Raw genomic sequence first — 57671 nt, 5'->3', positions numbered from 1 at the left:
GTTGTTCCCCTACCCTTGACCACGGATGTACTGGCACTGGTGTGATGAACGATGTTGAGAAGGTCGGTGCGATTTCGCCCCGGCCTTTTTTATTGCGCTGTGTCGGATGAACCCGGCAGGTAAAGCTTTGAACCGCGTTCGTCGCCTTCGGAACGAAGGCCATTCCTCGTTGTTGACCAAGAGCGGCGTCAAACCCATCTAGGCCATATGCCAAAACAGAAAATCATCGTCGCCCCCGCACTGGTCGAGACGTGGGCGCTATGGCCTGCGGCTACGTTCGGATCCAACGTCCGTGCCAAAGGCATTCTATTGGAAGTCAGAGCTGGTCTGCCTTTAGACGTACGGAAATCGCTCGATGTGAACGGCATGGCGCTAACCCTGGGAATGGCAGAAGACTGCGAGGACAAGTTCGCCTTGACGACCGCCACTGTCACCAAGGCCCTGGAAGGTATCGAGAGCCTGCCGGTCATTCCGCGAGAAATTCAGGACATCCTTGGCATTTCTGCAAGCGAACGGCATCGCTGGCTGAAGGACGGCCGTCTTCCGAGCGCGGGAACACGCACGGTGAGGCTGAGCGGTCGTGCGAGACGGATCACCTTCCATGTCTTCGATCCCCGTATCGTGGAAGACCTGCTCGACCGAGCCGTAGTCGAGGAATGGCGCGAAGAGGACATTGCCGCAAGGGCGCAGAACAGGCGGCAGGCTGCATACAGAGCCAAGCTGACCCGTTCGCTGAAGAAGGCGGCCGCGGCGCCGACCAAGTCCAAAGGGCAGTCTGATGTTGCAGCCGCAGAGCTGCGGGGCTGGGAAGAGTTCGATATCGACGGCCTGCTGCGGTAAGGCTGTTGCCGTCCCTCCCCGTGCCGGATCTGCCCGAAATTCAAGTCATCCGTTGGGGAGGCCGTGGGCGCTGCCGACGACTTGTCGATGGCCAGCCGCACATAACAGATGGCCCCCAGACGGGAGATCAAGAATTCGCTGTGGCGATAGCCTCGACTTCGACGAGGAGGTCCGGATGCACCAGCCCCGACACGATCACCAATGTGGACGCAGGCTTGGCGGACCCGAGATGAGCTTGGCGAACGGCGGCGAATGTTCGGAAATAGTCGCGATCGGTCAAGAACACCGTTGTTTTGACCAAGTGCTCAAAGGTCATGCCAGCCTCGTGTAGAACCGCTTTCAGATTGTCGAAGACCGCGTTCGATTGGGCTTCGATATCTTTTGGAATGTTGCCGTCGGCGTCGATCCCTATCTGCCCGCTGATGTAGAGAGTTCGACCCTCTCCGCCAACCTCGATGCCATGCGTGTATGTGGCGGGCTCGCGGCCGGCCGGGTTGTGTCGTATCTGCATGATGCGTCCTCAATTTAAATAACTTGAACCGTTCCGATCGACGTCGCCGATCGGAACGGGTTCAAGGTGGTCTTGCGACGGCCTCTCCATTGCATGATGCCGAAAAGTGTGAGCGTTTTCTTATGACATCATGCTCTAACTCTTTAATGTAGAACAGGATCGAACCGGTCAGCGGCTCTGGGTCGCTGCCGCAGCCTTCCGGATCACGTCGATGACCACGTCGGGCTGGGAAAGCATCGGCACGTGGCTACTCTCCACTTCGATCACCGTTGCGTTCATACGCTTGGACACCCAGCGCTGAAGATCAGGATGAACCGTGTGGTCCTGCGTTGCGAGCACGTACCAGCTCGGCTTGGACTTCCACGCAATCTCGCTGGGCCCGAGCTTCTGCTGGTGGAAAAGATCGGCGACAGGGGCGTAGTGGGTGGCCCAGACAAGCTTCCGCTCCGCCTCCGGCAAATCTCCAGCGAAGAATTCTACTCCGCTCGGCAGCATCCAGGCGCGGTTGTCTGCTGCCTCGACATGGTTGAAGATGTCCGACGGAAACTTGTCGAGCTGATCCTGGACCGTTTCCCCGGTGTCTGGAGCGACAGCGGCGACGAAGACCAGACCGACGACCCGATCGTCGTTGCCGGCGGCCGTGATCGTCGCACCGCCATAGGAATGTCCGACGAGGATCACCGGGCTTCCGACACGATTGAGCGTCCGTTTGACCGTGGCGATGTCTTCCTCGTAGGAGTCCAGACCGTACTGGACGGCGATGACCTCGTGCCCGTCCGCCTGCAGCGCGGGAATGACCTTGCTGAAGCATGAGCCGTCGGCCCAGATTCCATGACAGAACACGATAGTAGGTTTCGTGGAGGTAGTCATTGTGATGTCCCTTTCTGGTTGGGTTAATGTTTCCGTTGGGGGCAAGCGAGCCAACGGCTTCTCTCGAAGCTTCTGTGACCGAGCCTGACGCGCTGGGTCAAACTGCATGTAAGCGCACGCAGCCCATCGTATCGCCGCCAGGGCGAAGCAAGGACGGGATGACGATTTATGCCTCTGCCTTCAGCCTTTGGCCGAATTTTCAGCCGAAGGACGCAGCCGCATTGTCGATGAACGTCGCAACCGCGTCGGGCTGCGAAAGCATTGGCAGGTGGCTGGCCTGTATCACCATAATCTCGGCGCCCATCAACTGGCGCTTAGCTGCTCCGGATCGATTCCATTCCGAAGGATTGCCGGGATCGCGCCACCAAACCTAGAGGGACTTCCAGAAGGCACGACGATAAGGTCCCCTGCCCGGCACGAGACCTCGCGTGACGCCACGTTCGTGTGAAAACGGAACTGCCTTGAGTATCCGAGCGCGACGAGGACGGCGTGGTGATCACAGGCTGGCCCTATCATTTCGACGCCGTGCGTCACGTCCCTGACGTCGAAATGCAGTCCGCGACAGGTGCTCAACATTCCAGCCGTCGATATCGACCAGCCCCCGACATGGGAACGAACCGTACCGATGTCAGCTAGTTCAGCTTGACGTTGTTTCCTCATGTCGCGCTCACCACCGCTCCCGACGCGGAGCGATAGTGAGGGTTTGCGCGAGTTTGTTCAAGCTACATCGATCGCTCACGCCCCTCAGCGCTCCGGATCGGGCGCGCTGATTTTCTGCCTACGCCTGAGCAGGCGTAAGAAGTGAGTTCGTGTGATCGTCCGGTGAGACTGCGATAAGAAGTAGGCGCCACGGTTTGCCGACTATCGGCTGGCGGAGACTTACCGCGAATGATCGGAAACTTCGCGTTGATGCCGTGCTTCGCGGATTGTTACGCGGATGATCATCCCGATCGTCGAGCCCCCTGCCTTTCGATAGAAGTTGTGGTACTTATTAATGGATGTCGTTGTTCTCGGGAGGGGTAGCAATTCATGGTCGTGCACAGGGATATGACTAGCGACGAATGGAAGTGGCTTGTGCGCCTTTGCCAACACGAAGCGGACAGCCTTCCTAAGGAAATCGAAGCGCGGTTTACCGAACTTGGTCTGTTCGGGCCGAACGGTCTTTCGGACAATGCCAGGAATTTGGTTCAAAACGAACTGCTGGCGGAGCGGCGGAACAGACTGCAAGGGCTTCACTGAGTGATAATTTTGGACGCCAAGCAGGCGTCCAAAGCGGTGATGTCCATTGCGGCACGGCCCAAGCCGGAAAACCGACTATCGTCGGCGGCGGGAGTTTCTCAGAGTGGCTATTTGGAGAGCTAACGGCTCCCCTTTCACCGATCAGGCTCCGTGATTCATTGTGCAAGTGTCAACTCCCCAACAGGCTTTCCGGGTTAGGAAGAGCCCTCGGGTGAAGCTGACGACGGTTTGACAAATAACGAAATCTTGATCGACAACGACAGTTATCGGGACGCCTCATCCGCCCTACTTGCCAGCCTTACACCGACACGCTTTGGGCAGTGAGGGGGTTCGATGCTACAGACTCGCAAACTATCGGCAGCCATGACAGCCGTCTTCATCATCTCCATGTCGGCATCGTCCTGCACCACGAGCACAAATGACTCGGTGCAGACGGGCTCGGTCGGGTACACTTCTTCGAGCGCTGATTTTGCCCTCCGGCCCGCCTGCCGTGATGGATTCGGCAATGATCGTCCGTGCAGCTATTAGCAGCGTGCTTAGGACTCTTTTCTAATAACTACAAGAACGCCCGTCGCTAGGCCTGAACCCACCCCCGCAGGCCGGGTTGAGCGGCAGTTCCTCGCGGTAATAGCCGCCGATCGACGAAGTCTGGTCAAGGCTTCCGGATGAAGTGCAGGCCGAAGTGATCGTGGCGAGGCCAATCAGGGTTCCGGCCGCGATTAATGCGAAAAATCGGTACATCTGAGCTTCTCCTTCGGAGGGGCCAGGCTTTAAGCCCAAGGGCGCAATCTACCACGACACGGCGAGAACCGGCGAGAATTTGTGAGATCGACTGCCCCAGGCCGCCTCTTCTAACGCCAATGTGATCACCTTTCGCCCCTAGCCATGCACTGTCGCATAACTGTCATGTAAAATTGCCCATTGCGGTGGCAGCTTGGGCAAAATATATGCTGCCGACTAACAAAAAAAAGAATGAGTGAACTGCCATGAGTGCCCTGCATAAACTTTTCAACCGCAATCTCCTGACCCGTTTCGTCAACGGTCTCGGTGCGGTTCCCCAGCGTTTTCGCGACGCGCGCGAAGAGCGCAAGCCTGCGATCCATCCGTCGTTTATGGATGATTTCGGCGCGTAAAGCGCGTCGCGAAGCCGTCAACGGCTTCTGATCAAGAAGTAGGCAATTCCTTCCGGAACTAGGACCAATCGACAGGCCGGCCTTCGGCGCCTGCGAACCCGTAGGAATCCAGACCAAGCCGGTGAAAACTGTGCCCAGGATGGAGAGGGTGTGCCGTGGCCGCCCCCCTCTGCCCTGCCGGGCATCTCCCCCACAGGTGGGGAGATAGGCAAGTGGCTAGGCCTTCCTACCTCTCTTCCGTTTCGTCGGTCTGCGACGCCAATTGTTTGGGGAAACCCGTGCGTCTAGCTGATCTCCCCACCTGTGGGGGAGATGCCGGGCAGGGCAGAGGGGGGCGACCACGGCACACCCTCTCCGTTACTCGCCACAGCACGCCCTCTCTTTCACTCCCTGTTGAGCCGAAGTTGCAGCCGACCGCTGAACGGATTCGAGTTCCACGCCCGCATCCCCCACATTTTTCTCCCGATGCGCCTCCGTCGTTCCCTTCCGCCGCAATAGCTTCACAATCAACCGACAGAAAGTGGCTCCGGGAAACGACAACTAGGGAATGAAACATGGCGCCGATTCTTTCCAAGACACTTCTGATGACTGCTCTTCTGGCTCTGCCGCTTGGCAGCGCAGCGCCTGTATTGGCGCAGGAGGCAAAGCCGCGCGAGGCGGTGATTTCGGTGACGGGCGATGGCGAATCGGCCGTGGCTCCCGATATGGCGGTCGTCAATCTCGCGGTCGTCAAGCAGGCGAAAACCGCCCGCGAAGCGCTCGACGAGAACAACAGGGCGATGAACGAGGTGCTTAAGGCGCTGAAGGACGGCGGCATCGCCGAGCGCGATCTGCAGACCTCCGGCTTTTCCATCCAGCCGCAATACAACTATCCGCAGCCGGTCGATGGCCAGCAACAGCAGCCGCAGCTGATCGGCTACCAGACCATCAATTCGGTCACCGTCCGACTGCGCGATCTCGCCAAGCTCGGCCAGGTGATCGACCAGTCAGTCACCCTCGGCATCAACCAGGGCGGCGACATCCAGTTCACCAACGACAAGCCGGAAGCAGCCCTCGAACAAGCGCGCAAGAATGCCGTCACTGAAGCCGTCAAGAAGGCGAAGACGCTCAGCGAAGCGGCCGGCGTCAAGCTCGGCCGCATCATCGAGATCAACGAAAACGTGCCCCGCTCAATGCCGCAGCCAGTCTATCGTGCCACGATGATGAAGGAAGCTTCCGACGCTGCCGTTCCCGTTCAGGGCGGCGAGAACAATTATAATGTCAGCGTCACCGTGACTTTTGCCATCGAGCAGTAAACATAACAGCGCCGCGCATCTTTTTGACGCGCGGCGCTGGAAATCATTTTCAGAAAAAGCAGGCAGCCATTGCCGATCCAAGCAGGGGCGGCAAGATCCAAAGATCAGCGACGCAGAGCGGGGCAGCCGCGGACGTTGGCGAAGCTCATCTCGTCGGGGCCGCGACGCGTCCAGCCCTGTACGATCACGCGGCGCGGCGTTACGTCGACGACGCGGGCGCGGCGGAAGCCGAAATCGCGAGCCATATTTTCAGCGAGACGCGGATCGCACCCGCGCGGCCGGCGGTCGTAGCCCGCAGGCGGCCGATCGTAGCCGGGCGGCGGACGGCGGTAATCCCGCGGCTGATCACGATCCTGATCGCCGATAATGATATTCAACTGGGCGGCGGCAGGCGCCACCGTGCCGGCAAGAGTGCCGGCTGTCAGCATGGCGGCAAGACCCGCCTTTGCCAAAAACTGCATCATCGAAAAAACCTTTCGTTTCAAAGTCGGTGCGGCCGAGCCGCCCGCCCTATTACACCGCATGCCGCCGAAGCGTCATTGGGGAATCACCCATACGGGTTAGAGAAGAAACGGCTGAAAGTGTCGCCGTCAAGGCAAAACGGCCGGAAGCGCCGCTTCGGCGCCTCCGGCCGCTGTCCTCAGCGCCGGATCAGCGGGCAACCGCGGACATTCGCGAAGGTGATCCTGTCCCAGCCGCGACGCTCACGCCCGGCAACGACGACGACGCGCTTCGACATGCGGGTGATGCGGGCATCGCGCAGGCCGAACTCGCGCGCCTTGCGCACCGCGTGCATCGGCGAGCAACCGCGGATCGGACGATGGTATTGCGCTTCGACGACGAGGCTCGTCTGCGGCCCTGCGGCTGCCGCGGTGGAAGCGGTGACCGGAATGGCGCTGAGGGCGAGCAATGCGGCAAGCGAGGCTTTGGCGAGGAAATGCGTCATGGGCTGTCTCCGTCAAGTTGTTCTTCGTCTTTGCGCATGTCGCTATCGCGCGACATGCTTGAACTCTCCCTTCAGGGATTGTCTCGACAGTAGACGCTGCAAACTGAACGGCGTTCGAACCAGGCATTCACTTCTCATTCAGAAGGATTAATCCTTCAACTGCTCAAATGCAGGACGATTTCTCGCCGGTGCGGCCGGTCTCGATGTTCGAACAGATAAAGCCCCTGCCAGGTGCCGAGCATCAGCGTCGCCCTCGCGACAGGAATGCCGATCGAAACCTGCGTCAGCGCCGCCTTGATATGCGCCGGCATGTCGTCCGGCCCCTCGGCCCGGTGCACGACCCAGCCCATCGCGGCATCGGAGGCCGGCGGCACCAGGCGGCGGAAGAAGGCGAGAAGATCGGTTTGTACGTCGGGATCGGCATTTTCCTGAATCAGCAGCGAACAGGAGGTGTGCCGCACGAAGACTGTGAGAAGCCCCTCCGCCTGCCCGGACGCGTGGACGAAGGCCTCCGCCTGGTCGGTGAATTCGTAAAGGCCCTGGCCACGTGTGGCTAATGTGAGGATCTTCTGGGGCAAGGCGCTCTCCCGGCTCGGATGACATCCCCGCGAGTTGGCGCGCCGTTGCAGCCAAGTCAATGCATGCCTCGAAACCGGGAGTACCGGTCAGAGCTTGAGCAGCGTCTCGAAGCCGCCATAGATCATCCGCTTGCCGTCGAACGGCATCTGCCATTGGTCGTCCTTGAGCCGGGGATCGGCCATCACCTTGGCATTGATATCGTCGCGCTCCTGCCGCGAGTGATAGACGATCCAGGAAAACACCACCACCTCGTCGTCCTTGGCCTGCACGGCGCGGGGAAAGGAGGTCAGCGTGCCATAGGGCACGTCGTCGCCGATGCATTCGACATATTCGAGCGCGCCATATTCCTTCCAGATCGAGCCGGCGAAGGCCGAGAATTTCTTATAGGCGTCGATATTCTCCTTCGGCACCGCCACGATGAAACCATCGACATAGGACATTGCGCGCCTCCTCGATCTATCTCACGCTGACGGGAGAAATAGGAGACCGGCCGGGCAGATCCAGGGAGGAAGTGTCGGGCGGCCTCTTTCAGGCCATCACGGCCCATTGACCAGCTTGAGGATGAGCTGCTGGATATTTCCGCCGTCGCCGAGTTCGATCTTGTCGAAATCGCGGCCGCTCTGGCGCTGTCTTTGGGAGATCTCGCCGAGCCGGCGCGTCAGCTCGATCCGGATCTTCTTGCAGGCGGGGTCGTCGGCAACCGTCAGGCCGATGCTCATCGCCTCGATTTCCTTGACCATTGCCTTGATGGTGTCGCCATGCACCCGCTCATGGGCGTGCACACCCGCAATGAAGGCATTCCAGCTGCCTTCGACCGCAGGCGGCAGCGCAGCCGATGGCTTCGGCAGTGTATAGGTGATGATGAGCTTCGGCCGGTTGGTGGTGATGACACAGGCATTGCCCTGCGGTTCGTATTTCCGGGTCCAGGTCAGCTTGAACGTCGTATGCGCGATCGCCCGGCTCGTGCCGGCTTCAGGCCCCCGCGCCCCGATCGATTCGTAGAGCTCCGCGCCTGTTTTGCCCGATATCGAATAGGGCCGCACCTCTTCGAGCGCCTGCCATTCGGCCCGTGCCGCGGCCGGTGCAAAGGCGAAAACCGCCGCCATTGCATAGGTTAGAAAGCTTATCGTCACGCGCGGCCCCCCGCCGAATAATGATTTGCGCGGACCCTAACGGGAGCCGCCGCTGCTTTCAACGCACCATGCATGCATTACCCCTGCAGCGTCTTGACCCTGGTGAGATCGGGGAAGAGGCGCATCCACAGAAGCACGACGAGAACAGTGCCGAGCCCGCCGACGATGCCGGTGGCGACCGGTCCGAGGGCTGCCGCCATCATGCCGGATTCGAATTCGCCGAGCTGGTTGGAGGTGCCGATGAACAGCGAGTTGACGGCGCTGACGCGGCCACGCATCTCGTCCGGCGTCAGAAGCTGCACCAGCGAACTGCGCACGACGACGCTCACCGTATCGGAGGCCCCGATGACCAGCAGCGCCAGCACGGAAAGCGCGATATTGGTGGAGAGCGAAAAGACGATGGTGGCGACGCCGAATACCGCAACGGCGGCCAGCATCTTGCGGCCGACATTGCTTTCGAGCGGCCGGCGGGCAAGCACGATCGACATGGCGAGCGCGCCGACCGCCGGTGCGGCGCGCAGGAAGCCCAGTCCCCATGGGCCGGCATGCAGGATATCGCTGGCAAACATCGGCAGCAGCGCGGTCGCACCGCCGAGCAGCACCGCGAAAAGATCGAGCGAGATCGTGCCGAGCATTACCGGCCGGCTACGGATGAAGGAGACGCCGGCAAAGACCGAGGCAAGCGTCACCGGCTCGCGCTTGGCAGGCGCCCATTGCATGCGGATCGAGATGACGTTGAAGCTTGCGACCGCAAAAAGCAGCGCGGCAGAAGCAAAGGGCGCCACCGGGTTCAGCCCGTAAAGCAGGCCGCCGAGCGACGGGCCGATGATCAGCGCCGTCTGCATTAGCGAAGTGGAGGTTGCGACCGCCTTCTGCACCATCGAGGCCGGCACGATGTTCGGTAGCAGGGCCGCCATGGTCGGCCGCTCGAAGGCGACGACGGCGCCGAGCACGGTAACGGCGGCAAGGATGCCGGCCGGCGTCAGCCATTGCTGCCAGGTGGCCACCGCCAGCACCAGCGCCGTCACCGCCTCGATCAACTGGCAAATGAGGCCGATGCGCCGCCGGTCGAACCGGTCGGCGACATGGCCGACGACGAAGGTCAGCAGCGCCATCGGCAGGAACTGGCAGAGACCGACAAGGCCGAGCGCAAAAGCGCTGTGCGTCTGGTCATAGATCATCCAGCCCATGGCAATGCCGATCGACTGGAAGGCAAGCGAGGAAAAGACGCGGGAGGCAGCGAAATTCAGATAGCCTGGGTGGCGAAGAACGCTCCGCGGGCCTTGGGATATGTCCATTGCAATGTCACCGGCCGGCCGCGGCTGCGCCAGCCTTCATTCGAGTTCTGGGAGGGGCGGAACGGTGTTCTGCTCCAATGAGCGGTTTGTCAATTGCAACGCGCTGATATGATGTCGTGTCGGCTGGCATTGCGTGTCTGGAATCAGCGCGGCTCCTTGAAGATATTCAGATAGGCGGGGTCGAATTCGGCGATTTCCTGCAGGCGCTCCCAATCGACGATGGTGATCGTCCGGTTCTCCCAGGTGAAAACGCCCTCGCGCCTCAGCGCCTGCAGCGTCTTGTTCAGATGGACAACGGAAACGCCGAGCACGTCGGCCATCTCGATCTGCGTCAACGGAAACTGGAAGCTATCGCCCCGCGTCCGTTTGACGACCTGCAGCCGCACGAAAAGCTCGCAGACGAGGTGGGCGATATGGGCGCGTTTGGAGCGCCGGCCCATGGCGACGATCCACTCCCGGTGAATGGCACCATCGACCAGCGTATCGAGCCAGAGAAGCCGGGTGAGATGCGGCATACGCTCGGTGATTGCCCTGAGATCGGCATGATCGGCGAAGACGACATGACAGGCCGACAGCGCAACGATACCGTGATCCATCTTCTTGACCGGAAAGGCATGCAGGTCGACGAAATCACCGGCGACATGCAGCGCAGTGATCTGGCGGCTGCCATCGGCCATCACCTTGTAACGCGCCGCAAAACCATCGAGCAGCAGCGTGCTGTAGGGCGGGCGGCTGCCTTCGAGGACGATATCCTCTCCGGCAGCGAAGGACCGGTCCTTGACCAGGATCGACCGGAGAAGGTTTTCTTCCTCCGCCGATAGCACATCCCGGCTTCCAAGGTTGAGCAGCAGGGCTTCAATCACGGGCTTGTCCGCCGATTTCGCAAGAGGGGATCACGAGGGTGCGAGCTGTATTTTCTATAGGAATCAATGCCTGGCCTCGGGAACAATTGTCTTCATCTGTAATTTCCCCCCCTGTGACGCACAGGAAAGAACATGGCTCGCTACTTTTTCGATCTGCATAATGGCGAAGGTCCCACACGCGATGAGCACGGCACCGAACTCCGATCGCGTGAGGACATTCCGAAAGAGGTGACCCGCATCCTGCTGGATGTCGCCCGTGACGAACTGCCTGCGGGCGACCGCGCCATCATCGCCGTCACCGTTCGCAACGAAAGCGGCGACCCGGTTACGGTTGCCAGCCTCGTCTTCAACAATGAATGGCTCGACGTGCTGCGATAGTGGCGGCCGTTCAAGGCTTGCCGCCGATCCTCCGCATCAATCCGACTCGGCCGCCGCGACGCGCTTCAACTCTTTTGTTTTATGCATGTCGCGACATGCATTAGGACCCGCCTTCATAGCCGGCAATTAAATTTGACATAGTCGCGTCATTGCTCTGGCTAAGATTGGAGGCGGCATGCCGGCCACGGCTATTTTGCGATTTCCTCGAGAATAAGCCGGATCTCCGCAAGCGGCCGCCGGCTTTCGTCGAAGAGTTCTACCGACAGCATATTCAAAGGTGCAGCCGGCAGGCCTTCGGCCGCCATCTCCGCAAGCACGCGGCGCGCCTCTGCCTTGGCAGCCTCGATGGTTTCGAATTCATATCCCGTCTCGGTCGCCCCGACACCGTCACGATCAAGGAGCTGAAAGTAGAATTTCGGCACGATACATCCCCCCGCTAGATCAACCTAACGGCCTGCTCGCACAGATGTTCCACCGAAGGAACTGCCACCGTCAGAAGGTGCCGGCCTCCGGAGAGGCCATTTCCTCGATGCCGTCGACCCGGTCGGGATAGAAGGCGAGATGGTCCTTGATGCTGCTGACCGCCGCATTCGGCGCCTCGTAGGTCCAAACGGCATTCTTCGAGCGCTCGCCGCCGGCAATGATGCTGAAATAGGAAGCATCGCCCTTATAGGGGCAATGGCTGGCATGGTCGGTGCGCTGAAGCTGCGCCATGTCGACATCCCGACGCGGAATATACTGCACCGGCGGATAGGAGGCCTCGTGCAGCGTCAGCGCATCGCGGCTATCGGCAATCACCTTGCCGCCGAGTGTGACGACGACGCGGCAGGGATTGTGCTCGATGGTGATCGGATGGTCAGGCCCCGGGATCTTGATCGATGTATCTGGCATGCGGTTCGCCTCCGGCAAAGATCGATGCCGTGGAGATAGGGTGGGAATGCCGCCCGTCCAAGGCCTGAAACGCCAAGATCTAGAATTCAAACCGCGGCGACGCTGGGGTCAGCAGCGCCGTTTCCGGCGCCGCTGGCCAGTGAGCTGCAAGCATATCCGCGACTGTTGCGATCAACCTGCCGATATCCTCGCCGGCGCCGGCATGCAGGGCCTCGGCAACGATCAGTACCGAGCGCGTCGTCGGCCGCACCGCCGAAAGCCCGCTCTGCCGGTTCGTCCACCGCCGTGCATGCGCCCGCTCCTCGCGGTCTGCGAAGATCACCTCGTTCGGTTCCGGATGCTCGATTTCGCCGCCGAAGGTCAGATAGGTCTCATGGCCCCCGGCCCGCCGGACCTCGAGATCGCCAGCAATCTTGTCGCTGTCGAAGACGGCAATCGGAATGGCGAAGGAAAGCGAGATCGCATTGCAGAGATCGATCAGCGGATGCAGGCGTGGCAGCGCGTGCTCCTGACGGAAGCGGCGCAGCAACGCTTCGGGCGCTGAGCGATATTGCGTCGGCTTCAGCCCCATGCGGGAAAAGCCGCGCCGCCACGCCTGGATCTCAGGAAATTCGCCCTCCTGCATCTCGGCCAGCCGCGCCTCGGCAATGGCGCTGAAGCGGACGATCGCGGCCTCGACATCGGCATCCGCATGGATGCCTTCTACATGAAGCGCGCCGGCGCGAAGCTCCGGAAACGCTTGCCATATCGCATCGGAATGACTGAACTGCATGGCCTATCTCCCTGAAACCAACTTCACACCGATTCGGCTGCCGGCAACGGCAAGCCCGAGCACGGCCGCCAACACGCAGCCAATGCCAACAATCTGGTTGAGCCAGACCGGCTCGCCAAGGACAAGGAAAGCCAGCATGACCGCGGAAACCGGAGCCAGCGCCGTGAAGAGCGCAGCTTCCGTGCCACTCACCCTTTCGGCACCCGCATACCACAGCAGGAAGCCGCCGACGGTCGGCACCAGTGCATAATAGACAACGGCAACGGCAGCGCTTGCCGAAATGCCCTGTGCGAGAGGCGCCTCGAAAGCCGCCGGGATGACGGCGACGATGAAACCGATGCCGGCCATCAGCGTCGACTGCGCAAGCGGCGGGATCTCCGTCTTCAGCCTTTTGTTCAGCAGAATGAACAGACCCTCGCAGATCACGGCGCAGAAGATCAGCGCATTGCCGGAGAATGATCCGCCTGAAGCATCCGGGCTGAAGGCGATCGAAAACACCCCCGCCGTCGCCAGCGCCACGGCAACAAGCAGAGCAGGCTTCGGCCGTTCGCCAAGCAGGATGATGGAGATCGCCGCCGACACCACCGGCAGGGTGCCGATGATCACGCCGGCATCGGCAGCCGAAGTCAGGCTGAGGCCTGAGATCAGCAGCGTCGTATAACCGACGCTGCCGGCCCCGGCCTGAACGATGAGGATGAGGCAATCTTCCCGGGAGAGCTTCGGCAGCCGCACGCCGATCACCCGCATTGCCACCAGCAAGACGGGAAAAGCCAGCGCGAAACGCAACGCCGTGGCGGCAAACGGCGGCAGGCCGGACGCAATCAGCTTGCTGGCGATCACCGTACTTCCCACCGTCAGCATGGCCAGCGACAGATAGAAATACCCTTGAACCTGTCTCGACATTCAACGCCTCCGGTTGGAAGCGCCGAGAAAACAGCAGGGGCATGTTTGGGTCTTGAACGAAATTGCAGGCGCCGGATCTTTAGAGAAAGCCGCCGGCATAGAGGCTGGGCGACAGACCATATTTGCGCACGAAGACACGCGTCATGTGGCTCTGATCGGCAAAGCCGCTGGCGAGGGCGGCTTCCGCAAGCGGCATGCCCTGAGCGATCAGCCGCCGGGCTATATGAATGCGGGCTTGGACGAGATAGGCATGCGGCGTCAATCCCGTCGCCTTGGCAAAACCGCGCAGCACCTGGAAGCGGCTGAGCCCGCTTTCCCGCGAAAGGTCGGTTAGCGAGACGGCGACAAGCGGATCGTCATCGATCAGCTCCTGCGCCGCGCGGATCGAGGCCGGCACCGTCGGCCGCTCGTCGCTGCCGCGCTCGCGCATGACATCGGCGACGAGCTGCAGAAGCAGCTGCTCTCTAAGCAGCCCGTCGGCAGCCTCGCCCCCAGTCACCGCACCAAACAAAGCTTCGAAGCGGGCGGCGATCGCCGCATTGCGGATAACGGGATAGGGGATTTCCGATCGCCCTGCCCCGCCGTCGCTGATCTCTCGCGACAGTCCGGCGACGATCTCGGGATCGAAATAGAGGATGCGCCAGGACCGCCGCTGACCGATCGGCGCGCCGTCATGCACCTCGTTCGGATTGACCGTGATGATGTCGCCAGCCTCTGCCTCCACCACGCCGCGGCCGCTCAGCGATTTCTGTGCCCCTGATGAAACGAGGCCGATGCCGAACTGCTCATGCGTGTGCCTGGAAAAACTGTGATGCGTTTCCGCTTCCACCGCTTCGACGCCGGTCAGCGCCGAGCGCAACATCCTGAACTGGTTTTTCGCCATCGTCTGTCCGCAGGTCCGATCGCCGGGCACTCTGCCAGCCGGATGGAGATGGGGCAATGGCTAGAAGAACTCGTCGAGCAGCTGATAATAATCGAGCCTGGCCGGATCCGGCGCCGCCATGCCGTAACGATCGAGGAAACGCTGCACCAGCGCCTCGCCGAAATTATAGCCGATGCTGCGGCAGGCGAGCGCAATATCCTGATAGCGGTCGGCGACGCCGAGGCGGCTGCAATCGATATAGCCAGAGAATCCTTCTGCCGAGGCGATGAAATTCGGCAGACAGGCGTCGCCATGAGTGACGACAAGATCCTCGCGGCCCAGCCTTCTGCTTTCAAGCTCGGCAAACAGCGCCTCGGCACTTTTCCCAAGCCGCGTCTCACCGAAATCGGTCTCGTCGACGATGCCGGCCTGCATCCGTGCCTTGGCCGCCGCAATACGGCTCTCCAGCCGGTGATCGAAGGGGCAGGAGGAAATCGGCAGGCGATGGAGACGGGAAAGTGCTGCCGCCAACAGTTCGACCCGCGCCAGCGGCGTCAGCGCCGATGCGCTGGCGAGATCGGTACCGGGCAGCGCGTTGATCAGCAGCCGGTTGCGACCGCCGTCGCTTTCCCGGGCGATCACATCGGGACACGGCAGGCCGGAGGCTTTCAGCCAACTGAGCCGCGCCGCTTCATCGGCAAGCTCGCCGAATGGCCCCGCCTCCTCGACCTTCAGGTAAAGAACCGGCAGCCCCTCGCCTTCGAGCCGGAAGACGCTCGCGGTGGAACGGCCGAGCGTATCGCGTTCGAACCGGTAGCCGGACAGCCGTGCCTCAAGAGATCCAGCCGGCAATCCTCCAGAAAATGTCAATGAATGGTGCCGGCAGGCGCGGCTTCGAGGAGGATTTCGAACGCCTCTTCCAGAGCCGCCACCAGAATATCGGTCAGCTCGTCGCCCTTGTTTTCCAGAAAAAGCGCGCTCACGGCTTCGTCCTGACGCTCAAGAAAACGCTCGATCTCGTTCGACATATCATTGTCCTTCCTCACCGTACCATCACGGCCATGAGAAAAGGCTAGGTGCGGTTCCTTGCGCGTGGCTGGCTACACAGCAGCACGCATTTCATGTCGACTACTCACGTATCTTGTACTTCGCGTATTGGCTGCGAGGAATCAATCCGCCGAATTTAAAGGCAAACGACAGAATCTTTGTGGCGTCGGTATCAACCGCACATTCATACTGTATGCTGTACCAATTGCCGTTCGTCCTGAACCGTCCCGTCTCCATCACTTGAATGATCGTTTCGTTGGTAAAAGGTCGATAGCTAGGAATTTCAGGATCTCGATATTTCGGCGATATGTGTTCGATTTGCTGCTTCAGCTCGGTCCTACATAAATCGTTCATGCGTTGGCCGCGCGGCGTATTCCCCAATGCCGTTTGGGCAACGGAATCATCGCTGACAGTCTGTGAAAACAGCGTCTTTACTTGGGGCAGTTGATCCTTTGGCGCCTCGTCTTTCTGCTGCGTCGGCTTTTTTGTCTCCGAGGGATTCTCTGGTTCGAAGCTCGTCCGCGCCGTAGTCGCGGCAGCAGGCGCATTTCGCTCCGGATGACTATCCACTGCAGCGAGCTCAGGTAAATTCACGTCCTTCGGAACCGGATTGCCGGGAAGCTGCTCGCTCGGCTGAGGCTTCTGTGCGGCACTCTCGGCAGGCTCAGGCTGCATCTGGGTCTCCGTCGACGGCGGAGGGACAGGTGTCGGGCTTGCCTCACCCTGCGAGGAGTTTCCTATGTCTGACTTCGTCCGTCCGGTATTCTTGTCTCCAAATTCAAAGACCGGACGAGTAGCGGACAACTGTCTCGGGGATTCGGGCTGAGGCTTTGTGGCTTCCGGCGGAGGCGGTGGAGGCGGCGGCGGAGGAGGAGGAGGAGGTGGTGGTGGCTGCTTCTTGGCCTCCTCCGGCAGCTTCAGCTTCGGCTCCGGTGGTTTTTCCTCGGGTTTGGGCTCCGGCTTCTTCTCCTCCGGCGGCGGAACAAGTTCCACCTTCACGCTCTCGTCTTCGGCAGGCTTCGGCTTGATCTTCGGCAGCCCGAAAATCAGAAGAGCAACGACGGGAATGTGCGCAACAACGGACGCGACGACACCCCAGCGAATTTCAGGCCGCTGTTTTCTCGTTTCGTGCTGCGTTTCCGCCGGTACAACGTCTTCTTCTGTCACAGCAGCGATGTGGCCTTTAAAGCGGGCAGCATCAAGCCACAAAAGAAAAAAACCGCGTGATCGCAGCAGCGACTGAAGTCATTGGTCGGCGGCCCCATCGTCCGGCACCAGATTATGCGCCTGCCATTCGGCTTGCGGAATGGCATCTCCGACGAGAAAGGCGAAGGACGTGACCTTGCCGGAGCCGGCATCGAGCCCGCATTTGAATTGGACATTGTACCACTTGCCTTTGCTGCGGAAGGCGCCGCCCCTCACCTCGACGCTGTCGCCGCTGACCTTCTCCGGCGTCATCGCATAGGGCGCAAGCGTATCGGGCCGCATATCCGGCCGTACGCGGCGCACCTGCTCCAGGGCCTCGAGGTCGCAAAGCTGCAGATTGCGCTCGCTGCCGGCTAGGCCCCGCAGCGCCTCGCGGGCGCGCCGGCTGCGGGGATCGGCAAGAACCTTGTCGGAAAACAGCCGGCTTGCCGCGACGAATTCAGCCGGCTTTGGCGCCGGCGGAGCGATTGGTGCCACAGACGGCATAGCTGCAACAGACGGATTATTCGCATCCGGAGCAGCCCGCTCGGTTTCGGGCGCTGCGGCTTCTGGCTTTGCTTGCTCCGGCGAAGGCGCCAGCCCGTGCAATTTGACGAGCTCGGGCGTTTTCAACGAATCCACGGGTTGCGGCACGATCTCCACCGAGAGACCGTCATCGGGCAATGGCGGCGGCTCGGGCTTCGGCAACAACAGCAGGAGTAGCAGCAGCGCTGCGGCATGCAGTGCAAACGACGCAGCGGCGCCACGCCGGATCCCGTCATCCCATCTGTCCGCCGCCAGTTCCATCGGTCAGCAAGCGGCTGTCGGACGGTCGGCGGAAATCATCAAACTGAGGAGCGCTTTCATCATGAAGCTTGCCGAAAAATCGGGCCGGGAGCCCTACCGCGGAAATTGAAGCACGCCACGACACTGCCAGCACAGCCGAAGCTCGGCAATACACAAAATAAACAATCTATAATTGTATTCAGCCGAGGGAGCCGATGAGATCCCGATAAGCCGCTTCCGGAAATGCCTTCAACGTCTCGGTGCGGACGTTGCCGCCCATGGCCAGCGACAGGGTAAAATGCGCCATCACCGCGTCATCGGGCGCTTCGCAGACGGCAACCATGTCATGCCCGCCCATCGTCAGGAAGAACTGGTTGAAGGAGCCGCCGACGCCAGCGAGCAACTTCTTCGCCGCATCGAGCCGCTTTGCCGAGTCGCGAACATTGCGGACGCCCTGATCCGTCCAATCGATCAAAAGAATGTAAGTGGTCATGTCGCACCTCCCCGAGCATGACACCGAAAAGTGCGAGCGGTTTTCGGACGGCTTCATGCTCTATTCTTTGATGGAGACCCAGATTCAGATTGAGGCCGGTCGGGCCTGAAATCATCCGGATCTTGGGGAGGGCCGCAGATATGCGTCGGCCTCGCTCGCGTGGCGGTCGATCCCTTCCCGTGGCCGGATTATAGGCCTGTCACCAAGGAGCGACAAGAAAGCCGCTGCGATCATTGGTACTAATCACAAAATCAAAAGCCGGGCATGAGGCCCGGCTTTCGCAATCGTAGAGATCTTGTCGCCCCTCAGCTGTCCAGGAAAGAGCGCAGCTTTCTCGAGCGGCTCGGGTGCTTCAGCTTGCGCAGCGCCTTCGCTTCGATCTGGCGGATACGTTCGCGGGTGACCGAGAACTGCTGGCCGACTTCTTCAAGCGTGTGGTCGGTATTCATGCCGATGCCGAAGCGCATGCGCAGGACACGTTCTTCGCGCGGCGTCAGCGAGGCGAGAACGCGGGTCGTCGTCTCGCGCAGATTCGCCTGGATGGCGGCGTCGATCGGCAGCAGCGCATTCTTGTCCTCGATGAAATCGCCGAGATGCGAATCCTCTTCGTCGCCCACCGGGGTTTCGAGCGAGATCGGCTCCTTGGCGATCTTCAGGACCTTGCGGACCTTTTCGAGCGGCATGGCGAGCTTTTCGGCCAGTTCTTCCGGCGTCGGCTCGCGACCGATCTCGTGCAGCATCTGGCGCGATGTGCGGACGATCTTGTTGATCGTCTCGATCATGTGCACCGGAATGCGGATCGTGCGAGCCTGGTCGGCGATCGAACGGGTGATCGCCTGGCGGATCCACCATGTCGCATAGGTCGAGAACTTGTAGCCGCGGCGGTATTCGAACTTATCGACCGCCTTCATCAGGCCGATATTGCCTTCCTGAATAAGGTCGAGGAACTGCAGGCCGCGGTTCGTATATTTCTTGGCGATGGAGATGACGAGGCGAAGGTTTGCTTCGACCATTTCCTTCTTGGCGATGCGCGCTTCGCGCTCGCCCTTCTGCACCATATGCACGATGCGACGGAATTCCGAGATCGAGATACCGGTTTCGGTCGCCAGATTCTGGATCTCCTGGCGGATGTCGCGGATCGTCGTGTTTTCGCCCCTGGCGAATTCCTTCCAGCCGCGCGCCGCCAGATTGCCGATCGACTTCATCCAGTTCGGATCAAGCTCGGCGCCCTGATACTGTTCCAGGAAACTATCGCGCTTGACGCCGTAGGATTCGGCCAGACGCAGCAGGCGGCCTTCGTTGGAAACGAGGCGCTTGTTGATGTCGTAAAGCTGCTCGACCAGGGCGTCGATGCGGTTCTGGTTCAACGACAGCGACTTGACGGCCTTAATCAGCTCGTCCTTCAGTTCCTTGTAGCGGCGCTCCTGGGCGGTGGACAGCGTGCCGGATGCCGACAGGCGCTGTTCGACCTGCTGGTCCTGCAGCTTGCGCAGCTTCTTGTAGGTCTCGGCGATCGTATCCAGCGTCTCCATCACCTGCGGGCGAAGCTCGGCTTCCATCGCCGCCAGCGAAAGGTTGGATTCGTCCTCGTCCTCTTCCTCCTCCTCGGGAGGTAGGCCTTCGCCGCCGACATCGGTGATGTCGTCGTCACCGGAGCGGGCGCGGCGGGTCTTTTCCTTTTCCTCGGCAGCCTTGCGGTCGGCCTCGATCTTCTCGGGGCTCTGGAACTGCGGCGCAGCCTTGGCTTCAGGACCGGAATAGGTCGTTTCGAGATCGATGATCTCGCGCAGCAGCGTGGTGCCTTCGTTGAGTTCGTCGCGCCAGATGATCAGCGCCTGGAAGGTCAGCGGGCTTTCGCAGAGGCCCGCGATCATCGTCTCGCGGCCGGCCTCGATGCGCTTGGCGATGGCGATTTCGCCTTCGCGGGACAAAAGCTCCACCGAGCCCATCTCGCGCAGGTACATGCGCACCGGATCATCGGTACGGTCGGTCGGTTCTTTCTTCTTGGCGGCTGCGAGCGCCGTGCCGCTCGAAGGCGCGAGTTCGCCGCCCTCGCTCTCCTCGTCGGAACTGGCGTCGTCTTCATCGCCGCCGCCGGAAGCACCGGCTTCCTCGGCCTCTTCGTCCTCGATGACGTTGATGCCCATGTCCGAAAGCATCGACATCGTGTCTTCGATCTGCTCGGACGTCACTTCCTCGGACGGCAGGACAGCATTGAGCTCGTCCATCGTCACATAGCCGCGCTTCTTGGCGGCCTTGATCATCTTCTTGACCGCGTCGTCGGAAAGATCGAGAAGAGGGCCGTCGGTTGCGCCGTCGCGTTCGACTTCCGCGTCTTCGTTCTCTTTGACCTTGGTTGCCATTTATATCGTCGCCTTCCTGACGCTATCCAATCTCGCTGCGGTAATGGGCCGTCTCAGGGCCGGACGCGTCGCTCGCGCCGCCCTCGAATCACCATTGCCCACCTAACGGGATGACATTTAAAGCCTGATTAACCACGATCGCCGGCACCGGACAGCAAAGCTTTTCTGCTTCTGGATTTCCGGCCATGGTTGCGCGATCCGCCTTGACCCAGTTCACCGTTTCAACAAGTCGAACGGTGATTCCCACATTTTTTGCTCTCGTCAAGCTTTTCCACAAAAAAAGCTCACGAAATATCGGAAAAAGCCTTATCCACAGGCTTTGAACCGCGGCAGCGATTGCGAAGCCTTATTTAAGATGCGGCGAACAAAAGACAAGGGCAGCAAATATTTTGCTCACCGCACCCATCGTTTCTGCCGTTTTTCAGTTGCATCGACGGAATACGCACGTTTTACCCAAGGATATTGGCTAACGTGACGCGCCGTCATAGGCCGTCACCTTCAGAGCGCCGAGATCGACCGCGGGAATGCAGCGCAGATTGATCGAAGCCATGGCCGAGCCATCCGGGGCTACGCCTTCGCCAAACGGTGCGATGCCGCACTTCGCGCAGAAATGATGCCGGATGACATGCCCGTTGAAAGTATAGGTCGAAAGGTTGGCTTCGGGCGTCTTCAGCACCAGCTTCTCACGCGGCACGAAAGCAAGAAGCCCGCCCCGTCTGCGGCAAAGCGAACAATTGCAGTCGAGAGCCTCGGTGAATTCACCTTCGACCTCGAAAGCGACCTTGCCGCAATGGCAGCTTCCTTCATAGAGCATGTCGTTCTCCTTACATCCAGTCCATGACAACTTTGCCGGAGTTACCTGATCGCATCGCCTCGAAGCCGTCGCGAAACTCGTCGATCTTGATGCGGTGGGTGATGATCGGCGCAAGGTCGAGACCACCCTGGACGAAGGCGATCATCTTGTACCAGGTCTCGAACATTTCGCGGCCATAGATGCCCTTGAGATTGAGCATCTTGAAGATCACCTTGTTCCAGTCGATCTCGAAACCGGCCGGCGCAATGCCGAGAATGGCGATCTTGCCGCCATTGTTCATCTTGTCGATCATGTCACGAAAGGCGGGTGCGGCGCCCGACATTTCGAGCCCGACATCGAAACCCTCGGTCATGCCGATCGCCTTCATCACGTCGGCCAGATTCTCGCTCGATGCGTTGACAACGTGGTCGATGCCGAGTTTGTGCGCCAGCGCCAGCCGCTGCGGATTGATATCGGTGATCACCACCTTGCGGGCACCGGACCGTTTCGCGACGAGCGCACCCATGATGCCGATCGGCCCGGCGCCGGTAACCAGCACATCCTCGCCGACGAGGTCGAAGGAAAGCGCGGTGTGCACCGCATTGCCGAACGGATCGAAGATCGCGGCGATTTCGTCGGAAATATCCTCCGGGATCGCCACGACATTGCTTTCGGGAATGCAGACGAACTCGCCGAACGAACCCGGCCGGTTGACGCCGACGCCGAGCGTGTTGCGGCAGAGGTGCCCCCTACCCGCCCGGCAGTTGCGGCATTTGCCGCATACGATGTGGCCCTCGCCGGAAACGCGCTCGCCGACATGATAGCGGGTGACCGCCGAACCGATCTCGGCGATCTCGCCGGAAAATTCATGGCCGACGACCATCGGCACCGGAATGGTTTTCTGCGCCCACTGGTCCCAGTTCCAGATATGGACGTCCGTGCCGCAGATCGCCGATTTCTTCACCCGGATCAGCACATCGTTCGGCCCGACCTCCGGCACCGGCACGTTCTCCATCCAGAGACCGACTTCCGGCTTCGACTTGACCAGCGCCTTCATCATATTCGACATATCTGTATCCCTTGGTCAGTGCCTGTTTCCGCCCCTCATCGCCTGCCGGCCCCTTCTCCCCGCAGGCGGGGCGAAGGGGGCAAGCAGAGACCTCTCCGTCCCCACCTACCTCTCGCAGGGCACGTCCCCTCGCCCCGTTTACGGGGGTCCGAGGAACGGGTCGAGAGCTGTGGCTCGACCCCGGTCGAGTTAGGGTGAGGGCAGCCCCATTCTCAAATCACGCCTAGCTCCCGCCCAGCCTCGGCAAAGGCCGCAATCGCCCGCTCCACATCTTCACGCGAATGCGCAGCCGACATCTGCGTGCGGATGCGGGCCTGGCCCTTCGGCACGACAGGGAAAGAGAAACCGATCACATAGATACCCTTCTTCAGCATCAAAGCCGCCATGTCCTGTGCGAGCTTGGCGTCACCAAGCATGACCGGGATGATCGGATGGCCTTCGCCGGCGAGCGTGAAGCCGAGCTTGGTCATTTCAGTGCGGAAGAGATCGGCATTGTCGGACAGGCGCTTGCGCAAGGCATCACCGTTTTCGATCAGATCGAACACCTTGAGCGAGGCGGCCGCAATCACCGGCGCCAGCGTATTCGAGAACAGATAGGGCCGCGAGCGCTGCCGCAGCCATTCCACAACTTCAGCCTTCGCCGAGGTATAACCGCCCGAAGCGCCGCCGAGCGCCTTGCCGAGCGTTCCGGTGATGATGTCGATCCGGCCCTCGACGCCGCAATATTCGGGGGAGCCGCGACCGTTCTTGCCGACGAAACCGACCGCATGGCTGTCGTCGACCATGACCATCGCACCGTATTTCTCGGCGAGATCGCAGACGCCGCTGAGATTGGCGATGATGCCGTCCATCGAGAAAACGCCGTCGGTGGCGATCAGCTTGAAGCGGCAGTCTTCGGCCTTTTTCAATTCCTCTTCAAGTGCTGCCATATCGTTGTTGGCGTAACGAAAGCGCTTGGCCTTCGACAGCCTGACGCCATCGATGATCGAGGCGTGGTTCAGCGCATCCGAAATGATCGCGTCTTCGTCGGAGAGCAGCGTTTCGAACAGGCCACCATTGGCGTCGAAGCAGGAGGAGTAAAGGATCGTGTCTTCCATGCCGAGAAAGGAAGAGATGCGCGCCTCGAGCTGCTTGTGCTCCTCCTGCGTGCCGCAGATGAAGCGCACCGAAGCCATGCCGTAGCCGTAGCGGTCGAGCGCCTGTTTGCCGGCCTCGGCCAATTCCTCATTGTCGGCAAGGCCGAGATAGTTGTTGGCGCAAAAATTCAGCACCCGTTCGCCGGTCGAAATCGCGATCTCGCCCGCCTGCTTGGAGCTGATGATGCGCTCAGACTTATAGAGGCCGCCATCCTTCAGCGCCGAAATCTCGGATTGGAGATGGGAGAGGAATTGCGAGGTCATGGGCGGCCCTTCCTGACGATTTCCGTATCCGCCGGGTTAGCATATCGCCGCCGGCTTGTCTTCTTCAGCGCTGAACCGCGATCAGCAGAAACATCGGCCGGTCCAGTTCCTCCGCCCAATCGGGATTGTCACGCAATTCCCGATCGTTAGGGCTCCATTCCTCGACATGACGGATGGCAAAGCCCGCCGCAATCAAGGTATTGAGCGTCGTGCCGAGCTTGCGGTGCTGCTTGACGACACCTTTGGCGAGCCAGTCGGTCGTGCGGGCACCCTCGACGGAATAGCGGTCGAGTGGCCAGATGCGCCGCCCCTCGGCGTCGGTGGACCAGGCGGGATGGGTCGGCGCCATGAAGATCGGATGCTCGATGGTGAAGACGAAATGCGATCCCGGCAAAAGCGCGCGATGCATACTCGCGACGAGGCCGGCGAAGTCCTCGATATAATGCAGCGCCAGCGAACTATGAGCGAAATCGTATGATGCCTCGGCAAGCTTGAGATGCTCGAGATCGGCGATCTCGTAGGTAACCGCGGCATCGTCCGTATCAGCCCTCGCTCTGGCGATCATCTTTTCCGAGATATCGAGCCCGAACACACTGGCAGCACCTTGAGCCATGGCGAAACGCGAAAACCAGCCGAAGCCGCAGCCGAGATCGACGACGCGTTTGCCGGTTAGATCAGGCAGAAGCGCGCGCACCGCCGGCCATTCGGCCGCCCCGTCAAGCCCGTGGACGGATCGCCTCATGCCGCTGTATCCGGCGAAGAATTCCGGTCGGTCGTAGATATTCTGGGCCATCGGCGCTCCTCCCCGCTGTATAATTCCTTAAACCGGATTCGGTTTAAGGAATTATACAGCAATTCAAAGAGTTACAGCGTCCTTTGCGCGTCGGAAAAGACGCGCGGCGCTGTAGAGGCAGCATGTACCATGCCCCCTCGGCTGATCTCAACTATCAGCAGGGTCCGTTCAGCCGCGGTCCTGAGCCAGAATGATCTCCAGGAAGGCATCGCCGTAGCGTTCGAGCTTTGCCTGCCCGACGCCCGATATGGCGAGCAGCTCCTTGCGGCTCCGAGGCTTGTCAGTGGCAAACGCGATCAGCGTCGTATCGGGAAAGACGACATAGGGCGGTACGCCGAGCGATTTGGCGATCGCCATGCGCTCGGCCCGCAACGCCTCGAAGAGCGTGCCGTCGGCGCCTGACAGCCCCGATTTGCGCTCGGTGCGCTCCGCCTTCTTCGTGCGCCGTTCGGAGGCCGGACGGTCCTTGCGGAAGAACACCGGCCGCTCGTGCTTGAAGACGGCGCGCGCCTCCGGCTCCAGCTTCAGCGCCCCGTAAGCCTCGTGATCGACGCGGACCAGCCCCATGGCGAGCATCTGGCGGAAGACCGATTGCCAGACGCGCGCCGGAATATCCTTGCCGGCGCCGAAGACCGGCATCTGGGAGTGGCCGAAACGCTCGGTCTTCTCGTTGACATTGCCGACCAGCACCTCGACGACATGGCCGGCGCCGAACCGCTCGCCGGTGCGGTAGATCGCAGCCAGCGCCTTGATCGCTGCTTCCGTGCCCTCCCAGGTTTCGACCGGCTTCAGGCAAGTGTCGCAATTGCCGCATTGTCCGGCATGCGCCTCGCCGAAATGCGCAAGGATTGCCTGGCGGCGGCAGGACGCGGTCTCGCAGATCGCCAGCAATGCATTGAGCTTGGCGCGCTCGACCCGCTTGATCTCCGCGGCGGCACTGCCCTCGTCGATCATCCGGCCGCGCTGGATGACGTCGGCCATGCCATAAGCCATCCAGACCTCGGACGGCAGACCGTCACGGCCCGCGCGCCCGGTCTCCTGGTAGTAGGCTTCCACCGAGCCCGGCAGGTCGAGATGGGCGACATAACGCACATTCGGCTTGTCGATGCCCATGCCGAAGGCGACGGTGGCGACCAGGCAGAGGTTTTCTTCCTTCAGGAACGCATCCTGATTGGCGTCGCGAACCGCCCTGTCCATGCCGGCATGGTAGGCAAGCGCGCGCACACCCTGCCCGTTCAGCCACTCGGCCGTATCCTCGACCTTGGCGCGCGACAGGCAATAGACGATGCCGCTGTTTCCCTTGTGGCCGGACAGAAACCGCAAGAGCTGTTGCCGCGGCTGGTCACGCTCGACGATCTCATAGGCGATGTTCGGCCGGTCGAAACTGGTGGTGAAGATCTCGGCAGCGTCGAGCCCCAGCCGCTCGATGATGTCGTCGCGCGTATGCGGATCGGCCGTGGCCGTCAGCGCCACCCTGGGCACGCCGGGATATTGCTCGCCGAGCCGGCCGAGCGCGCGATACTCCGGCCGGAAATCATGGCCCCATTGCGAGACGCTGTGGTTTTGGCGGAACGGTCTCTAATATCCTCGGGATACTCCATTTATATCAGAGACTTATCCAAGAATCAATATCTCCGATTTTTATTCTCTCAAGGACCGTCGCCGCTGGTGACCAATCGGAGATGAGACGATCGGTCAGGTTGTGGCCTCTCCTTCAGATCGACGTATTTGTCGATCGCCGCATCGATGACCGTGAAGAACCTGGGATCATCGCAGTCGTCAAACGCGTATATGACCCGCTGGAGACGCCGACACGTGTCGGCGTCCAAATCCCAACTCACGCCAATGAGCGCGTTCATCATGTCTTTGCGGGCGTCGAGTGTTGGCTTATTTTTCTTCAGTTTTTGCCGCAGCTTCGCCCTGTCGAGGTAGTAGCGTTCCATCGTTCCCGGACTTTTGTGCCCGGCGAGATCCGCCAAACGATTCAATACCGTGTTATTGACCGCGACATCGCTTCGGTAGCCGGCCGTTGCAAGCTCCTGCGTCCACAGAAGCCAAGCCATTTCAGTGAAATAATACGCACGGAGCCTGTGGCCGCTACCGGCGATGATGAGGTCATTGAAAGCCTTTTTGACGATGTCAGCGACGCTTTTTGTGGCGAGCCGAGCGCCATCTCTCGTGGAGGAGAGGAAGACCGCATCGTAGTCCAGATCGATCTTGCCGTCTGCCGTCCAGCGCTCGAACAGTGCCTTCCGGACCTTCCATACCGCAATTTCGAGAAGATCTATGACGAGGTCGATCGGAAACTCGACGGACCTTTCAGGACTTCCTTTCGTCTGGACGACCACGTTGATCGTCATGTAGCCGCGCGCCGCGTGCCTCTCGATTCCTGCGCGAATCTCTGCTTGAAGCTTCCGGTCGTCGACCGCATCATTCAGAGGATTTGGTTGCAGGCTTGACCGCCACCTACCGGTTGGAATGTTGACTATTTTCAACTTTGCGAGTGCATCTGCGATATTTTGCAGTGAAAGACTCGCCGTCTCTTTCGCACGAAGTCCGGCGCGGGCCTCGCAGCACGCCACGAGCCAGTTTCTCTCCGCCGCATAGACTTGCAGGGCCTGCTTCCATCTTCCGGCCAGGGGTTCCATTGCAGCCGCCCTGAGGTGTTCAAGGATCCGTTCAACCTGGTCGTCGTCCGGCGTCGGGCGGTTCGGGACTTTCCGATCGATCTTGTTCCAACCGCTCCAGCGGGCCTTTCCGCCAACCCGACGGGTCGTAATCGGAGCAAGGCTCTCGGGATGCCCAACGAAATGAAGCATTGGCTCCTCCCCGTTGAAGGGCATCGCTTTCCTGATCCTCTGGTAGAAGCTGAAAATATGATCGAGCTTCAGTTCAACCTGAGCCGCTGCCAGTTCGCCTTCCTTTACCCTCTCAGCGAAGGTGCTGCGAAATGACCTCATTACGTCGTCGGTACCGGCCGCCATCCAGTCGAGGCCGAGATTCGACGTATGGCAAAGCCATTCACGCAGAGAGTACGCATCCGGTTCCATCGAAGACTTCGCCTTGAAGAGCTTGTTCAGCCACCCGTAAGCGAAGTACCGGAGGAAGGGCTCGAAGATCGATCCGTCTGAGAATCGTATCCGAGGGATTCCCGACATATCATCGTCCCGCCACTTGAAGCCCTCCGGTGTTCGATCCATGATGAAATCGCTCGGGATGTAGATCAGTCGCTTGCCCTCTTTTTCTTGCTGACCTGAATCCTGGCTTCAGCGCGGCGAAGCCTGTCTTCCAGAGAAGCCTGTACCGCGATGAGATTGGAGTTCTGAAGTTCGAGCGCCAGCGCCCTTTGCTTCCAATTGTCTTTCTCATCCGTGGGTTTGGCGGTTCTGCCAGCCGCCAGCAGGTTGCGGGCCTTGATCCACTTCGCCATCACCGTCTTGTTGCGGCTCCGGGGATGATCGGGGTTGTCGTCACTCCAGCTCCACAGCTTCTTCTTCGGGTCATGCCATCGACGAAGCTTGGTGCGGTCTCCTCCATTCTTGCGCCAATCGATCCCCGTTGGAACCCCACTGCGGGACCACCGATGCATCTCGGTCACTTTCCGACGGAGCGACGTGTCGATCCGCTTTTTCTGCAAAGCCGGGTCGAGTCTCTTGAACTCGTCCATCGTCATTTCGCGATCCCAGATTTCGTCGTCGCTCACAGCGTGCCTCCCCGTTGTGCCGGACCTGCGGCAGCAATTTCAGCCTCGAGCTGGGCAAGCAGATCGAATCCGTCGTTCTGGAGAGCTGGGGTTGCGGCATGAGCTGCAGCGTGACGGCGCTGCTCTACTTCGCTATGAAGTGCAAGTTGGCCGTCCTGGAAGGCAGCACCGAAGCGGCAACCGACACAGATGCGATTGCAGGCGAAGTCGTAGTCGGGCATGAGGGCTTCAGGTATACCGTCCTTCTTCCAAGGCGCCTTGCCTTTTGCCTTCAGCTTCAGGCATTCCGCATTGGCTCGATGTTCTTCCTTGTGCGGGTCGGCAGCGCACCACATATTCGTGCCGATCACCGGCTCCAAAAAGTGACTCTTGGCGTACGTGATGAGCCGCTCGAGCAAAGGGGTTTCGAGCGCACTCGGGTCGTTGGCTCTCGAACCGATCCGGACCCTTCCCATCGCGCGTTCGGCTATCGCCTGTACGTCGTTGAACAGAGCTTTGCCGCCTGCTCCGATCACGCTCTCCGTTCCTCGCCACAGCCCCAACATTTTCTCGACGAAAATCTCGCAGCGGGGCTCGTCGAATGCCTTGTGATGAGCCTTCATGTACGACAACTGATCGTAAGCACTATCGATCCACGATTGATCCTCTTCGGTCCGGTTCGCGACGGAACTGCGCAAGCGAACCTCGAGTTCCGTCTTCAACCGATTGATTTCTCCCGGCAAAATCATCGTAAAATAGATTCGGGTCATGTTTGGATCATTATGCCGATACATGAGCGAAAGCGCGTCGGGACTGCCGCCTGTCAGCCCATAATAGTACCAAATTCCGAATCCACGCCGAAGCATGTGGATGCTGAGATTCCATCGATCCCGCCCCTCTGGCGGCACTACGCCCATGAACTCCAGAAACAGATCGATGATCTGATGGAAACGTGACGACACCAGCCGCTCAGGCTTCTTCGGGTCGAACGCGACCTCGAATAGCCATTCTTTGCCGGTCGCCTGGCGAGTGTCGGCCGAAAGCTCTTCGAGTGTCTTGACGACGGTCTTGAGGATCGATGGTACCGGGATGTCGACGCGATCTTTGTCCGTCTTGCCGATATAGATTTTTATCGTCATGAGGCCGTGTTCGTCCTCGGTGAGGCAGCCGAAATGAGCGCTTCGAACGCCGATGTCCCGGCGCGCCGCAAAGCCGGCGATGAGAATGGCGCAAGCTGCGAACAGATGCCGAATGGCTTCGTCCAGTAGGATCGTTTTTGTGGGCAGCAGTTCTCGTCTGCCGGCACCCAGGTTCCAGGTCGGCCAAATGCAGAACCCGCCCTCTGGCATGAGCTTCCTGGTGCTTGCCGTCTCGATAGCTCGGGTTCCGATCGAGACCCGATGACGAGCGTCATGAAACGTAGCCAGAATGTACTTGGAATAATTTGCCACGAACTTGGCTGCCGCGGTCATTGCCCTCATCATGTCCTCGGGAAGGAGTGTGTCAGTTCTCCCACCCTTTTTCCGATCACGATCCGAGATGGCGTCCATGGACATTGACTCAAACGGATCTTGTTCCATCCGGTCATGGTCGAGGTCACGCTCCGAGAGCCGGTAAAGGTACTCGAGGATCTCGAGGTAATTGGGCAGATTACGCCTCCCCTTCGTATCCGACGATATGCCCGGCACAGCGTCGTCAGTCTCCAAAGCCGAGCTCTCACTGGTTGCGTCTTCGTTCTCGTCCTCTTCGAGAATGCTGGCATCCAGCCTGGCCGAAGGGTCGGCATCGAGGAGTACTAGCTGGAACGAAGGTGAGCGTGCGAGCGCCGCGATGGTGACGCCGAGCTGAGACGCGAACCTGCGGTTGATGGCCAACGGTTCCGAGCTTGTCCGTGCCTCCAGCGCGAGGTCGAGCCTTTCCTCTATAGGAACGAGCGCCAAGGTTCCTCCCTTTGTGAGACGCTTGGAAAAGTCCGATGCGAAGTCCTCGGGAATCTCTGCAAAGGACCCATAGCCTTCCGCGATCCGATACCGCAGCACCCAGTCGAACCTTCGGGACATCTGCGCGACGTAGGTCGCGTCTAGCCCTCCGTTTCCTCGTACGCCGATCGACAACGACGTCAGTACCAAGATCTTTTTGGTCAAGCGGTCGGCATTGAGCGACCTGTGCGAAAGAAAGATGCCCGGAAAATCAACGGCCGCGTCGAACGAAACGAGATGCTCGACGTCTTTCCGCTTCTTGGAAGGATCGGCGGTGGCGATAAGCCAGCAGTTGTGTGTCAGGTCACGGTTCTTCCCGCGCGACCATCCTGTCTTCGGACGCTTCCCAATGGGGGTGGAGGGCCGAGTAGCCACGACGGCTGCCGGGATGGATCTGGCGCTCAGACGCGCCTTGTATGTCGAAAGCTTGATCATTTAAACGCTCCTGAGAGATTGAGTGGCGGGAGATCGACAAAACCGCGACGCAAATCGTCGTTGAACTCGTCGCTGATGCGTTTGAGGAGACGGCTCATTCCCGCTGATTTGAGCTTCGCGAAGATAGCCTTGGTGAACCCCCTCAGAGGCACGCCTACGAGCGACCAGCGGCGCGGGTCGGCAGTCTTCTCTTCGATGTCCAGGGACTTGCTGATTGCAAAAAGTGACCGGAGTTGTTCGTCCGATGGCGTGAAGCGGAAAGCTGGTGGCCCGGCGATAGGAGTGGAGACCCCGTAGCCGACCGCACTCGCCACTCCCGACACGCGGGCGAGGTTGTAGAACCAAACGTGCTGTTCGGGTGTCATGAGGAATTCGAGCGGTTTACCGACTTCGGCGATGACCAGAGATTGGATAGCGTTCTGGAAGAACCGTGTACTCTGCTCGAGTTCGCGTCTGATTTCGGGAGAGTTAAGGTAAACGGGAAGAAGAACCCCGGTACCAGCGTGTCCGGCGTCCGTCCGCAAGGCTTCCACCGTGTCCACGACCCTGAACATCAGTTGAAGGTATGACCTACGGATCAGTTTGAAGTTTAGGCCGGGGGTCGCAAGCGGGCCACTTTTGAACACCGTCGCGATTTCCCGCTTGTTAAGCGAGACCCCGCCGGAAACCGAGATACTTTTAAAGAACCGCTCATGAACGCGTTGGTCTTTCGTGTAGCCGTCAAGAGCCTCAACCGATGGACGAAGCAGCTCCAAAGCCACGTAGGCTGGGCTGGTGTACCCGACCATGGAACGTTGATCGCAATCGCCCCAGTTCTGTTCCCGTTCCGCTTCCTCCCAAGCCGCGACCGCGTCGGTCGCCCTCAGCCCTCTGAGTTGGGAATGCTCCAACAATGTTTGAACGAGGTGTCCAGCGCGATTTTTGAACGCTTGCACGAACGAGGCGCACGCTACACCGACCTCGTCCACGAGGCGGAACTGATACACCTCCGGCGGAATGTCCTCGATCGGTTGCCGGTTCCAACCAGTGTCGCAGCAAAAAACCATCTTCGCAGCCAAGACCGGTACGATGGTGGCGCCCACGCAGCACAGCACCAGGGTCATGATTTGCGGGAAATCGAGCGATGCAACCTTCGGAACGAGCTCGCCGAGACCGGCCTCTCGCCATGTTGCTGGGTCTGCCAGTAAGTTCATGGAAGCGTCGACGGCTTTAGAATTCGTCCGGACGCCGGATTTCGAGAACTGCGATTTCCCGGCCTGTTCAAAACTGCGGATCTCGGCCCTCACGACGGCTGAGATCGCATTGCAAGCTGCGCGTTCCTCCTTGGGAAGATCGGCAGCGATCCTCCCTTTGCGCAGCGGCTCGGCAGCTTTGAAGAACGACGCGTGCTTCTGAAGGACGTCCATTGCTGCGTCGCTGATGACCTTCATCGACACGCGGAGCTTCGCCGAACCAGTAAGGTTTTTTGTTTCAGGGAAACCGAGATCTGCGATCGACGCGCTCTCAGTTGGAACGTGGGTGAATTTCTTGTAGCGCCGTGAAAAATGCGGGTAGCTCCGGTTAGGGAGTTCCGACATATGTTCGAAGAGGTGACTGCAGTTGCGCATCAACCCCGTGACGGTTTTCGTGGCGAAGGCTCCGGACCCCTTCAGAGCGGTCTCGCACTCGTCAATCACCGACTTGATCGTCGTAGCATCGCAGTGTTCGTTGCCGCAGCCGGAAAGCGCGCGAACGACCGCGTCCGAATAGCTGGAAGGTTTCGACGTGACGTACGACATAAGGTAGCGAAATCCGACGATCTTTGTTGTGCCTCTGAGTTCGTTGGCCTCGTAAGCGAGCAAATCATCGCGGAACCGATCACCAAGTACCGATCCTATTTCCTCGACGCTCATCGGCGAGAACGGTGGTTCGACGTCCGCTGCCTTTCGCGAACCCTTCGGGTTTTTCGGCTTAAGGGGGAGGACCTTCGGGAGTTCTGGATAGATCGACGTGCTTAGACCCAGCCACCTGAAGACAGCGATCGCGTTCCTTCCATGCTCCAAAGCAACGGCTTCAGAATAGAGGTCGGACGCCAGGAGTCGCTGGTAGTTCGCCTTCAAAGCCCGCAGGAGGACGCCCTCGAAATCCTTCCTGCGTGCGGACCATCCTTCTGGCCGCTTCAGAAAAAGACGGAGCATGTCGAAACGGCCGTCGTCTTCGATCAACCCCAGCAGCAGCCTGGGGGCCAGCACATACTTCGTCCGTTTGTTCGTCGATTTGAAGAACAACGTGTATTTCGTCACGGCTTCGGCCAGATCCGAGTACCCTGTTTCGAATGCATCGACCGACAGGGCGAGCTCGTTCGCGCCCGCGAATCGTTCTTTCGCAGTGTCCATTGCTTTACCTATTGATTTTGATATCAAGGATTGGACTGCAGCGATTGGGCAGTCCAAGAAGGATTCGACCCGCTACTCGGACGCCACAGGAAAACTCGGCTCGGACGATTCCTTCATTCGCCACGGACGCCGTCGTGGACGCGATCCGTTCTCAAGGCGATCGCCGCGGCGGGGCCGCCGCAAGGATTCCCACTCGTGATCTCCGATCCCGAACCAGTGCCCGTCGCGGAGCAATGGCACACCCATGTTTCGGCTAGCTGTTTGGTGACCCTGCCACTTGAGAAATCGATCCTCCATGCTCGCCGCCATAGGGAACCGGACTGCCGATCCATTCCTTCCCGGAATGGGGAGCCGGCCATGCATAGCGATGGAACTTCCTGCGAAACTTCAGCGAGTTGTCCAGCAGTCAGCATGCTTTTGTCGCGCCCGAGATCAGGACGCTCCGCGCCATGTGGAGCCGCCTTTCTGCGGACGGTTTCAGGCTCCGCCTCAGATCTCAAGGCGCCGCCTCCGGGGCATTCCCACAGGTCCCTTTGAGTAAAACCGGTCTTACAAGAGTAAGTCGTTTACCTACGGAATTCATCTTTCTCTCCTTTCAGAGCATGTTTTGCCGTCCTCTGGACGCCGGTCGTCCGAGGGTGATTAGATGGCTGGGCGTTGGTGAGACCATACGCGGGATCGGTCCCGCTTCGAGAGCAGGCTGGCGTCCGCGTGATTCGTCCAAGAGTTTGGACGAGCGCATGTTTCATGCACCGAAGCGCCTTGATTGAGCCGATCGGATTGCACAGAAACTGGCTGTAGATCGAATATTGCCTAGGAGAATCCGCTGCTTAGCCGAAAGGCACAGTTACGCCTCGACGGACCGTTGAATACAGTAGCGGTTTCAGCTAGATAGTATCAGGTGTTTGACATGCAGGGCCTCCGAAAAAGGTTCTGGTAGTCGGGTGGGTTAGTTTTTCGACGACAGGCCCGCCCGACTCACAACTAGGACCCTAGAGCAGTTCGCTCCCGCGAACAAGGGACTCTCCGTTGGACTTATTTACCATTTGAGGCTTTGATTTTGGTGGACGTCGGCGAACAGTTCGCGATGCTTCTGCTCTCTCTTGAGAAGAGGGTCCTGCAGAAAGAAGATGAGTTAGCCCAATTTCGCGTCCGCGCCGACCAGTACTGTCGCGATCAGGAAGCCGAAATCTCCAAGGCCAAGGCGCAGGTTGAAATCATTCGAGCCCAGATGCTTGAGGTGAAGAAGGAACCGCTCGTCGACAATCCCCTCGCCCCGGTGAAGGAGGAGAAGGCCCAACTGACTTCGACTGTTACTCAGTCTGATCGAATAAGAGACGCCGCAAAGGTCTTACTTCGCGAAGCCGGCGAGCCTGTCATGCAGCTTGAACTCAAGAAGCGGATGGAAGCCAAAGGCATTTACATTCATGCTCGGAATCCTGTCGATCTAATCCGTTCGGCCTTGCGGCGCAATCCTGAATTTAAGCATATTCACGCCCAAGGCTGGACGCTCACGGACGCCGACGCCTAAAGCGACACGGACGCTTAGCAAAAATAGTTGGGCCCCGGTCGGGACAGAGTTTGACATGGCGTAAGCCTTCGGGTGTGCTCCGAGTGCAAACAAGGCTCCCTGTCATGATTGAATTCGTCTCCACCACTGGTAACGGCACCGTGCAACACGAGGCCTTTTCTCACGGGCGTCCACTATGGGAAGGGGACGACCCGATTGCCCTCCTTGGCCAGGACGCCTATGCGACTTGGCCCTTGGGCGAAGCCGAACAGCTTGGCCGCTACCTCCAAAAACACAGCGACATCGTCGTGACGATGGAGTGGAACCTCTCCCAGGAGACTGGGGTGTTAGGAATAGCGATCGTCAAGCCCGACCACATAGATTTCTATGGATCCATCTTCTCGCTGTTTGAAAGCGGCCCCCTTGAGCAGGTCGCCCGGCAGTAAAACGCTCGCGTTTTTGACTCCTCTACTTCGTAAGAGGCAGAACGAAAGGAAGCGCTTGGCTATATGCTGCATCTCGCATTATAGTATTCTAATGTGCTGACGGAAAACTTCCCTGCCCATGGCATATCTCCGTGGGACACTGACACAGGGATCGGACCTCTGGGTGCTGGTCCCCTTTTTTCTGTCTGCGTGACTTCCATTCCGAGCTTGAATCCCAGCAACCGACGACACCGTCAGCCGGCGACTGTGAAAGCCGACCTCCGAGCCCAGATCACCACCTGACGAATCACCGCTCGACTGACTACAGTGCAATCCTTGAGAGCATTGGGGTCAGAAGTTTCATGCATATTGAATCAATTAGACTTCGTAATTTTCGCCGTCTTAAGGACGTACGTATCGATCTGGCCTCCGACATCTCTATCTTCGTGGGCGCAAACAATAGCGGTAAGACGTCTGCCACCCACGCGCTCCAGCTCTTTACGGCGGCTTCACGCGAGCGGTTCTCGCTTCACGATTTCAGCTCGGACTGTTGGATTGCCATCGATGCATTCGGCACCGGTGAAGTAGATGAACTGCCGACTATCTCGATGGATATCTGGTTCAACGTAGAGCCGGCAAACCTCCATCGGGTCGTCGAGCTCCTTCCCAGCCTCGCCTTTACGGGAAGCAAAGTCGGGATCCGAGTGTCGTTTGCCGCCTCTGATCCTGGTGCATTGTTGCAGAGCTTCCAGACAGCCCACGCCCTCGCGGCAGCGAACGTCCAGCCGGCAGCGAACGGCGCTGGCGACTATCACCCTTCACCTAGAACGCTCTGTGACTACCTTCGGGACGACGGAGGCGTCAGGCTGCGTCATGGTTTTGAATTACAATATCATGTTCTGGATCGGGCATGCTTCGACAACGATCTGCGCGAACACGCTGATTATGTCCCGCGACTGATCTCATCAGACAAGGGACGGAACGGGAAGGACATCCTGGCGAGCCTCGTCAAAGTCGACTTCCTGCATGCCCAACGCCACCTTTCAGACTCAGCAGGAGGATCGCGTGCCGAGGAGCTGTCACGTGTCCTCGGCCGTTTCTACCAGCGAAACCTGGAGCAAAGCTCCGCAGATTTCGAAGCCCAGCGTGCGCTTGCCGCTTCCGAGATGATGCTCAACGATCATCTCGGCCGTGTCTTTGGCCCGACCTTAGATCGTCTCTCGGAGCTCGGTTATCCGGGATTGGGGAATCCTCGCCTCCTAATCAAGACAGCGTTGAACCCAGCGACAATCATGAGTTCCCAGGATGGGACGAAGGTTCACTATGCGCTCGGCGATGAAAATGAACACGGCGTACTGCCGACGCTTCCCGATCGGTACAATGGCCTCGGTTTCAAGAACCTCATCTACATGGTCGTCGAACTCCTCGACCTCCACGGGAGATGGTTGGATATCGAGGAGAGCAGGCCGCCGCTCCACCTCGTGTTCATCGAGGAGCCGGAAGCTCACCTACACGTTCAGCTTCAGCAGGTCTTCGTCCGAAAGGTCCTGGATATCCTTAAGATCGACGGCGACGACGGGCTCTACTATACGAGCCAGCTCGTGGTCTCGACCCACTCGTCTCATATTCTCTACGAGCGTGGTTTCCGGCCGATCCGCTATTTCCGACGCATGCCCGGAGCAGCCGGACAGACGTCCGACGTACTCAACCTCTCATCGTTTTATGAAGATACGTCGCCGCGCAATCGGAATTTCCTCGAGCGATATCTCAAGCTCACCCATTGCGACCTGTTCTTCGCCGACGCCGCGGTGCTGGTCGAGGGCAATGTGGAACGCCTCCTGCTGCCACAGATGATTGCGATGGCGGCTCCCCGTCTGCGATCGGCATATCTGAGTGTCCTTGAGATCGGTGGAGCATTCGGGCACCGGTTCAAGAGCCTAATCGAATTCCTCGGCATCACAACGCTCATCATAACGGACATCGACAGCGTGCTCCCTGGTGCGCCCCCTGAGATAGAACCCGAAGATGACATTGCCGGACAAGAAGGTGAACCGCAGCCTGCCGTCGCAGAGAACCCTGCGGAAGCGGAAGCGGCTGCTATTGTCGCGGAAGAGGAAGAGCCGGAAGACGAGAATGAGGAGCCCGGCCCCGGCACCGCCTGCCTGGTTTCGATTGACGGCGCGGTCACGTCGAACCAGACGCTGATCAAATGGTTGCCTGGAAAGACGCTTATTGCGGATCTTCTGGCTGCCGATGCTAGCGACTGCACACAGACGAGAGCGGTTGAGCATGGGGCACTGGTACGGGTTTCCTATCAGACGAGCACCGAGGTTGTTTGGAGAGACGAGACAAGGACCCTCGCCGGACGCACATTGGAGGAAGCCTTCGCGCTCGAAAACCTTGTCTGGTCTCAGGATAAAGACCGTCAAAGCCTTAAGCTCAGGATTAGGGGGGCGGCCAAACTAGACCTCTTTGAAATCTCCGCTCGGCTTAACCGGAAAATCGCTGGCGCCAGCTTCGGCAAGACCAACTTTGCACTAGCTCTGCTCGAGCAGGATCCGAAGGACTGGTCGGTGCCACGGTACATCTTCGACGGCCTCAGGTGGTTGGAGAATGAAGTCATGCCACCGGAGGACGGCGGGGGCGACGCACGCGGAGACGCCGGGGAGCTCGAACCTTTCGGGGACATCTTCGAATGACCAGTCGAATTGGAAAACCGGACACGAAGGCCGACATCGAGCTGCGTACCGCGCTCGACAATCGGCCGCCCACAAACTTCGTGATGGTGGCAGGAGCCGGATCAGGGAAGACAACCTCGTTGATCAAGGCGCTGGCTCATCTCTCCCGAACGCGTGGGAACGAGCTTCGCATGCGCGGACAGCAGATTGCCTGCATCACCTACACGGACGTGGCTGTGAACGAAATCCGAAGCGACGTGGGCAACGATCTTCTTTGTCACGTCTCCACGATCCATAGCTTCCTGTGGTCGCTAATCCATACGTTCCAGACAGACATTCGCGATTGGGTTCTCTCGCGGATCGATGAAAAGATCACAGAGGGAAACGACCGGCTCGCCAAGCCGGGGACGCGTGCCGCGACCCGCCCTAAGATCGAGGCCGCGCTAGCTCGATATCAACAGCAGAAGGAGATTGTGCGTCGCCTGCAGAGGTTCACCTACGGAACCGGCAGCGACTATGGTCATGGCGTGCTGGGGCACCCGGATATAATCAAACTAGTCCCTGCCCTGATCGAGCAGAAGCAGCTCCTGCGAAACCTTCTGGCCGCACAGTATCCCGTTTTGTTCGTGGACGAGAGCCAGGATACGACCCCGGCCTTTATCGAGGCACTCCGGAAGGTCGCGCAAACGGTGGAACATCCGTTCTGCCTGGGATTTTTCGGCGATCCAATGCAGAAGATCTACACTGCGGGCGCTGGTGTGATCGATCGCGAGCAGGATTGGATCGAGATTCTAAAGCCGGAGAATTTTCGATGCCCACAGCGCGTGTTGAAGGTCATAAATGCTATCCGGGCGGAAGACGACGATTTGAAACAGGTGAGAGGCAGAACGATAAAAGTGGAAGATCAAGACGTCCCAGTGGATGGGACGGCGAGGATCTTTCTTCTGCCTGCAGATGAGGATCGCACCCGGCGCGTCGGTGAGGTTCGGAAGTATCTTGGCCACGTCAACGACGACCCTCTATGGGAGAGCGACCAGAAAGACGCAGATGTGCGGATGCTTGTCGTCGTTCATCGAATGGCAGCAAAACGACTGGGTTTCCCAAATCTCTATGCATCCTTGAATGACGAGGCGCCTGACAGCCTGAAGGACGGCCTCGTTGATGGCACCGCATGGCCGCTTCGTCCATTCATCACATACCTTCTGCCCTTGGCATCTGCCGTGCGAGCGGGCGACGACTTCGAGATCGTAACGATACTGCGCGAGAAGGGTCCGCTGCGTGATCCAGGAGCCGGTCAAAATGTAGCCGGCGTTCTCCGACAACTTCACGACGCGACACATGAACTCGATCGTCTTTTTTCCGAGCCAGCGACAACGATCAGAGAGATTCTGAACTTCGCGATAAATTCGTCGCTGATCGCTGTAGACGAACGGATGTCGCGACATCTTGCAGCCCCGGTAAACCCGGCAGATGAGCTTGATCCGGAGTACCTCCCGATGGTGGAATTCCTGGCCAGCCCGGCCATCGAGCTTTGGGGCTACCAGAAATACATCGAGGATCTGTCTCCCTTTGCTACCCAGCAGGGCGTCAAGGGGGCCGAATTTGACAGAGTGCTCGTCCTTCTCGACGACGAGGAGGGCAAGGGTCAGAACCTGTTCTCGTACGGCAAATACTTCGGCATCACTGAGCTGTCCGATACGGATGAACGCAATATCGCGGAACGCAAAGATTCCGTGATCGACCGTACAAGACGCCTTTTCTACGTCTGCTGCTCGCGTGCTGTTCAAGACCTGGCGGTGGTGATGTTCGTGCCAGATGTCACCGCGGCAAGGGCTGCGATCCTTAACAAGGGCTTCTTTCGACCCGAGGACATTCTGGAGGAAGGGTCACTTGCTGGCTAGGATGCCCTTCCGACGCCCTGGTCGCCATCACCGCAAGGCAACTTCGAGGGCCTCCAGGAACCGAGCGCCGTAGCGCTCCAGCTTCGTCGGACCAACGCCCGATATCTCCAGCATTTCGTCAAGCGTCGATGGCCGGCTTGTCGCGAATGCGATCAGGGTCGTGTCCGGGAAAATGACATAGGGGGCGACCCCGAGTTCCTTGGCAATGGCGAGCCGCTCCTGCCGAAGAACCTCGAAGACCTCCCGGTCGTCCGCGGACAGACCGGAGCGAGAGGAGTAGTTCGACGCCTCGACGCTACGTTTCGTGCCACGGGCCACGGACCGATCGCGACGAAGGGTCACCGACCTTTCCTTCTTGAACACTGCGGCGGCTGATTCCTGCAGCTTCATCGCGCCGAATTCATCATGCTCGACTCGAATAAGGTTCAAGGCGAGAAGCTGCCTGTATATCGACTGCCAGCTTGCAGCATTGAATTCCTTGCCCGCTCCGAAGACAGCAAGATCCACGTGTCCGAACCTCTTGGTCTTGTCGGTCGTTTTCCCGATGAGGACGTCGATGACATGGCCGACGCCGAACCTTTCGCCAGTCCGGTAGATGGCCGCGAGTGCCTTGATTGCTGCGTCGCTCCCGTCCCAGGTCTCGATCGGCTTCGTGCATGTGTCGCAATTGCCGCAGTTGCCAGGGTGTTGCTCGCCGAAGTGTCCGAGGATTGCCTGTCGGCGGCAGGCCGTCGTCTCGCAGATGCCGACCAGCGCGTTTAGCTTGGCGCGTTCGATCCTCTTTACCTGATCTGAAGCGTCACCCTCCTCGATCATCCGGCCGCGTTGAACAATGTCCTGCATGCCGAAGACCATGAACGCCTCGGACGGAAGGCCATCACGACCAGCGCGCCCCGTCTCCTGGTAGTAGCTTTCGATCGATGATGGCAGATCGAGATGGGCGACGTAGCGAACGTTCGGCTTGTTGATCCCCATCCCGAAAGCGACTGTGGCGACCAGACAAAGCCCCTCTTCAAGACGGAAGGCGTCCTGGTTGGCCGCCTTGACTGCAGGATCCAGCCTGGCGTGGTAGTGCTTTGCGCGGACGCCGTTCTCGTTCAACCACTCGACGGTCTCCTCGACCTTCTTGCGGGATAGACAGTAGACGATACCGCTTTCGCCTTCGTGCCTCTTCAAGAAGTCCAGGAGCTGGGCCCGCGGATTGCTTCGAGGGAGTATCTCGTAGCTGATATTCTTTCTATCGAAGCTGTCGACGTAGACCTCGGCGCCGGCGATGTTGAGCAGCTTGACGATGTCTTTCTGCGTGTGCGGATCCGCCGTGGCGGTGAGAGCGACGATCGGAACGCCGGGGTACATTTCCTTCAGGCGTCCAAGCGCCAAGTAGTCCTTTCGGAAATTATTTCCCCAAAAACTGATGCAATGTGCTTCATCGACGGCGATCAGGGACAGGCCGTCCGGTCCGAGCATCGACTGCAGTCCACCGGCCGCGACACGTTCGGGCGTGACGTACAACAGCTTCATCTCACCGGCACGCAGACGACGCCTGACCTCCGCTGCCTCCTCCGGGGCCTGCTCCGACCACAATGCGCCTGCGGCGACGCCCAGTTCCTTCAGTTCCTCGACCTGATCTCGCATGAGAGCCACGAGCGGCGACACGACGACCGCCGTGCCCGGCATGCAAAGTGCCGGGAGTTGAAAGCATAGCGACTTGCCCTTACCCGTGGGAAACAGAACAAGCGTATCGCGTCCCGACATCACGTTGTTAACAACATCAGCCTGCATCCCGCGAAATTCAGGATACCCCCATACGTTCCGAAGCACCTGCAACGGATCGACAAGTTCTGGAGAGTAAGTCATTCCAAATGTGTTGTTTTGCGACGTCGCCATTCCACCCGCTATATATCTTTGAAAAATCCGCGATCCTGGAATCGATCACCTCCAGGCTACCACGGCGGCGGTGCGTACGACTCGACCCGTTCATCCTATCAACAGCTTCTGACGCCGCAAGCGCATCGATTGCACTCGATGCGCCGTATACGGCGACTTCCGGATGGATCTTGATCGCACCATTGTTATACTCCGCTCCAATCCCTTATCGACATCCGGGCGGGACCTGATGAATCTCGGATCAAGCCTAGCCCTTATCGCGCGCTCTCAGGTGCTGGCACGCGACAAGGATTAGGAACGTCTGGGTGCAGATGTGCGCAAGGCATACGGCGTCACGGCTCCTGCATCGAAGTCCTCGACCTTTCGTTCCACATCCGCGACAGTCCGATTTACCTGTGTACAGCAGCAACCCGAAGTTTAACTTCTTGGGCTGCAATATATTGTAACCTTCAAAGAGATCGAAAGGATTCGATGCCGACCGTTACAGCAATCGAGTGGGACATCCTAGAGGCGCGCGTCCGCCGGACCGCTGCGCGTCATAAGCTGAGTTCGCAATCAACTTCGTTTCTCTATCTTGTGTTGGAGCAGTTCTTTCCCGATCGTGCCACGGACTTCCCGGAGATGGTTGTCGACGGCGGCAACGACCTGGGCGTCGATGCCATCGAGATCATAGAACAAGACGATAGCGCTGAAATCTTCATAATTCAGTCAAAGCACCGGACCTCGCACAAGACGACCGACAGGACCGTAAACGAAGGAGAAGCTCTGAAAGTGGTGCGCTTCGTGCAGGCGCTCTTTGACCAGGACCAGTGGCTTTCAGACCGAGGCAATCTGCAGGTCAGTGAGGCTGCAAAGCGTATTTGGGAACTGCATCGTAGCGGGGTAATTTGCCGCTACCGCATCGTATTCTGCACCAATGGCGCATGCTTACACGAATCTGCAGAAGCCCTGCTGCGTAGCGCAATCAAGAACCTGCCAAACGTTGTATTCGAACAGTACGCCGCACGCGACCTCCTCCGCGACCTGGGACAGTCGGCTAGTGGCCGGGAGTCTGGCGTCCTGCAGGCGATCGGGCGAGACACACTCGAGCGGATCGACGGCGACGTGCGAGGCGTCATCGCGTCGGTCGACGCAGCTTCCTTTGTTAAGCTGATCCAGACCGAGGACGGGAAGTCCGTCAAAAGACATCTTTTCAATGAGAACCTGCGTGTGTTTTTGGGCACCAACGGCGGCTACAACAGCAACATCATCGAGACCGCATCGTCGTCGGAGAGCTACCTTTTCTGGTACCTCAACAATGGCGTTACCATCACCTGCCGCAACTATTCTTTCAACAAGGCGCATGTCAGTCCTGTTATCAGGGTCGAGGACTTCCAGATCGTAAACGGAGCGCAGACTTCACACTCCCTGATGGAAGCGTATAGACGTTCCCCCGACGATCTCCGCAATGTCGTGATCCTCGTCCGCATCTACGCGACAGACCGAACAGACATCATCGAGCGCGTGGCCGTGGCGACAAACAGTCAGGCCCGCATACAGGCGCGAGATTTACGCGCAAACCACCCGGCGCTCAGGAACCTGGAAACCGCCTTCCGCGACAACGGCTACTTCTTTGAGCGGAAACGTAACTCGCATCCAGACGTCGAGCCGAGCAGGCGCATCGACGCACTTAAGCTAGGCCAGATCCTGCTGGCCTATAAGCTGAGGGAGCCCGATCGAGCCAAGGCAGATTCGGATTCGATCTTTGGCGACCGCTTCGGGTTAATCTTCCACGAGCACTATGGAATTAACGAGCTCTGCCGAATCTTCGAGCTTTATTCCATCATCGAGACGATGCGTGACGACCACATGATCAAGCAGCGTGACGCCAAGGACCGGCCTGGCGAGGCTCAATACCTCGTCTACGGCCACTGGTTCATCCTCTACGCTGCGTCGCTGATACTCACGCACTCCAAGAAGGAGATCCCTACAGGAGCTGCCGCGCAAGACCTCGTGCTCCAAGCCCTCTCGCTCGTAGCGCGCGCGTGCCGTCCGACCAAAACCGCCCATTATCAGCTCTTCCGCAGCTCGAAAACCAAGGAGCGGATCGTCGAGGAGCTGGACGGCCGGCAGATGACACTCTTCGACCAGCTTCAGCCCGAAAGCTGACGTCGCAGCCCCGGATATCCGTGGATTGGAGAGCCTCGATCCAACGTTTCTCAAGATCGACCGTCAGGCGTCGCAAGACAACTCTCGCCGGTCCCCGAAGGGCGTCAAACGTCCTGCGGCCCACAATGAACTGTCTTCAGCCAAGGCTCAATCTTGCCTCGCAGGGAGAACGGCTTAGATCCTGACCTTTACAGTGGATGAATACGAGTCGCTGTCCCAAAAACGTTCACCAAGCCCTTTGCTCTTGAAGAACGAAGATTCTTCAAATGGCACCGAAAGGAGCTGGCTGGCGTCCGCCGCGCTAAGTTTCTGGATTTCTTCGTCCACCTTATCGATAGCTCGCGCCCTTCGGTCAATTACGGACGGGATTGCAGTCTCCAGTAGATTTTTCATTATCATCACCACATAGAAGTCAACATGGGTGCGCTTGTGGACGAAGTTGAGTGAGTTGCTCTCGCCGTTTTCGATGTAAAGAAGCTTTTCGCTATTCCAGTTGCCATTGTCTTCCCCAAAGTGGGCAACACACTTGTCGCGCAATCTCACGATAACGTTGTGCGCGTCGCGCTGCTCGGGGCTGAACGCCCCCTCGAAACCGACTTTGAAGCGCTCACTCGAGGACGAGGATGCGCGGACGTAAAGAACGATAGCGTGAGTCAGCAGTGCAGGCGCTACGATGTCTTCCATCTCGGCCTTCAACTCCTTGCCTCGCTCGATCAGCGCATCGAGCGAATCTTGGACAGAGTGAAGGTCTAGGCTTACTGATTCTGCCGCCTGCGCCCGCTTTATAGCATTTATCAAAGGCTGGTATTGGGGGCCGATCAGCCTGAAGGCACCGGCAGTCAAATCGCATGCTTTCCTGTGCATAGGCTCCGCCGATCGTTACAACCAACTCAGATGAAAGATCGATAGAGTTAATGCAAACCTACCTCGTAGCAAAGACAGGACAACATCCCGGAGCTGACAAAGACGTTGCTATTGGACCGCCGTCCAGTCACCAACAGATTATGCCGAGGAGATTTCGTCGATCGCCGTCCTGCTCTCTGGCGAAATCGCCAGCGAGACCGCAATTCGACGGTCGCCATTGAAACCTACCTGAGATTGCAAGTGTCGACTGCTAAATGTATGCCGATCCGTGATCCGGACGAATCGCACTCCGGGTGGTCCATCGTCCTGGTGAGGAGTGAATATGCGCTACGTCGATCGGAGCAGGACGTCTGTACCGAAAGCACTGCTATCTGATCGAGTAAGAGCCGCGATCGAGGACGTGCAGCGATTTATGAGACGGTCGGAGGACGAAAAGGCACAGCGGCGGAGTCCATACGACGAATCCATCATTCACCGGTCCGAAGTTCCTCAGGCTCTATCTGAGCTCTTCTTCCATAAATGCGCCTACTGCGAGAGTCGCTCAGCCAACACGATCGACCACTTCCGCCCCAAATCTCTGTATCCGTGGCTCGCCTACGATTGGGAAAACCTCTACCCAACATGTTTCGAGTGCGATCGCAGAAAGGGTGGGGCATTTCCCATGGCGGCGGCGCCTGCCCCTCCATTTTCAACGATTGGAGAGGCCCGTGCTTTCGAACACGTCCTGTTTGTCGACCCGTGTTTCGACGATCCAAGGGCGCATCTGCGGTTCTGCTCTGATGGCCGCTATCAACCGCTGACGGACAAGGGACAAGGAACGATCGGGTACCTCGATCTCAACAGGAAGAACCTGGTTTGGAGGCGCAACGAGGTTATTGAAAGGATCATAACACGGCTCGAATTCGGTTTGCAAAACAGCCCTGCTCTGGAAACTTTTATCGAGCCGGAAGCAGAATTTTCCGGAGCGGCGACCCAGTACCTAAGTCTACTTCTCGAAACGGCGATCGGGCGTCGTCCTGCGTGGCGGAGATACGGTCCCTCGGGACAAAGGCTGATGCAGGAATTATACCGTGTCGAGGAGAATGCGCTTCGGAGCGCGGCCGCACAGTTACGAGAAGGGTCTGATGCCTTCGAGCCAGACTATAATCCTTCTCGGGTGATGAGACCGGCGCATGAGGTTCGACCTCCTGCTCCGGCTGCCATCAGCGTAGTCGAGATCAACAATTTCAAGAGTATTGGCAACCTAACCCTTCATGTTCCTCCTCTCAGAAAAGACAAAGGAACGGCCGGCGCGCTTATGCTTCTTGGTGAGAACGCGGCTGGGAAGAGTTCCGTACTTGAAGCCATAGCACTGACGATGCTTAGCGAGCGTGAATCCTCTGGTTTGGTCGAGGCGGAGGATCTGTTGCGTCGCAAAGGCGCGCAGCGGCTTGAGCTGGTAGACACTGAGCCGGTATCTGTGAAGATCAGCTTCCATGATCGTCCAGAGCCAGCAGTCTTGAATGTCGATCCGCTAAAGAGACGCATCGAAAGTACTCCTCAGCCGCGATCTGTCGTGATTGGCTACGGCCCCCGCCGCTATTCAAAGGACGGCGCGCCCTGGTTAAAGTCGAAATCTGCCCGCGTCCGGAGCCTCTTCCACCCAGCCGTTGCTCTTCCAGACCCGGCTGCGTGGTTGCGCGAGATCGCGGTGAGCGAGTCCAACAAGTTCAATGCGGTCGCCCGCGGGCTTCGGGAGATCCTTGCGCTTCGAGAGAGCGATGACCTCGTTCTCGATGAGCTAATGGGCGTTTGCGTGCGAGTGCAGGGTCGACTTGAACCCGTCGGCCGACTGAGCGAGGGATACCGCTCTCTGTTCGCCATGGCTGTCGACATTATGCGTGAACTTTTGCAAGACCAGCCTGAGCTGGAGAACGCTCGCGGCGTCGTACTGATCGACGAAGTGGAAACCCATCTGCATCCCCGCTGGAAAATGAGGGTTATGTCAGCTCTCAGACGCGCCATGCCCAATGTCACGTTCATCGCAACGACCCACGACCCATTGTGCCTCCGCGGCATGGAGAACGGTGAAGTGATCGTGCTTTTCAAAGACGTAGACCGACAAATCGCGGTGATGGAAGACCTCCCTGATATAACCGGCATGCGGGCAGAGCAAATCCTGACGTCGGATTATTTTGGGCTCAACAGCACAGCGGACCCCGAGATCGAGGCAAACCTGACTGACTATGTCGAGGCGCTAACCAGGGCGAACTCCGGAGACCAACGGGCTCAAGAAGATGCAAGCCGGCTTGGTCAAGCGCTTCGTAGCACTTTGGTTCTTGGCGACACGGCCGCGGATCAGATTATTCAGGAAGCGCTAGGCCGTTTCCTGTCGGAGCGACGAGACCTGCCTCCGATTGAAAGATCAAGCTCCAGAAAAGAAGTGGTGGAGCGCATGCTCGGTGCTTTCCGCAAACCTTTGGATGGCGCATGAGGTACGTTGACCGCTCTACGAGACCCGCGCCCGAAAGCTTGAGTGCTGCCGATGGCGGGGGACTCAAGGAATACGCCAAGGCGAAGGCGTACTATGCAAAGGTGCCGCCTCACAAGAAGGCGTATCCTTTCAAAGCCTATAAAGCTGACGACGTTGCGCTGGCCCTTCGCAACCTCTTTCACGGCAAATGCGCCTACTGCGAGCTTCGTTATGAGGGTGGCCAGCCGATGGACGTCGAGCACTACCGACCCAAGGGCGGCATTCAGGAGAGGGACGATCACCGCGGCTACTGGTGGCTCGCCGCCGATTGGAACAATCTTCTTCCATCCTGCATCGACTGCAACCGCCGCAGAGGTCAAATATCGGCGGACGCTGTCATGACGCTCGCCCAACTCGAAGCTGCGTTCGCGTCGATAGGAGATACGGAACCTGGCGGAAAGCAAGACGCCTTCCCTACCTTGGACGGTGTTTGGGCGGACCCGGAAATTGACCCGAACACCATAGAGAGCCCCGCGTTGATCGATCCCACCCGAACGGATCCAAAAAACCACCTGCATTGGCCGCAGGCTGATGTATCCGTGGTATTGCCGGTGGTCGATCTGCTTGGAAGCGAATGTCCCCGCGCAACTGCGTCCATCCTTATCTACGCATTAAACCGCATAGGGCTGGTACAAAGTCGGCTGGAAATCCGGCAGTCGTTTGACGCCCAAATACGCTTGATCCGAGAAGTGGCGACGGCAGCAATGGAGCTCGTTGACCCGCGCCGTGAGATATTCATGAAAATCGCGGAAGATGGAATTCTAAGCCTACGCCGCCAAACCGGGATCGAGCACGCTTTCTCAGCAATGCTTTCGGCGAGACTAGAAGCATTCGAAGCCGAATTCAGTACCCTGCTCGAAGCCGAACTGATTTGAATTGTTTTCTCGACTTGGGTGATAGATCTGTGATCTCTTCGAACCCATCCCGGCGTATTGCTCGACTTCTCAGAGGTTGACAACAAGAGTGACGAACGGGTTTCCCGGCATCTTCCAGGCGTTCGGCGACCGCCACGGCTCAGCCGTCATGACGCCGGACGGCGCCGTCCGGGCCCGGCTCTATTCGCCACATGTCAAGGCGAATCCGTAGACCTGGTCACGGTCGGCGGCGACGATATCAGCTACTGGTGGTCGGAATAGAGATAGTGACGCAGGCAGCGATAGCAAGGGTGGGCGCCTTGACGGTCGAAAAACGGACGACATCTCTCTGTCATGGCCCGCTTACCTTCCCCTCTATTCCCCGGACATCCCGATCGTTCCCTGAAGTGTCAGGAAGCGATGGACGACGCCTTCGCCATGGTCGCGTCGAGGCGGGCTGTAAACCGCAAGAAGTGGCGGCGGCGCTCGTCGATCTGGCGGACGACCACATGCTGGCGGTGCTTGCAACATTCCTCACAAAGGCTGTAGCTCAGCTCAATGGATCATCACTCAGCCGCTCCACGAGCTTCATCGTCGGTGATGTTGGGATGAGAAAATTGGAGCGCCGGAACGGCGGTAGACGAAGGCCGGTCATAATTTATGCTCGGTGCTTATAAGTCTTTTGGACCGACTGATCGTTTCAACATTTCGCGAGGAGCACATGGACGTCAAATATTTCGCCGACCTGCGCACTAACTTCATCAGAATGTACTATCGGGAGGGTTGCAAGCCGTTCATCGCGATCCAGAGAGCAATCGACGAAAAGATGCCGCCTTTCGACGAGCCGCCAAGCGAGTACGACATCGAAAGCGGCGAGCCGCCGTATCTTGTGGAATGGCTCGAGGCCGAGATGGCGCTCAATGTGCTGGGCTACTCATGTCTCTCGATGCTGTCGAACTCGCTTAAGATCGCCTTCATGAACTTTGAACGCGAGTTCAGATTCAAGCCGAGCGCCGAGGCGAAGAAGACCCTCTTCAAGCAGGGTTTCGTCACGGGCTACAAAGGCGTCCTCTCCGAGATCCTCGACACCGATTGGAGCGACTGCCCCGCAGACCTCGCGATCATCGAACAGGTGGTTCTGGCCCGCAACATCACCCAGCACATGGACGACTACTCGGGATTCGATGCCTACTACGACGAGACTACGATTCGGAAGCACCCACGCCTCTTCTTTGTAGGCGGCGACAAGGAAGAGCTTGACCCGGAGGATCCCTCCTCATGGTTCGGTCGCCGTGTTGAGGTCACCGAAACCGATCTTTTCCAAGCCATCGAGGAGGTAGAGAAGCTCGTCGAGTACATCGTTTGCCGCGAGGACAAGGCTTCCGAATGGCGAATGGGTAGACGCAATGAATCCTAGTCTCGCCTTGAAAACGTGCACCAGCCCGGCAGAACCCACGCCCCAGAGAAGAAGCTTCTGAACGAGCCATTGGCGCATCCATCGGAACACGAAGGCGGTTTTGATGCGAGTTCAGGCTGCGGGATGTCTCCCGTTGGCGTCCGTTCGATGATCGGCAACCGGTCGCCGTCTGAGACGGTTTCGTTCAATACCCGTATCTTCCGAAGCGAGACAGGGCGCTGGTTGACCCAGGCGTCCGGCATATCCTGTAGCGCGACGTGGTCCGGACCGTTGAAGACGATCTCGCCCGCCAGTTTCTCGAAGTCGAACTCGATGAAGATAAGGTGGTCGGCGCGGGCGTCTACCTTTCTGAAGACAGGACCGCGGCGGTTCCCGTTGCCTTGACCTGAACGGATCGTCCGTCCAGCGCATGACCGTCGATGCCGGTCCCACCGCCGGGCCTGAGGATCAGGCCGAAAAGCTCGGCCGCCACCGCTTCGCCGAGGTCGCCGACGAGTTTCCCGTCGAGAGTGAAGGAGAGGCCCGGCACGGCGTAGTGTCGTCGGACGCGATCACGCGCGATTACCAGTTCGGCGATGACGGGCGGCAATATGAACTTCGTCACTTTAGGTATCCAGCGACTCTTCCCATTCCGCCCCCATGACCCACGAGAGCGCCGACATACGCCCGCTCAGGAGTCCCCAGTCGAAATCGTCCCATCCAAGGTTCTTCTTCCCATACTTCCGTTCGATGCGGCGGGCGGCCTTCTTTGCGATCTCGAAGACCTTTTCTTGTTCCGGCTTTAGCGGCTCCTCGCCGCTTTCTATCTTTTCCACCCATACCATATGGCGGTTCCACCAGACCTTGTCCCAGAACTCGTTGTACGCCGCGAGGATGGCGGCGTCGTTGCGGCGAAGAACGATGGGCCAGAATTCGCCTTCGACCTCGTCGGACGGAATCCACTCGACCTTGTCGCCTTCCGGCGTGTAGCCGATCGAGTGACCGTTCGGTCCTTTTTCGCCAGCCTGCACCGGATCGTGCGTCTGTGCCTTCGTCCTGGAGATCCCGACTATAGTCTCACGGAACCGGTCAGCTTCCGCGGGATCGATACCGGCCGTCTTCAGAGCGATCATCATTTCCGTCAACTCACGCGCCTTCGACGGTTTGCGCGGCGTTCGGGTTGGTCGGTGCAGCGTCCGTACCAGGCTGGTGAGATGCTTGAAGAGTTGATGGGTGAGCTCGGCAGGGATTCCGAACGAGCCGGTCAGGGCCTCTTTGTAGGTGGTTGCCTGGAAGTCTTTCAAGTTCCCGAGTTGCGCGATGTCGATGGCGGACGGGCTGATCGCTCGCTCCGAGAAGTAGATCATCGCCGGCTTCCTTGCCGCTACGAAGCGGTCGATCTCCTCGACCGTTCCGGATACGGCGACGCCCGTATTGGTGCCGAGCCGCGTCCAGAAGAGACCGACGAGGATGTCGGCGCCGTCGACGATCTGCTGGTTGATGGCAGCCTGGGGACGTTGGTTGGCGACAGGGAACACGCTGGTCTCCCAGCGGACCGGCAGGAGCACCACGCCCTCCGCCTCAGCATGGATCGCATTCCATTCGGCAATGGCCGCCTCGGCGGCGTCGCGCTCTTCCTTGAGATCCGATGGAGAGGCGATGAGCACCTTCAATGTCGTGGAAGCGAATGCCATGTCGGATCCTTGGATAGCCCTCGAATCCATGCCAGATGAACAAGCCGCCATCCAGAGGCTGAAGGATTTGCTGGTGCTTCCGTGCGCGTTTTCAACCGGTTTGTGACCGGGTCGAACTACATTATCTCCGCTCCTGCTGCGTTGGGAGTGATAGTTTCGATGAAGAAGTCGTAGCCTACGGAAACACAGGCTGGTTCGTCAGTGCCGACGAAGATCTCGTCTGGCTCCGGGACGATGCTCTTGAGACGTATGATATCTGTTGACCTCCGGTCGAGGTCCGTGACTTCCTCTAACGCGAGACACACCAGAGGCTGCCATGTATCGCTTCTCCATCATCTTCGCAGCATGTGTATTCGCCACGTCGGTCGTCGCTGCGGACTTCAAACCGTACGAGAACGGCCGCTTCGGCTACGTGATCGACCTTCCATCAGACCTCAAAACGGTTCAGACGCCCGACAACGGCGACGGGATTGGTCTCAAAAGCGCCGATGGGACGGCGAAGCTGTCGGTCTGGGGCAACTATCTGACGGAAGGCGGCTTCAGCCAGGAGAGTGACCTACGGAAGAAGTTCCAGACTGAAGACGGCTGGAGGTTCACCTACGAAAAGCGCGGCGCATCATGGGCGAGCTTTTCGGGAACCAAAGGTGACCGGATCATCTACATGCGGCAGATCGCGCTCTGCGGCGACGCAATGGGGAACTTCACCCTCGAATACCCCGCCGCACAACAGAAGCGGTTCGGGCCGCTGGTTGACAGGATGGTGAAGACGCTTAAGGCGCCGAAGCACTGCGACTGAGAGCCGCCGGCTGAGTCACCGCTGAGCGTGCCGCATTGCGCGCCAGAATGTCGGAAAGTTTGTTGCCCGCAGCCCCGGAATCCCTTGCGCCATTGCACTACCACATGCGGATGCCGCTCCAGAAGGGCATCAAAGCTGCTGCCAGATTTCCATCTGGGGGATCGCCCGGCGACGCACGTGCGGGTTCGGAGTGATCCGCTTCCAGCCGTTGGTGCGCCAGATGGACCTCCATCGGCGAAAGCCTTCTATGACGTGGGCGGCGTCCGTCCAGAGCGTGACCGACCGTGCCGGGGCCTCGGCGGCGATCAAGGCCATCGCGTTCAGAACGGCGAGGTTCGACCGCCTTACCTGAGGCGACGTACGCCTGGCGGCCACCGTGATAGACGACTAACGCCCGTCCTCCGGAGCGGGGGGCGGCGTCGAAGGAGCCGTCGGTGTAGGCGTGAAGCGCGTCGGTGATGCGGAGGGCATAGCATTAATAGGGAACCGATGGCGATACGACACCAGAGTTAACGGTGATTACGGCCGTAGACACCAGCCATTGGGGACGTTCCTTGCGCTAAATGTCTGCATTCAACGGCGCAGGATTGGCCGGTATCGACATGTTGGGAGCAGGTTGGGCCCGGACGTCTCGTTGTTGATCATTGAGGTGCACCATGAGAGGCCTGCGTGAACGAGAGGCCTTGCCAACCAAGATTCCGTGGCGCGCCTTCAAGGTTGGCAGCGCAGTAACGTGGTACGATCCCATGTAGTTCTTCAGGAAGTCGAACCCTGTTTCGTCGAATGCCTGGAAGGACACGACAGTGTTGCATTGATTTAGAACGCTCTTCGTGACGTTGGCAGTGCGTTGCGAGACGATCAGAAATCCTAGCCCGTATTTCCTTGCTTGGAGTACGATCTGAGCAGTCCGGTTGACATTGTCCCTCAGGTTTTGCGTTGGATTGAAGTTCCACTCGGGAACAAGGAGATGAGCTTCCTCGAGAACGACGAGGACTTTCGGCCGGGGGTTCAAAACATCCGCGTCTTGTCGGTGCGCCTTGCACCACTCTAAACAGACCTGCGCCACCTCGAGCGTCTGGTCTATTGGATTCCGCTCCGAAGATGCTGTCTCAAGGATACCGATAGAGTGCGCGTTCGAATTAAGAAGAGCGCGCAAGGCGCCCGTCGTCGGGACCATCACGGCATCATGAAGGTACCTTTGGTAGTCGCCCGTAGGGTCGACGCAGATCGTCTTGATGCCTTGCTGGGCGCATTGTTCGATCAGAGCGTACGTCAGAAAAGACTTTCCGCTGCCTGTGACTCCCAGAACGGCGGAGTGGTAGAGCACGAGGTCGTGTGTATCAACAACGACCTTGTAGTTCGAGTTCGGCACGTTCCCGACAAACATCTCAGAAACCGAAGGTGCATAGACAGGGGCCGGCTCGTCCTGATCCATCAGGAAGACCGGCGCTCGTTCACGCGCGACCCAGTCGTGGGTGTCGAACCCGCCCCGCTGCTGGTCCCAGCGTCCGATCTGTTCTGCCTCGCCCTCGACGTATGCGCGCTCCCCGCCGGTGAGGGCGATCTCTTCGTTGATCCGCCCGTCGAACACCTGATAGAACACATTGCTGTTGCCGCTGCCGACACGGAGCATGGAACCCGCCTTTACGTTGGGAGACCCGAACAGCTCGAACTTCACCTGCGAGATGGTGCTTCCCTTGGCGACGGTACCGACGACTTTAGCCAAGGTGGCGACTTCAGCGTCATCTATGGGTGGCTGAACGGCTTGTCTCTCGTCGTCGCTGACGGTGACCATCAGCGAGTTCTCGTTGAGTTGGGCCTCCGCGACACTGCTCCTGATGAGGGCGATAGCAATGCGCGTCTCCGACGCTGAAGACCTTTCTCCGATGACGATCCCCATGCAGTGGCATGGACTCGCACCGGATTGGGTGAAGCCCACAAGCTGGTGCAAACGCGTTCTCGTGTCTCCGATTCGGGTGCAGAACACGATGGACGGCGCAAGGAAGGAATGGGTGACTCCGAGCACCTTCCGGTCCGGATAGTTTCTCGATTTCCGAATAGTGCGGGCCAACGTTGGAAGCTGCAAGTTGGCTGCAAGCAGGATGAACCCCCAGGCGATCACAAAAACCTTCGTCTGAAGATTGTCCACGTCGAAGTAACTGATGATCGCAAGGATGAAAACCAGCGAAAAGATGACGTCGGCTTTCCCTAGAGCGACCGCTGTCTGATATATCAAAGATCGTATCCTGCTCTCCTCCCGCCGCGCCTCCATGCCGAGATCCCAGGACAGGCCGACTGCAGCCGCTCCGAGAAAAAATGAGCCCCAGCGGAGCGCCTCCCACCATTCGCGGTGTGGAGGAGACGTCAGCGATGAAACACCGACGAACACGGCAACGCAGTTTAGCAAGACGTCGTTCGGTTTAGTGAACCGGTACTCCGTTACGAATCTTCCTAGAAGCAGCGTGAATAGCCCGGCGTTGAACCAAATCGAGTCAGCGCCTGACGGCGGAGCGAACGTTCCGGTGTGCAGCCATAACAGGGCGAGGATTAGCACCATCCCGGCGCAAAATCCGAGTAAGCCGTAGTTCTTGTTCATGGAGTCGGGTTTGCCTCCGCGGATGGTCTACCGGGGATCGTCTGCACGATTCCCGCGATGAGCCGGTTCATCTGGGAGCCATTCTTAAAATAGTCGAGTAGATAATTCCTCACCTGCTTGTCCATCGCGCGGGATCCGACAGCCGACGCCCATGCGAGCCAGTCGGAGCGCCCTTCGCGCAGAAACGACTCGCGCATCTCCAGCAGGCCATACCGCAGGTCAGCGATCTCCAAAATCTTCGCACGAGAGACGTCGGTAGCACTTGGGTGATGGTACAGCGCGTTTATGATCGCCGGCGCGCGGCTTGTATCGAGCAGGTATGCCTCCAGCATCACGCCAAACCAGAACAATTGGTATTCGCCGACATGACGTCCGCTTGTCACCACCCTCAACACGATTTCCGCTACCGAATCCTTGTCCTTCGCCTCAGCGCAGAGCCCGTAGAAGTTCTTCGCAAGGTGGGGAAATCCTTCGGCGAACAACCCAAGGAACTCCTCCATGACCTCCACGTGGTCGCGCATGACGATCATGATCAGTTCAGCGTCATCCTCGGAAAGATCACCTTCCCTGAGGATGGAAAGTATGAATTCGATCTCCTCCTCATCGAGCGCAGCGCCAGCGTCATTGCCGTCGTCGTCATTGCGACCATCATCGTCATCAGCGTAGTTCGTGATTATCAGATGGCGCCGCCGTTGAAGCAGGCGCTTCTTGATCTCGTTCAAATGCTCGTCGGCCTCATCGGTTTGTGGCATACCTCCAGTCCTTGTCTTGCTGGAATTTACCGAGAGTCCCTTGAGACCCAGCAGCCGTTGAATTTCGTCGAAGTCCGACTTCAGATCCTCAAGCTTGTTGCCGAAGAGATAGATGTCGTCCATGAAGCGGACGATTAGGGACGCCTTGACCATTGACGAATCCTCAATGAAGCGCAAGAAGTCGTTGCCAATCATTTTCGCTGGGAAGAGACCGTGAGGCAGACAGTCCATCGACCTGCCTGCATTCGTCTCCCTGAAGAACTTGCCGAATGCCTCGACTGTCTTCGGGTCGGACTCAAGCGCGGCAAACCAGGCATGCAGATCGTGTTGATAGACGTTGTTGAAGTAGGACGCGACGTCGAAGGAGATGAACTCCTCGAAGCGGAAGGTTCCGTCCCAGACGGCCTGCTTGAAGTCGGCATAGCTTTTGGACGGAGAGAGCGGACGCCCGTCCTGAAAGCGGTACCCGAAGTGCTGTCTCGTAGCCCGGTGCGGCTTCCGGAATATCCTCCGAGAGCTGAACACTAGGTGGTAGAGGTAATACTCGGCCACGGGGTCGAGCTTCACTGTGCGTCGAAGGTGGATTGCGTCCTTATTAGCGTGAACCCTCCGCTGAGGGAGGAATGAGCCGCCTCCGTCCACGAGTTCTTGCGCGTACGCAAGTAGTTCGTTGGCGCCGTATTCGACAAGGATCTTGTTCGTAGTCAGAGGAAACAGCGTCCGAGGGAAGTCTTCGAGAAAGAATTCTTTAGACGCATATGATGGCGGCCTTCGTACCTTGGCCAAGTGTCTGTTCCTCCTGACATCTCCCTACTACAAGCTTTCCTAGCATTATCAGATTGCACTAACAATCTAGGCGCATTGCGGCGCTTCGCTAAGGACTTCGCGCGTACAAATCCGCAGATATCCCACCCCTCGACAATCGCGTCATTGACATCCGCCTGCTTCGCGCCTTGCACGACCAGGGAGTCGATGCTGAGACGCCCCGCTCCACCGAGCGGGGACGTCTCCCCCTGTCAATCCCTGTCAGCTTGCCGGATTGCGCGCCGTGACGATCCAGGCCGCGCCATCGATCATCACCGACCGATCACCGGGGCAGTCCGCGAAGGTGGCGCGAACCGCGGCCGAGGCGCGGGCACGGATGTCGTCGGGCTGATCAGCGAGCGCGCGCGACAGCGGGCCGACCTCGAGTGTCATCTCCACCGCGTCGTCGATCGCCGCGTCCCGCGTCTCCCCCTCGCCGATCGGGATAGACGCATCGAATGGCGCGATAGCAACATCGGCGAAGCCAGCCGCCGTCAGGATACGCGCCACCCGTCCCTGGTCGCCGAACGAGAATGGGCCGGGCGCTTCGGGATCGGGCGGCGCGGTCGGCGGGACGATGCCCTTGATCGCGCCCATCGGCAGGCGCACCCAATCGTTTTCGGCCATGCCGCGCCAGCAGACGAAAGCGACCCGCGCGCCCGGCTTGAGCGCACGGCGCATATGCGCGAACGCCGCTGTAGGATCGTCAAAGAACATCACTCCGAAGCGCGAGAACAGGATGTCGAACGCACCCTCGGGCAGCTCGGTGCTGCTGGCGTCGGCCACCTGGAACAGGGCCGGCGTATCCTGCGGCGCAAGCGCGCGCGCTCTGCCGATCAGCGGTTCGGATATGTCAACGCCCAGCACATGGCCCCCCGCGCCGACGCGGGCGGCCAAATCCAGACTAGACGCCCCCGCGCCGCAGCCGACGTCCAGCACACGTTCGCCGGTGCCGGGCGCGGCGGCTTCGATCGCGGCCTGGCCGAACACCGCCATCATGGCATCGAGCCGGGCCTGGTAAGCGACCCAGCGCTCCCCGCTTTGGCCATTCCAGTCGGCTACCTGATAAACATTTTTCTCCTCTGCCATGCCATATCCTTGTTCTGATCCGTTCTTAACCAGCCTATCCGGCCGCGTGGTCGTTGCCACCGTGCGCGGCGATGAACATGGCGACGGCCGACCGGCAATAGGATTCGATTTCGTTGTCGTCCTCTGCTCTTGCTTGATCGAAGCGTGCAGTAATCAGGAGATCGGATCCTTTGAAGAGCGCGCCAAACAAGCGGGCGGACTGGAGAGGATCGGGCACGTTCAGAACCGCCTTCGCGTGCAACTGACGCAACAGGGCCTCGATTTGGGCGATGATATGGGCGGGGCCGACGTCGTAATAGCGCTTGCTTAACGACTTTTGATTTGTCTTGTCGGCCATGACCATGGCTTCGACACTGCGGACCTCCGGGTTCAACAGCGTGCGAAGCAGGGATGCCCCCACCGTCATGAGCTGCTCTTCGGCTGAACCGTCGACGCCTTCAAAAAGGGCCTGTGGTGCAAACTGATGGCAGCGGGCCGCGATTGCCGCGCTGAACAGCGCCTCCTTGTCCTCGAAGTGCCGATAGATGCTGAGCTTGGATATTTTCGCGCGCTGGGCAACCTTGTCCAATGTCGTCGCTTGAAACCCCAATTCCACAAAGAGCTCGTACGCTGCGTCGAGTATCGTTTGGCCGAGCGCTTGGTTGGTGGGCCGGCCGCGTCGACCCTGGCTTTTTTCAGTCACGACAATTAAGATCCTTGACAGTATCGTTATTCTTGAATTACGATAACACGCAGTATCCGAAATATGCAAGCCAAAGAGTGGATCTTATCCTGTCCTCCAAATCAAGTTTCCCTTGGCCGCCTGGCGATATCGAACGCGTATCGCTGGACGAAATTACGCGCAGGGCTCAG

The 57671-nt window shown here is 59.1% G+C and carries 55 protein-coding genes and 1 pseudogene; 17 read left to right on the top strand and 39 right to left on the bottom strand.

Going from position 1 to position 57671, the window contains the following annotated elements; genetic code table 11:
* The first annotated feature begins 207 nt into the window (after positions 1–207).
* Entirely contained in the window at positions 208–840 is a 633-nt protein-coding gene (locus tag RCCGE510_RS11200) for a hypothetical protein (RefSeq protein ID WP_037078358.1), read from the top strand.
* 127 nt (positions 841–967) lie between these two features.
* Here the strand turns inward: RCCGE510_RS11200 and RCCGE510_RS11195 are convergent, their stop codons facing one another.
* Positions 968–1351 (bottom strand): RidA family protein, encoded by a 384-nt coding sequence (locus RCCGE510_RS11195; protein ID WP_007629970.1) that lies wholly within the window; start codon positions 1349–1351, stop codon positions 968–970.
* A gap of 168 nt (positions 1352–1519) precedes the next feature.
* The gene (locus tag RCCGE510_RS11190; RefSeq protein ID WP_037078355.1) at positions 1520–2221 is read right to left on the bottom strand and encodes an alpha/beta hydrolase; all 702 of its coding nucleotides are present in this window, start codon (positions 2219–2221) and stop codon (positions 1520–1522) included.
* 1029 nt (positions 2222–3250) lie between these two features.
* On the opposite strand from RCCGE510_RS11190, the gene RCCGE510_RS11180 reads away from it, so the two are divergent.
* Positions 3251–3460, top strand: coding sequence for a hypothetical protein (locus RCCGE510_RS11180; RefSeq protein WP_007629962.1), 210 nt, complete (start codon positions 3251–3253; stop codon positions 3458–3460).
* A 333-nt stretch (positions 3461–3793) separates the two neighbouring features.
* Complete coding sequence (locus tag RCCGE510_RS35565; RefSeq protein ID WP_081525710.1) at positions 3794–3988, top strand: hypothetical protein; 195 nt, start codon at positions 3794–3796, stop codon at positions 3986–3988.
* Between the two features lie 21 nt (positions 3989–4009).
* On the opposite strand, the gene RCCGE510_RS35560 is transcribed toward RCCGE510_RS35565, so the two are convergent.
* On the bottom strand, positions 4010–4201 hold the full coding sequence (locus RCCGE510_RS35560; RefSeq protein ID WP_081525708.1) for a hypothetical protein: 192 nt from the start codon (positions 4199–4201) through the stop codon (positions 4010–4012).
* 245 nt (positions 4202–4446) lie between these two features.
* On the opposite strand from RCCGE510_RS35560, the gene RCCGE510_RS35160 reads away from it, so the two are divergent.
* Positions 4447–4593 carry a hypothetical protein gene (locus tag RCCGE510_RS35160; RefSeq protein ID WP_007629961.1) on the top strand — a complete coding sequence of 49 codons (147 nt, stop codon included), beginning with the start codon at positions 4447–4449 and terminating at the stop codon, positions 4591–4593.
* A 554-nt stretch (positions 4594–5147) separates the two neighbouring features.
* Positions 5148–5888, top strand: coding sequence for an SIMPL domain-containing protein (locus tag RCCGE510_RS11170; RefSeq protein WP_007629960.1), 741 nt, complete (start codon positions 5148–5150; stop codon positions 5886–5888).
* 104 nt (positions 5889–5992) lie between these two features.
* Here the strand turns inward: RCCGE510_RS11170 and RCCGE510_RS11165 are convergent, their stop codons facing one another.
* From RCCGE510_RS11165 to RCCGE510_RS11135, 7 genes are all read right to left on the bottom strand, one after another.
* Complete coding sequence (locus tag RCCGE510_RS11165) at positions 5993–6352, bottom strand: hypothetical protein (protein WP_007629959.1); 360 nt, start codon at positions 6350–6352, stop codon at positions 5993–5995.
* Between the two features lie 176 nt (positions 6353–6528).
* Positions 6529–6834, bottom strand: coding sequence for a hypothetical protein (locus tag RCCGE510_RS11160; protein ID WP_007629956.1), 306 nt, complete (start codon positions 6832–6834; stop codon positions 6529–6531).
* Positions 6835–6989: 155 nt separating this feature from the next.
* The gene (locus tag RCCGE510_RS11155; RefSeq protein ID WP_007629954.1) at positions 6990–7412 is read right to left on the bottom strand and encodes a secondary thiamine-phosphate synthase enzyme YjbQ; all 423 of its coding nucleotides are present in this window, start codon (positions 7410–7412) and stop codon (positions 6990–6992) included.
* 87 nt (positions 7413–7499) lie between these two features.
* The gene (locus tag RCCGE510_RS11150) at positions 7500–7853 is read right to left on the bottom strand and encodes a DUF1428 family protein (protein WP_007629950.1); all 354 of its coding nucleotides are present in this window, start codon (positions 7851–7853) and stop codon (positions 7500–7502) included.
* Positions 7854–7949: 96 nt separating this feature from the next.
* Entirely contained in the window at positions 7950–8546 is a 597-nt protein-coding gene (locus RCCGE510_RS11145; RefSeq protein ID WP_037078349.1) for a DUF922 domain-containing protein, read from the bottom strand.
* Between the two features lie 77 nt (positions 8547–8623).
* Positions 8624–9844: an MFS transporter gene (locus RCCGE510_RS11140; protein ID WP_007629947.1), complete on the bottom strand. Its 1221-nt coding sequence runs from the start codon at positions 9842–9844 to the stop codon at positions 8624–8626.
* Between the two features lie 143 nt (positions 9845–9987).
* Complete coding sequence (locus RCCGE510_RS11135) at positions 9988–10707, bottom strand: Crp/Fnr family transcriptional regulator (protein ID WP_007629946.1); 720 nt, start codon at positions 10705–10707, stop codon at positions 9988–9990.
* Positions 10708–10839: 132 nt separating this feature from the next.
* On the opposite strand from RCCGE510_RS11135, the gene RCCGE510_RS11130 reads away from it, so the two are divergent.
* A complete protein-coding gene (locus RCCGE510_RS11130; RefSeq protein ID WP_007629945.1) occupies positions 10840–11085 on the top strand; it encodes a hypothetical protein in 246 nt (81 codons plus the stop codon).
* A gap of 188 nt (positions 11086–11273) precedes the next feature.
* On the opposite strand, the gene RCCGE510_RS11125 is transcribed toward RCCGE510_RS11130, so the two are convergent.
* From RCCGE510_RS11125 to RCCGE510_RS11035, 21 genes and pseudogenes are all read right to left on the bottom strand, one after another.
* A complete protein-coding gene (locus RCCGE510_RS11125) occupies positions 11274–11507 on the bottom strand; it encodes a hypothetical protein (protein WP_007629944.1) in 234 nt (77 codons plus the stop codon).
* 70 nt (positions 11508–11577) lie between these two features.
* Positions 11578–11976: a DUF427 domain-containing protein gene (locus RCCGE510_RS11120; RefSeq protein WP_007629940.1), complete on the bottom strand. Its 399-nt coding sequence runs from the start codon at positions 11974–11976 to the stop codon at positions 11578–11580.
* A gap of 79 nt (positions 11977–12055) precedes the next feature.
* Positions 12056–12748 (bottom strand): phenylalanine--tRNA ligase beta subunit-related protein, encoded by a 693-nt coding sequence (locus RCCGE510_RS11115; RefSeq protein ID WP_007629939.1) that lies wholly within the window; start codon positions 12746–12748, stop codon positions 12056–12058.
* A gap of 3 nt (positions 12749–12751) precedes the next feature.
* Entirely contained in the window at positions 12752–13651 is a 900-nt protein-coding gene (locus RCCGE510_RS11110; RefSeq protein WP_007629938.1) for a DMT family transporter, read from the bottom strand.
* A 79-nt stretch (positions 13652–13730) separates the two neighbouring features.
* Positions 13731–14534: an AraC family transcriptional regulator gene (locus RCCGE510_RS11105; protein WP_007629937.1), complete on the bottom strand. Its 804-nt coding sequence runs from the start codon at positions 14532–14534 to the stop codon at positions 13731–13733.
* Between the two features lie 60 nt (positions 14535–14594).
* The gene (locus RCCGE510_RS11100; protein ID WP_037078345.1) at positions 14595–15383 is read right to left on the bottom strand and encodes an APH(3') family aminoglycoside O-phosphotransferase; all 789 of its coding nucleotides are present in this window, start codon (positions 15381–15383) and stop codon (positions 14595–14597) included.
* Positions 15380–15541 (bottom strand): hypothetical protein, encoded by a 162-nt coding sequence (locus RCCGE510_RS35155; protein WP_007629930.1) that lies wholly within the window; start codon positions 15539–15541, stop codon positions 15380–15382. Before RCCGE510_RS35155 ends, RCCGE510_RS11100 begins: the two co-directional genes overlap by 4 nt.
* Before the next feature lie 100 nt (positions 15542–15641).
* Entirely contained in the window at positions 15642–16769 is a 1128-nt protein-coding gene (locus tag RCCGE510_RS11095) for a DUF930 domain-containing protein (protein WP_052029479.1), read from the bottom strand.
* 36 nt (positions 16770–16805) lie between these two features.
* The gene (locus RCCGE510_RS11090; protein ID WP_007629926.1) at positions 16806–17552 is read right to left on the bottom strand and encodes a DUF930 domain-containing protein; all 747 of its coding nucleotides are present in this window, start codon (positions 17550–17552) and stop codon (positions 16806–16808) included.
* 178 nt (positions 17553–17730) lie between these two features.
* Positions 17731–18024 (bottom strand): GYD domain-containing protein, encoded by a 294-nt coding sequence (locus tag RCCGE510_RS11085; RefSeq protein WP_007629923.1) that lies wholly within the window; start codon positions 18022–18024, stop codon positions 17731–17733.
* 305 nt (positions 18025–18329) lie between these two features.
* On the bottom strand, positions 18330–20387 hold the full coding sequence (gene rpoD, locus RCCGE510_RS11080; RefSeq protein ID WP_007629918.1) for an RNA polymerase sigma factor RpoD: 2058 nt from the start codon (positions 20385–20387) through the stop codon (positions 18330–18332).
* Between the two features lie 88 nt (positions 20388–20475).
* Positions 20476–20634: a hypothetical protein gene (locus RCCGE510_RS34730; protein ID WP_157179895.1), complete on the bottom strand. Its 159-nt coding sequence runs from the start codon at positions 20632–20634 to the stop codon at positions 20476–20478.
* Positions 20635–20853: 219 nt separating this feature from the next.
* A complete protein-coding gene (locus RCCGE510_RS11075) occupies positions 20854–21201 on the bottom strand; it encodes a GFA family protein (protein ID WP_007629916.1) in 348 nt (115 codons plus the stop codon).
* A gap of 10 nt (positions 21202–21211) precedes the next feature.
* The gene (gene tdh, locus RCCGE510_RS11070) at positions 21212–22249 is read right to left on the bottom strand and encodes an L-threonine 3-dehydrogenase (protein WP_037078342.1); all 1038 of its coding nucleotides are present in this window, start codon (positions 22247–22249) and stop codon (positions 21212–21214) included.
* Between the two features lie 212 nt (positions 22250–22461).
* Complete coding sequence (locus RCCGE510_RS11065) at positions 22462–23649, bottom strand: glycine C-acetyltransferase (RefSeq protein WP_007629914.1); 1188 nt, start codon at positions 23647–23649, stop codon at positions 22462–22464.
* A gap of 64 nt (positions 23650–23713) precedes the next feature.
* The gene (locus tag RCCGE510_RS11060) at positions 23714–24442 is read right to left on the bottom strand and encodes a class I SAM-dependent methyltransferase (RefSeq protein WP_007629913.1); all 729 of its coding nucleotides are present in this window, start codon (positions 24440–24442) and stop codon (positions 23714–23716) included.
* A gap of 168 nt (positions 24443–24610) precedes the next feature.
* Positions 24611–25996, bottom strand: a pseudogene (locus tag RCCGE510_RS11055) (RecQ family ATP-dependent DNA helicase); the annotation flags it as partial.
* A gap of 95 nt (positions 25997–26091) precedes the next feature.
* Entirely contained in the window at positions 26092–27642 is a 1551-nt protein-coding gene (locus tag RCCGE510_RS11050; RefSeq protein ID WP_007629908.1) for a site-specific integrase, read from the bottom strand.
* 23 nt (positions 27643–27665) lie between these two features.
* Complete coding sequence (locus RCCGE510_RS11045) at positions 27666–28145, bottom strand: hypothetical protein (RefSeq protein WP_007629906.1); 480 nt, start codon at positions 28143–28145, stop codon at positions 27666–27668.
* On the bottom strand, positions 28142–30538 hold the full coding sequence (locus tag RCCGE510_RS11040; RefSeq protein WP_007629904.1) for a tyrosine-type recombinase/integrase: 2397 nt from the start codon (positions 30536–30538) through the stop codon (positions 28142–28144). Before RCCGE510_RS11040 ends, RCCGE510_RS11045 begins: the two co-directional genes overlap by 4 nt.
* Positions 30535–32913, bottom strand: coding sequence for a hypothetical protein (locus RCCGE510_RS11035; RefSeq protein WP_007629902.1), 2379 nt, complete (start codon positions 32911–32913; stop codon positions 30535–30537). The genes RCCGE510_RS11040 and RCCGE510_RS11035 overlap by 4 nt, the downstream gene beginning before the upstream one ends.
* Positions 32914–33973: 1060 nt before the next feature.
* Between RCCGE510_RS11035 and RCCGE510_RS11030 the strand changes: the two genes are divergently transcribed.
* The 4 genes from RCCGE510_RS11030 to RCCGE510_RS11015 all read left to right on the top strand — a co-directional run bounded on the left by RCCGE510_RS11030 (position 33974) and on the right by RCCGE510_RS11015 (position 39427).
* A complete protein-coding gene (locus RCCGE510_RS11030) occupies positions 33974–34444 on the top strand; it encodes a hypothetical protein (RefSeq protein WP_037078339.1) in 471 nt (156 codons plus the stop codon).
* Positions 34445–34548: 104 nt separating this feature from the next.
* Positions 34549–34869 (top strand): hypothetical protein, encoded by a 321-nt coding sequence (locus RCCGE510_RS11025; protein ID WP_007629894.1) that lies wholly within the window; start codon positions 34549–34551, stop codon positions 34867–34869.
* A 341-nt stretch (positions 34870–35210) separates the two neighbouring features.
* On the top strand, positions 35211–37547 hold the full coding sequence (locus tag RCCGE510_RS11020; protein ID WP_007629890.1) for an ATP-dependent endonuclease: 2337 nt from the start codon (positions 35211–35213) through the stop codon (positions 37545–37547).
* Positions 37544–39427 (top strand): UvrD-helicase domain-containing protein, encoded by a 1884-nt coding sequence (locus RCCGE510_RS11015; protein ID WP_007629888.1) that lies wholly within the window; start codon positions 37544–37546, stop codon positions 39425–39427. The genes RCCGE510_RS11020 and RCCGE510_RS11015 overlap by 4 nt, the downstream gene beginning before the upstream one ends.
* 27 nt (positions 39428–39454) lie before the next feature.
* Here RCCGE510_RS11015 and recQ read toward each other — a convergent pair whose 3' ends face one another.
* Positions 39455–41314, bottom strand: a complete 1860-nt coding sequence (gene recQ / locus RCCGE510_RS11010) for a DNA helicase RecQ (protein ID WP_037078334.1) — start codon at positions 41312–41314, stop codon at positions 39455–39457.
* A 471-nt stretch (positions 41315–41785) separates the two neighbouring features.
* On the opposite strand from recQ, the gene RCCGE510_RS11005 reads away from it, so the two are divergent.
* Positions 41786–43462: an AIPR family protein gene (locus RCCGE510_RS11005; protein WP_007629884.1), complete on the top strand. Its 1677-nt coding sequence runs from the start codon at positions 41786–41788 to the stop codon at positions 43460–43462.
* A 174-nt stretch (positions 43463–43636) separates the two neighbouring features.
* Here RCCGE510_RS11005 and RCCGE510_RS11000 read toward each other — a convergent pair whose 3' ends face one another.
* Positions 43637–44305 carry a hypothetical protein gene (locus RCCGE510_RS11000; protein WP_157179894.1) on the bottom strand — a complete coding sequence of 223 codons (669 nt, stop codon included), beginning with the start codon at positions 44303–44305 and terminating at the stop codon, positions 43637–43639.
* 343 nt (positions 44306–44648) lie between these two features.
* On the opposite strand from RCCGE510_RS11000, the gene RCCGE510_RS32885 reads away from it, so the two are divergent.
* The 4 genes from RCCGE510_RS32885 to RCCGE510_RS10985 all read left to right on the top strand — a co-directional run bounded on the left by RCCGE510_RS32885 (position 44649) and on the right by RCCGE510_RS10985 (position 49109).
* Positions 44649–46799 (top strand): retron system putative HNH endonuclease, encoded by a 2151-nt coding sequence (locus RCCGE510_RS32885; protein ID WP_007629882.1) that lies wholly within the window; start codon positions 44649–44651, stop codon positions 46797–46799.
* On the top strand, positions 46796–47713 hold the full coding sequence (locus RCCGE510_RS10990) for an HNH endonuclease (RefSeq protein ID WP_007629881.1): 918 nt from the start codon (positions 46796–46798) through the stop codon (positions 47711–47713). The genes RCCGE510_RS32885 and RCCGE510_RS10990 overlap by 4 nt, the downstream gene beginning before the upstream one ends.
* Before the next feature lie 88 nt (positions 47714–47801).
* Entirely contained in the window at positions 47802–47924 is a 123-nt protein-coding gene (locus tag RCCGE510_RS35965) for a hypothetical protein (protein WP_007629880.1), read from the top strand.
* A 489-nt stretch (positions 47925–48413) separates the two neighbouring features.
* On the top strand, positions 48414–49109 hold the full coding sequence (locus tag RCCGE510_RS10985; protein ID WP_007629879.1) for a hypothetical protein: 696 nt from the start codon (positions 48414–48416) through the stop codon (positions 49107–49109).
* A 340-nt stretch (positions 49110–49449) separates the two neighbouring features.
* Here RCCGE510_RS10985 and RCCGE510_RS35555 read toward each other — a convergent pair whose 3' ends face one another.
* On the bottom strand, positions 49450–49713 hold the full coding sequence (locus RCCGE510_RS35555) for a hypothetical protein (RefSeq protein WP_037078331.1): 264 nt from the start codon (positions 49711–49713) through the stop codon (positions 49450–49452).
* Between the two features lies 1 nt (position 49714).
* Entirely contained in the window at positions 49715–50755 is a 1041-nt protein-coding gene (locus RCCGE510_RS10975) for a DUF4062 domain-containing protein (RefSeq protein WP_240539647.1), read from the bottom strand.
* On the opposite strand from RCCGE510_RS10975, the gene RCCGE510_RS35550 reads away from it, so the two are divergent.
* A complete protein-coding gene (locus RCCGE510_RS35550) occupies positions 50748–50888 on the top strand; it encodes a hypothetical protein (protein WP_240539646.1) in 141 nt (46 codons plus the stop codon). The genes RCCGE510_RS10975 and RCCGE510_RS35550 overlap by 8 nt on opposite strands.
* 210 nt (positions 50889–51098) lie before the next feature.
* On the top strand, positions 51099–51578 hold the full coding sequence (locus RCCGE510_RS10965; protein ID WP_007629871.1) for a hypothetical protein: 480 nt from the start codon (positions 51099–51101) through the stop codon (positions 51576–51578).
* Positions 51579–52137: 559 nt separating this feature from the next.
* Here the strand turns inward: RCCGE510_RS10965 and RCCGE510_RS10960 are convergent.
* The 4 genes from RCCGE510_RS10960 to RCCGE510_RS10945 form a co-directional block, all read right to left on the bottom strand.
* On the bottom strand, positions 52138–54174 hold the full coding sequence (locus RCCGE510_RS10960; RefSeq protein ID WP_007629870.1) for a DUF87 domain-containing protein: 2037 nt from the start codon (positions 54172–54174) through the stop codon (positions 52138–52140).
* Complete coding sequence (gene drt5, locus RCCGE510_RS10955; protein WP_007629868.1) at positions 54171–55712, bottom strand: antiviral reverse transcriptase Drt5; 1542 nt, start codon at positions 55710–55712, stop codon at positions 54171–54173. The genes RCCGE510_RS10960 and drt5 overlap by 4 nt, the downstream gene beginning before the upstream one ends.
* Positions 55713–55952: 240 nt before the next feature.
* Entirely contained in the window at positions 55953–56819 is an 867-nt protein-coding gene (locus RCCGE510_RS10950) for a class I SAM-dependent methyltransferase (RefSeq protein ID WP_007629867.1), read from the bottom strand.
* Between the two features lie 34 nt (positions 56820–56853).
* A complete protein-coding gene (locus tag RCCGE510_RS10945; RefSeq protein WP_037078328.1) occupies positions 56854–57501 on the bottom strand; it encodes a TetR/AcrR family transcriptional regulator in 648 nt (215 codons plus the stop codon).
* Positions 57502–57671 lie beyond the last annotated feature (170 nt).

Origin of the sequence: Rhizobium sp. CCGE 510 (assembly GCF_000292525.1) — a bacterium.
Taxonomy (GTDB): domain Bacteria; phylum Pseudomonadota; class Alphaproteobacteria; order Rhizobiales; family Rhizobiaceae; genus Rhizobium.
This window is presented reverse-complemented; position numbering and strand designations above follow the sequence as displayed.

Coding starts and splice junctions, on each gene's coding strand:
- RCCGE510_RS11120 (WP_007629940.1), bottom strand. CDS start 11,976: ATGCCAGATACATCGATCAAGATCCCGGGGCCTGACCATCCGATCACC.
- RCCGE510_RS11105 (WP_007629937.1), bottom strand. CDS start 14,534: ATGGCGAAAAACCAGTTCAGGATGTTGCGCTCGGCGCTGACCGGCGTC.
- RCCGE510_RS11130 (WP_007629945.1), top strand. CDS start 10,840: ATGGCTCGCTACTTTTTCGATCTGCATAATGGCGAAGGTCCCACACGC.
- RCCGE510_RS10950 (WP_007629867.1), bottom strand. CDS start 56,819: ATGGCAGAGGAGAAAAATGTTTATCAGGTAGCCGACTGGAATGGCCAA.
- RCCGE510_RS11040 (WP_007629904.1), bottom strand. CDS start 30,538: ATGATCAAGCTTTCGACATACAAGGCGCGTCTGAGCGCCAGATCCATC.
- RCCGE510_RS10965 (WP_007629871.1), top strand. CDS start 51,099: ATGTATCGCTTCTCCATCATCTTCGCAGCATGTGTATTCGCCACGTCG.
- RCCGE510_RS11035 (WP_007629902.1), bottom strand. CDS start 32,913: ATGGACACTGCGAAAGAACGATTCGCGGGCGCGAACGAGCTCGCCCTG.
- RCCGE510_RS11025 (WP_007629894.1), top strand. CDS start 34,549: ATGATTGAATTCGTCTCCACCACTGGTAACGGCACCGTGCAACACGAG.
- RCCGE510_RS11110 (WP_007629938.1), bottom strand. CDS start 13,651: ATGTCGAGACAGGTTCAAGGGTATTTCTATCTGTCGCTGGCCATGCTG.
- RCCGE510_RS11065 (WP_007629914.1), bottom strand. CDS start 23,649: ATGACCTCGCAATTCCTCTCCCATCTCCAATCCGAGATTTCGGCGCTG.
- RCCGE510_RS11165 (WP_007629959.1), bottom strand. CDS start 6,352: ATGATGCAGTTTTTGGCAAAGGCGGGTCTTGCCGCCATGCTGACAGCC.
- RCCGE510_RS11115 (WP_007629939.1), bottom strand. CDS start 12,748: ATGCAGTTCAGTCATTCCGATGCGATATGGCAAGCGTTTCCGGAGCTT.
- RCCGE510_RS11050 (WP_007629908.1), bottom strand. CDS start 27,642: ATGGATCGAACACCGGAGGGCTTCAAGTGGCGGGACGATGATATGTCG.
- RCCGE510_RS10990 (WP_007629881.1), top strand. CDS start 46,796: ATGAGGTACGTTGACCGCTCTACGAGACCCGCGCCCGAAAGCTTGAGT.
- RCCGE510_RS11060 (WP_007629913.1), bottom strand. CDS start 24,442: ATGGCCCAGAATATCTACGACCGACCGGAATTCTTCGCCGGATACAGC.
- RCCGE510_RS10985 (WP_007629879.1), top strand. CDS start 48,414: ATGGACGTCAAATATTTCGCCGACCTGCGCACTAACTTCATCAGAATG.
- RCCGE510_RS35565 (WP_081525710.1), top strand. CDS start 3,794: ATGCTACAGACTCGCAAACTATCGGCAGCCATGACAGCCGTCTTCATC.
- RCCGE510_RS10960 (WP_007629870.1), bottom strand. CDS start 54,174: ATGAACAAGAACTACGGCTTACTCGGATTTTGCGCCGGGATGGTGCTA.
- RCCGE510_RS11160 (WP_007629956.1), bottom strand. CDS start 6,834: ATGACGCATTTCCTCGCCAAAGCCTCGCTTGCCGCATTGCTCGCCCTC.
- RCCGE510_RS32885 (WP_007629882.1), top strand. CDS start 44,649: ATGCGCTACGTCGATCGGAGCAGGACGTCTGTACCGAAAGCACTGCTA.
- RCCGE510_RS11150 (WP_007629950.1), bottom strand. CDS start 7,853: ATGTCCTATGTCGATGGTTTCATCGTGGCGGTGCCGAAGGAGAATATC.
- RCCGE510_RS11090 (WP_007629926.1), bottom strand. CDS start 17,552: ATGGAACTGGCGGCGGACAGATGGGATGACGGGATCCGGCGTGGCGCC.
- RCCGE510_RS11140 (WP_007629947.1), bottom strand. CDS start 9,844: ATGGACATATCCCAAGGCCCGCGGAGCGTTCTTCGCCACCCAGGCTAT.
- rpoD (WP_007629918.1), bottom strand. CDS start 20,387: ATGGCAACCAAGGTCAAAGAGAACGAAGACGCGGAAGTCGAACGCGAC.
- RCCGE510_RS11170 (WP_007629960.1), top strand. CDS start 5,148: ATGGCGCCGATTCTTTCCAAGACACTTCTGATGACTGCTCTTCTGGCT.
- RCCGE510_RS35155 (WP_007629930.1), bottom strand. CDS start 15,541: ATGTCGAACGAGATCGAGCGTTTTCTTGAGCGTCAGGACGAAGCCGTG.
- RCCGE510_RS11005 (WP_007629884.1), top strand. CDS start 41,786: ATGCCGACCGTTACAGCAATCGAGTGGGACATCCTAGAGGCGCGCGTC.
- RCCGE510_RS11085 (WP_007629923.1), bottom strand. CDS start 18,024: ATGACCACTTACATTCTTTTGATCGATTGGACGGATCAGGGCGTCCGC.
- RCCGE510_RS11020 (WP_007629890.1), top strand. CDS start 35,211: ATGCATATTGAATCAATTAGACTTCGTAATTTTCGCCGTCTTAAGGAC.
- RCCGE510_RS11190 (WP_037078355.1), bottom strand. CDS start 2,221: ATGACTACCTCCACGAAACCTACTATCGTGTTCTGTCATGGAATCTGG.
- RCCGE510_RS35550 (WP_240539646.1), top strand. CDS start 50,748: ATGAGCACCTTCAATGTCGTGGAAGCGAATGCCATGTCGGATCCTTGG.
- RCCGE510_RS11075 (WP_007629916.1), bottom strand. CDS start 21,201: ATGCTCTATGAAGGAAGCTGCCATTGCGGCAAGGTCGCTTTCGAGGTC.
- RCCGE510_RS35160 (WP_007629961.1), top strand. CDS start 4,447: ATGAGTGCCCTGCATAAACTTTTCAACCGCAATCTCCTGACCCGTTTC.
- recQ (WP_037078334.1), bottom strand. CDS start 41,314: ATGGCGACGTCGCAAAACAACACATTTGGAATGACTTACTCTCCAGAA.
- RCCGE510_RS35560 (WP_081525708.1), bottom strand. CDS start 4,201: ATGTACCGATTTTTCGCATTAATCGCGGCCGGAACCCTGATTGGCCTC.
- RCCGE510_RS11015 (WP_007629888.1), top strand. CDS start 37,544: ATGACCAGTCGAATTGGAAAACCGGACACGAAGGCCGACATCGAGCTG.
- tdh (WP_037078342.1), bottom strand. CDS start 22,249: ATGTCGAATATGATGAAGGCGCTGGTCAAGTCGAAGCCGGAAGTCGGT.
- RCCGE510_RS11180 (WP_007629962.1), top strand. CDS start 3,251: ATGGTCGTGCACAGGGATATGACTAGCGACGAATGGAAGTGGCTTGTG.
- RCCGE510_RS11195 (WP_007629970.1), bottom strand. CDS start 1,351: ATGCAGATACGACACAACCCGGCCGGCCGCGAGCCCGCCACATACACG.
- RCCGE510_RS11200 (WP_037078358.1), top strand. CDS start 208: ATGCCAAAACAGAAAATCATCGTCGCCCCCGCACTGGTCGAGACGTGG.